General features: G+C 55.9%; 54 protein-coding genes and 1 pseudogene (2 of these 55 only partly in view). 26 read left to right on the forward strand and 29 right to left on the reverse strand.

Annotation, left to right across the window (positions count from 1 at the left end; translation table 11 throughout):
* Window positions 1-14: the 5' portion of an HNH endonuclease gene (locus ATHL_RS02540; protein WP_236822315.1), read on the reverse strand. Its footprint begins 586 nt before the window's first position; 14 of the gene's 600 nt are visible here — the first part of the coding sequence; its start codon is at window positions 12-14; its stop codon lies beyond the left edge, outside the window.
* Between ATHL_RS02540 and ATHL_RS02545 the strand changes: the two genes are divergently transcribed.
* Window positions 1-906 carry a TIGR01777 family oxidoreductase gene (locus ATHL_RS02545; RefSeq protein WP_062189445.1) on the forward strand — a complete coding sequence of 302 codons (906 nt, stop codon included), beginning with the start codon at window positions 1-3 and terminating at the stop codon, window positions 904-906. The two genes, ATHL_RS02540 and ATHL_RS02545, sit on opposite strands and share 14 nt — an antisense overlap.
* Here ATHL_RS02545 and ATHL_RS02550 read toward each other — a convergent pair.
* From ATHL_RS02550 to ATHL_RS02565, 4 genes are read right to left on the reverse strand one after another with little or no spacing between them, the layout of a single operon-like run.
* Window positions 898-3,531, reverse strand: a complete 2,634-nt coding sequence (locus ATHL_RS02550; RefSeq protein ID WP_062189447.1) for an FtsW/RodA/SpoVE family cell cycle protein — start codon at window positions 3,529-3,531, stop codon at window positions 898-900. The two genes, ATHL_RS02545 and ATHL_RS02550, sit on opposite strands and share 9 nt — an antisense overlap.
* Window positions 3,528-4,397 (reverse strand): S-methyl-5'-thioadenosine phosphorylase, encoded by an 870-nt coding sequence (gene mtnP, locus ATHL_RS02555; RefSeq protein ID WP_062189449.1) that lies wholly within the window; start codon window positions 4,395-4,397, stop codon window positions 3,528-3,530. The genes ATHL_RS02550 and mtnP overlap by 4 nt, the downstream gene beginning before the upstream one ends.
* Window positions 4,398-4,413: 16 nt before the next feature.
* Window positions 4,414-4,839, reverse strand: coding sequence for an FHA domain-containing protein (locus ATHL_RS02560; RefSeq protein ID WP_062189451.1), 426 nt, complete (start codon window positions 4,837-4,839; stop codon window positions 4,414-4,416).
* A complete protein-coding gene (locus tag ATHL_RS02565) occupies window positions 4,836-5,618 on the reverse strand; it encodes an FHA domain-containing protein (RefSeq protein ID WP_062189453.1) in 783 nt (260 codons plus the stop codon). Before ATHL_RS02565 ends, ATHL_RS02560 begins: the two co-directional genes overlap by 4 nt.
* 16 nt (window positions 5,619-5,634) lie before the next feature.
* Between ATHL_RS02565 and ATHL_RS02570 the strand changes: the two genes are divergently transcribed.
* Both ATHL_RS02570 and ATHL_RS02575 read left to right on the forward strand, forming a co-directional pair.
* Window positions 5,635-6,054: an archease gene (locus tag ATHL_RS02570; RefSeq protein ID WP_084001120.1), complete on the forward strand. Its 420-nt coding sequence runs from the start codon at window positions 5,635-5,637 to the stop codon at window positions 6,052-6,054.
* A gap of 30 nt (window positions 6,055-6,084) precedes the next feature.
* Window positions 6,085-7,536, forward strand: coding sequence for an RtcB family protein (locus tag ATHL_RS02575; RefSeq protein WP_062189457.1), 1,452 nt, complete (start codon window positions 6,085-6,087; stop codon window positions 7,534-7,536).
* Between the two features lie 12 nt (window positions 7,537-7,548).
* Here ATHL_RS02575 and ATHL_RS02580 read toward each other — a convergent pair whose 3' ends face one another.
* Both ATHL_RS02580 and ATHL_RS02585 read right to left on the reverse strand, forming a co-directional pair.
* Window positions 7,549-8,052: an aminoacyl-tRNA deacylase gene (locus tag ATHL_RS02580; protein ID WP_062189459.1), complete on the reverse strand. Its 504-nt coding sequence runs from the start codon at window positions 8,050-8,052 to the stop codon at window positions 7,549-7,551.
* A 1-nt stretch (window position 8,053) separates the two neighbouring features.
* Window positions 8,054-9,121, reverse strand: a complete 1,068-nt coding sequence (locus tag ATHL_RS02585; RefSeq protein ID WP_062189461.1) for a CehA/McbA family metallohydrolase — start codon at window positions 9,119-9,121, stop codon at window positions 8,054-8,056.
* A 66-nt stretch (window positions 9,122-9,187) separates the two neighbouring features.
* Here ATHL_RS02585 and secG point away from each other — a divergent pair, with 66 nt between their 5' ends.
* The 5 genes from secG (at window position 9,188) to ATHL_RS02610 (ending at window position 13,120) form a co-directional block, all read left to right on the forward strand.
* On the forward strand, window positions 9,188-9,412 hold the full coding sequence (gene secG / locus ATHL_RS02590; protein WP_062189463.1) for a preprotein translocase subunit SecG: 225 nt from the start codon (window positions 9,188-9,190) through the stop codon (window positions 9,410-9,412).
* Window positions 9,413-9,520: 108 nt separating this feature from the next.
* Complete coding sequence (locus ATHL_RS02595) at window positions 9,521-11,227, forward strand: ABC transporter substrate-binding protein (RefSeq protein WP_062189464.1); 1,707 nt, start codon at window positions 9,521-9,523, stop codon at window positions 11,225-11,227.
* Window positions 11,224-11,781, forward strand: coding sequence for a hypothetical protein (locus ATHL_RS02600; protein WP_062189465.1), 558 nt, complete (start codon window positions 11,224-11,226; stop codon window positions 11,779-11,781). The genes ATHL_RS02595 and ATHL_RS02600 overlap by 4 nt, the downstream gene beginning before the upstream one ends.
* Before the next feature lie 18 nt (window positions 11,782-11,799).
* Window positions 11,800-12,354, forward strand: a complete 555-nt coding sequence (locus tag ATHL_RS02605) for a cob(I)yrinic acid a,c-diamide adenosyltransferase (protein WP_062189467.1) — start codon at window positions 11,800-11,802, stop codon at window positions 12,352-12,354.
* A gap of 13 nt (window positions 12,355-12,367) precedes the next feature.
* A complete protein-coding gene (locus tag ATHL_RS02610) occupies window positions 12,368-13,120 on the forward strand; it encodes a DUF554 domain-containing protein (protein ID WP_062189469.1) in 753 nt (250 codons plus the stop codon).
* A gap of 8 nt (window positions 13,121-13,128) precedes the next feature.
* Here ATHL_RS02610 and ATHL_RS02615 read toward each other — a convergent pair whose 3' ends face one another.
* The 14 genes from ATHL_RS02615 to ATHL_RS02680 form a co-directional block, all read right to left on the reverse strand.
* Window positions 13,129-13,806: a DsbA family protein gene (locus ATHL_RS02615; RefSeq protein WP_062189472.1), complete on the reverse strand. Its 678-nt coding sequence runs from the start codon at window positions 13,804-13,806 to the stop codon at window positions 13,129-13,131.
* Window positions 13,807-13,932: 126 nt separating this feature from the next.
* Window positions 13,933-14,793, reverse strand: a complete 861-nt coding sequence (locus ATHL_RS02620) for a GNAT family N-acetyltransferase (RefSeq protein WP_062189473.1) — start codon at window positions 14,791-14,793, stop codon at window positions 13,933-13,935.
* Complete coding sequence (locus ATHL_RS02625) at window positions 14,793-15,341, reverse strand: tetratricopeptide repeat protein (protein ID WP_062189475.1); 549 nt, start codon at window positions 15,339-15,341, stop codon at window positions 14,793-14,795. Before ATHL_RS02625 ends, ATHL_RS02620 begins: the two co-directional genes overlap by 1 nt.
* Window positions 15,341-16,021, reverse strand: a complete 681-nt coding sequence (locus tag ATHL_RS02630) for a helix-turn-helix domain-containing protein (RefSeq protein WP_062189477.1) — start codon at window positions 16,019-16,021, stop codon at window positions 15,341-15,343. Before ATHL_RS02630 ends, ATHL_RS02625 begins: the two co-directional genes overlap by 1 nt.
* A gap of 24 nt (window positions 16,022-16,045) precedes the next feature.
* Complete coding sequence (locus ATHL_RS02635; protein WP_062189479.1) at window positions 16,046-17,365, reverse strand: TadA family conjugal transfer-associated ATPase; 1,320 nt, start codon at window positions 17,363-17,365, stop codon at window positions 16,046-16,048.
* A complete protein-coding gene (locus ATHL_RS02640; RefSeq protein WP_062189481.1) occupies window positions 17,362-17,664 on the reverse strand; it encodes a DUF6812 domain-containing protein in 303 nt (100 codons plus the stop codon). The genes ATHL_RS02635 and ATHL_RS02640 overlap by 4 nt, the downstream gene beginning before the upstream one ends.
* Window positions 17,661-18,380: a response regulator transcription factor gene (locus tag ATHL_RS02645; RefSeq protein WP_062189483.1), complete on the reverse strand. Its 720-nt coding sequence runs from the start codon at window positions 18,378-18,380 to the stop codon at window positions 17,661-17,663. Before ATHL_RS02645 ends, ATHL_RS02640 begins: the two co-directional genes overlap by 4 nt.
* Window position 18,381: 1 nt before the next feature.
* Window positions 18,382-19,629, reverse strand: coding sequence for a GAF domain-containing sensor histidine kinase (locus ATHL_RS02650; RefSeq protein ID WP_062189485.1), 1,248 nt, complete (start codon window positions 19,627-19,629; stop codon window positions 18,382-18,384).
* A gap of 18 nt (window positions 19,630-19,647) precedes the next feature.
* On the reverse strand, window positions 19,648-20,670 hold the full coding sequence (locus ATHL_RS02655) for a sensor histidine kinase (protein ID WP_062189486.1): 1,023 nt from the start codon (window positions 20,668-20,670) through the stop codon (window positions 19,648-19,650).
* 7 nt (window positions 20,671-20,677) lie between these two features.
* Window positions 20,678-22,264, reverse strand: a complete 1,587-nt coding sequence (locus ATHL_RS02660) for an amidohydrolase (RefSeq protein ID WP_062189488.1) — start codon at window positions 22,262-22,264, stop codon at window positions 20,678-20,680.
* Window positions 22,261-23,121, reverse strand: a complete 861-nt coding sequence (locus ATHL_RS02665; protein WP_062189490.1) for a ParB/RepB/Spo0J family partition protein — start codon at window positions 23,119-23,121, stop codon at window positions 22,261-22,263. Before ATHL_RS02665 ends, ATHL_RS02660 begins: the two co-directional genes overlap by 4 nt.
* Window positions 23,122-23,132: 11 nt before the next feature.
* Window positions 23,133-23,924, reverse strand: a complete 792-nt coding sequence (locus ATHL_RS02670; RefSeq protein WP_062189492.1) for a ParA family protein — start codon at window positions 23,922-23,924, stop codon at window positions 23,133-23,135.
* Window positions 23,925-23,928: 4 nt separating this feature from the next.
* Entirely contained in the window at window positions 23,929-24,789 is an 861-nt protein-coding gene (locus ATHL_RS02675) for a PfkB family carbohydrate kinase (RefSeq protein WP_062189494.1), read from the reverse strand.
* A gap of 18 nt (window positions 24,790-24,807) precedes the next feature.
* On the reverse strand, window positions 24,808-25,356 hold the full coding sequence (locus ATHL_RS02680; RefSeq protein ID WP_062189496.1) for a zinc ribbon domain-containing protein: 549 nt from the start codon (window positions 25,354-25,356) through the stop codon (window positions 24,808-24,810).
* A gap of 95 nt (window positions 25,357-25,451) precedes the next feature.
* Between ATHL_RS02680 and radC the strand changes: the two genes are divergently transcribed.
* The 9 genes and pseudogenes from radC (at window position 25,452) to ATHL_RS02725 (ending at window position 34,779) form a co-directional block, all read left to right on the forward strand.
* Window positions 25,452-26,153 (forward strand): RadC family protein, encoded by a 702-nt coding sequence (gene radC, locus ATHL_RS02685; RefSeq protein WP_062189498.1) that lies wholly within the window; start codon window positions 25,452-25,454, stop codon window positions 26,151-26,153.
* 102 nt (window positions 26,154-26,255) lie between these two features.
* Window positions 26,256-27,578: a signal recognition particle protein gene (gene ffh / locus ATHL_RS02690; RefSeq protein WP_062189500.1), complete on the forward strand. Its 1,323-nt coding sequence runs from the start codon at window positions 26,256-26,258 to the stop codon at window positions 27,576-27,578.
* A gap of 123 nt (window positions 27,579-27,701) precedes the next feature.
* Window positions 27,702-27,959, forward strand: a pseudogene (gene rpsP / locus ATHL_RS02695) (30S ribosomal protein S16); the annotation flags it as partial.
* A 108-nt stretch (window positions 27,960-28,067) separates the two neighbouring features.
* Window positions 28,068-28,307: a KH domain-containing protein gene (locus ATHL_RS02700; RefSeq protein WP_062189503.1), complete on the forward strand. Its 240-nt coding sequence runs from the start codon at window positions 28,068-28,070 to the stop codon at window positions 28,305-28,307.
* Window positions 28,304-28,888: a ribosome maturation factor RimM gene (gene rimM / locus ATHL_RS02705; RefSeq protein WP_062189505.1), complete on the forward strand. Its 585-nt coding sequence runs from the start codon at window positions 28,304-28,306 to the stop codon at window positions 28,886-28,888. Before ATHL_RS02700 ends, rimM begins: the two co-directional genes overlap by 4 nt.
* A 6-nt stretch (window positions 28,889-28,894) precedes the next feature.
* Entirely contained in the window at window positions 28,895-30,007 is a 1,113-nt protein-coding gene (gene dprA / locus ATHL_RS02710) for a DNA-processing protein DprA (RefSeq protein ID WP_062189507.1), read from the forward strand.
* Window positions 30,008-30,011: 4 nt separating this feature from the next.
* Complete coding sequence (locus ATHL_RS02715; RefSeq protein WP_062189509.1) at window positions 30,012-31,145, forward strand: mannose-1-phosphate guanylyltransferase; 1,134 nt, start codon at window positions 30,012-30,014, stop codon at window positions 31,143-31,145.
* Between the two features lie 29 nt (window positions 31,146-31,174).
* Entirely contained in the window at window positions 31,175-33,589 is a 2,415-nt protein-coding gene (gene topA / locus ATHL_RS02720) for a type I DNA topoisomerase (protein ID WP_084001124.1), read from the forward strand.
* 137 nt (window positions 33,590-33,726) lie between these two features.
* Entirely contained in the window at window positions 33,727-34,779 is a 1,053-nt protein-coding gene (locus ATHL_RS02725; protein WP_162787557.1) for a hypothetical protein, read from the forward strand.
* A 66-nt stretch (window positions 34,780-34,845) separates the two neighbouring features.
* Here ATHL_RS02725 and greA read toward each other — a convergent pair whose 3' ends face one another.
* The 8 genes from greA to ATHL_RS02765 form a co-directional block, all read right to left on the reverse strand.
* Window positions 34,846-35,313 carry a transcription elongation factor GreA gene (greA, locus tag ATHL_RS02730; protein ID WP_062189513.1) on the reverse strand — a complete coding sequence of 156 codons (468 nt, stop codon included), beginning with the start codon at window positions 35,311-35,313 and terminating at the stop codon, window positions 34,846-34,848.
* Window positions 35,314-35,429: 116 nt separating this feature from the next.
* Window positions 35,430-36,290 carry an ABC transporter permease gene (locus ATHL_RS02735; protein WP_062189515.1) on the reverse strand — a complete coding sequence of 287 codons (861 nt, stop codon included), beginning with the start codon at window positions 36,288-36,290 and terminating at the stop codon, window positions 35,430-35,432.
* Window positions 36,291-36,300: 10 nt separating this feature from the next.
* Complete coding sequence (locus ATHL_RS02740) at window positions 36,301-37,185, reverse strand: ABC transporter permease (protein WP_062189517.1); 885 nt, start codon at window positions 37,183-37,185, stop codon at window positions 36,301-36,303.
* Window positions 37,186-37,197: 12 nt separating this feature from the next.
* Entirely contained in the window at window positions 37,198-38,235 is a 1,038-nt protein-coding gene (locus ATHL_RS02745) for an ATP-binding cassette domain-containing protein (RefSeq protein ID WP_062189519.1), read from the reverse strand.
* A gap of 213 nt (window positions 38,236-38,448) precedes the next feature.
* Window positions 38,449-39,600: a deoxyguanosinetriphosphate triphosphohydrolase gene (locus tag ATHL_RS02750; protein ID WP_062189521.1), complete on the reverse strand. Its 1,152-nt coding sequence runs from the start codon at window positions 39,598-39,600 to the stop codon at window positions 38,449-38,451.
* Window positions 39,601-39,619: 19 nt separating this feature from the next.
* Entirely contained in the window at window positions 39,620-40,447 is an 828-nt protein-coding gene (locus ATHL_RS02755) for an isopentenyl phosphate kinase (RefSeq protein ID WP_062189524.1), read from the reverse strand.
* A gap of 32 nt (window positions 40,448-40,479) precedes the next feature.
* Window positions 40,480-41,421, reverse strand: a complete 942-nt coding sequence (gene mvk, locus ATHL_RS02760; protein ID WP_062189527.1) for a mevalonate kinase — start codon at window positions 41,419-41,421, stop codon at window positions 40,480-40,482.
* A 4-nt stretch (window positions 41,422-41,425) separates the two neighbouring features.
* Entirely contained in the window at window positions 41,426-42,301 is an 876-nt protein-coding gene (locus tag ATHL_RS02765) for a decaprenyl-phosphate phosphoribosyltransferase (protein WP_062189529.1), read from the reverse strand.
* A 41-nt stretch (window positions 42,302-42,342) separates the two neighbouring features.
* On the opposite strand from ATHL_RS02765, the gene ATHL_RS02770 reads away from it, so the two are divergent.
* From ATHL_RS02770 to ATHL_RS02810, 9 genes are all read left to right on the forward strand, one after another.
* Window positions 42,343-43,197 (forward strand): AAA family ATPase, encoded by an 855-nt coding sequence (locus ATHL_RS02770; RefSeq protein WP_062189531.1) that lies wholly within the window; start codon window positions 42,343-42,345, stop codon window positions 43,195-43,197.
* Window positions 43,190-44,008, forward strand: coding sequence for a TlyA family RNA methyltransferase (locus ATHL_RS02775; RefSeq protein ID WP_062189533.1), 819 nt, complete (start codon window positions 43,190-43,192; stop codon window positions 44,006-44,008). The genes ATHL_RS02770 and ATHL_RS02775 overlap by 8 nt, the downstream gene beginning before the upstream one ends.
* Before the next feature lie 61 nt (window positions 44,009-44,069).
* Window positions 44,070-45,869: a translation elongation factor 4 gene (gene lepA / locus ATHL_RS02780; RefSeq protein WP_062189535.1), complete on the forward strand. Its 1,800-nt coding sequence runs from the start codon at window positions 44,070-44,072 to the stop codon at window positions 45,867-45,869.
* Complete coding sequence (locus ATHL_RS02785) at window positions 45,869-46,873, forward strand: lysylphosphatidylglycerol synthase transmembrane domain-containing protein (RefSeq protein ID WP_062189537.1); 1,005 nt, start codon at window positions 45,869-45,871, stop codon at window positions 46,871-46,873. The genes lepA and ATHL_RS02785 overlap by 1 nt, the downstream gene beginning before the upstream one ends.
* A 4-nt stretch (window positions 46,874-46,877) precedes the next feature.
* Window positions 46,878-48,032 carry a glycosyltransferase family 4 protein gene (locus ATHL_RS02790; protein ID WP_062189539.1) on the forward strand — a complete coding sequence of 385 codons (1,155 nt, stop codon included), beginning with the start codon at window positions 46,878-46,880 and terminating at the stop codon, window positions 48,030-48,032.
* Complete coding sequence (locus tag ATHL_RS02795; RefSeq protein ID WP_062189541.1) at window positions 48,029-48,874, forward strand: class I SAM-dependent methyltransferase; 846 nt, start codon at window positions 48,029-48,031, stop codon at window positions 48,872-48,874. The genes ATHL_RS02790 and ATHL_RS02795 overlap by 4 nt, the downstream gene beginning before the upstream one ends.
* Before the next feature lie 47 nt (window positions 48,875-48,921).
* A complete protein-coding gene (locus ATHL_RS02800) occupies window positions 48,922-51,063 on the forward strand; it encodes a glycosyltransferase family 39 protein (protein ID WP_062189543.1) in 2,142 nt (713 codons plus the stop codon).
* 21 nt (window positions 51,064-51,084) lie between these two features.
* A complete protein-coding gene (locus tag ATHL_RS02805; protein WP_062189545.1) occupies window positions 51,085-56,355 on the forward strand; it encodes a DUF2298 domain-containing protein in 5,271 nt (1,756 codons plus the stop codon).
* Between the two features lie 3 nt (window positions 56,356-56,358).
* A protein-coding gene (locus ATHL_RS02810) for a DUF2298 domain-containing protein (RefSeq protein ID WP_062189547.1) crosses the window boundary here: on the forward strand, window positions 56,359-57,356 show its 5' end (the start). The gene runs 1,495 nt beyond the window's last position; 998 of the gene's 2,493 nt are visible here — the first part of the coding sequence; its start codon is at window positions 56,359-56,361; the stop codon falls past the right edge of the window.

A 57,356-nucleotide genomic window follows, 5' to 3' on the forward strand; every position in this document is an offset into this window, starting at 1 on the left:
ATGAAGTTCATCATTCTGGGAGGTTCTGGATTGATCGGCAGGGCCCTGTCACGCGCGCTCGGCCAGGCGGGGCATGAAGTGGTGGTCGTAAGTCGCTCGCCGGAGAGGGTACCGCCTGTGGAAAGGGTGAGTGTGGCAGGCTGGGATGGACATTCGGCAGAAGGGTGGGGGAGGCTTGTCGATGGTGCGGATGGAATTGTCAACCTGGCCGGTGAAAGCATCGGCGCAGGGCGCTGGAGTGAGGCGCGAAAACAGCGTATCCTTACCAGCCGGGAGCAGGCCGGTGCGGCGATTGTAGAAGCCGTGCACGCGGCTACCAGAAAGCCGGGTGTGGTTTTTCAGATTTCAGGGGTGGGTTATTATGGAATCGGGGGCGATCGCCCTTTCACAGAGAATGATCCGCCGGGGAGCGATTTTCTGGCCAGTGTGGCTGTTCGCTGGGAAGCCGCAACCCGGCCCGTGGAGGAAGAGGGGGTACGGCGGGTCATCGGGCGAACGGGGGTTGTACTTACACCCCGGGGTGGGGTTCTTCCACGCATGATGCTCCCATTTCGCTTTTTTGTCGGTGGGCCTCTGGGCACAGGGAAGCAATGGATTTCGTGGATTCATCTTGAGGATACTGTGCGGGGCATTCAGTTTATGCTTGAAAACCCTGCCTGTACCGGGGTCTACAACCTGACCTCTCCCCAGCCAGTGACCAATGCTGAATTTGTGAAAACTCTCGGGCGTGTATTACGGCGTCCTTGCTGGCTGCCGGTGCCTGCGCTGGCGCTTAAGATCATCCTGGGTGAGATGAGCACCCTGATTCTGGATGGTCAGCGAGTGATCCCAACCCGTTTAGAGGAGGCGGGGTTTCCATTCCGTTTCGCCCGGCTTGAAAGCGCACTCCGTGACCTTTTAGTTTGAGTTAAGCGCGGTGTCGAGGATGGTTTCGCCGATTGATTGAGCCAGAGGAGGGTTGTTTTCTTCCAGCAGAACCGCCAGCGCCAGTGGAGAGCCTTTCCACTGGGTGAGCGTGCCTGCGAGGAACCAGGTCACATCGTGCGAGCTGGCTGTGGTACTGGCGGTGACCTGCCAGTAGAGCTTGCCGGGAGAGGCGAGAAGCTGAGCGATACGCTGGGCGCGGTTGGCACTCATGACCTGCTGGGTCTGGCTTTCAGAGACGATGACCCAGCCCTGGCGGGGGGTTAATACTGCCAGGGTAAGCTGGGGAGCGGGCAGAGCGCCATCGTTACTCACTGCGGCTGCAATTTCAGCCATTTGCAGGGGCGAAAGCAACATCCCGTTTTGCCCCAGGCTGGCAAGGGTGACACTGCTTACCGGTGGAACTACGGCAGGGGCCACGGCCAGAGGGATGGAGGGCAGCGTAGAAAACCCGTACCGCTGGAAAAGCCGATCCAGATTGACCGGCAAGAAGCGGTTGCCCAGCAGGGCCAGCGGTGCCGGGCAACCGCTGGCCAGCGCGTTTCCCCAGGAAGGCGGATCGGCCGGTGAAACAGCGCAGGTCAGCTGTTTTCCATCGGGCAGGGTGTAGGTGAGTTGACGGGGTAAATCGGGGAGGTCACTCTGACCGAGGGCCTCTCCCAGGATGACCGGGGCAATGGCTGCCCCTGGCGGATATAACCCCTGAACAGCCCGGTTGAGAAGGGGGCTTTCTGGATCGGTAATGAGGGATGGCCAGGTATCCGATAATGTATTCGGGTCAAAATAGGGATGGGAGGCCATGACGAGAATTTCGCCGGTGCGGGCATTCAGCAGAACGATGGCCCCGGCATGTTCTCCCAGAGCATCATCGGCGGCTTTCTGTAAATTCAGGTCGAGGGACAGGCGTACATCCAGCCCGGGTGGGGGCTCTCCATACAGGAGGCGATTCCACCAGATATCCAGAGCAGGATTCCCTTTAAGACCGCGCAGGGTATCATCCAGGAACGCTTCTATACCGGCCTGCCCATACACCGGATGCGAATAGCCAATCACAGGACTGAGGGGCGGGTAATGGTTCACCCGCTGGTACGATCCGGGTACTCCGGTGGTGGTGGTAATGGGTTGATTGCTGCGGTCGAGCAGAGACCCCCGCAAAACGTAGCGATCGGTGATGGAGCGCCGGGGATTATCGGTGCGGGTGAGGAGGGCATCCTGTCGAATGACGGCGTACCACCCGGTCACGAATGCAAGGAAGAACACTGCCATGGCCAGCAGGAGGGCAAAAGCTGAATAGGGAAAGGGGCTGGGAAGAGGGGCAGGATCGGTTTCCACCGATTCGCGATGGATGTGAACCAGTAAAAGCACAGCGGCTATCGATGTGAGTAATGAGGACCCCCCGTAGGAAAGAAAGGGGAGGGTTACCCCGGTGAGGGGTAGCAGGCGGATATTACCCCCGATGATCATGATCATCTGGGTGGCAAAATAAACCGCGACACCGCCCGCCAGAAAGCGGTGGAACCGATAGGGAGCGCGGACCGCGATGATCAATGCCCGGATGACGAGGAGGAAAAAGAGCAGGAGCACGGCTACGCCACCCAGTAAACCCGTTTCTTCAACGATGGCCGGGTAGATGAAATCGGAGGCCGCAACCGGTACCAGCCCCGGACTGCCCAGGCCAGGGCCGCGTCCAAAAAGACCTCCGGAGGCAACTGCCAGCAGGGATTGAATCACCTGGTAGGAGCTTCCACCGGGATCGGCCCAGGGGTTGAGGAAGGCTTGAATCCGTGTATGCACCACATCTGAGAAGCGGTAGCCTACCCAACCGGCCACCAGCAGAGCGAACACGCCGAAGAAAAGCACCCTTTTTTTACCGGAGGCCAGGTAGAGCGTCAGAATGGAGACCAGGATCAGGAGGGTGGCAGTGCCCAGGTCTCGCTGGACGATGAGCAGAGCAAGTGCCAGCCCAATGAGCACCAGGGAGGGGGCCAGGAGATTGAACAGGCTGAAATAGTACGGCAGTCGGTCCGCAAGGTAGGCCGCCAGGAAGATCACCAGCAGGAGTTTGAGCGGTTCGGAAGGTTGAAAATACACCCCGCAGCATCCGAGCCAGAGCCGCGGGCCTTCGCCGCCCGGGTACGCACCGAAGAGAAGGGTCAGCGCCGTGAGGAGAAGGCCTGAGAAAAGCCAGATATATTTGTATCTTCGAAGAAAGGACAATCCCCGGGTAAAGCGCAGGCTTGCCCAGAAAAGTCCCAGCCCCACCCCCAGCCAGATTGCCTGTCGAAGCCCCAGGTAGGTGGAGAGCCGAAAAATGGTGAGCACCCCCCAGCCACTGAGCAGACCCATGATGGGGAGTAAAAATGGGTCTGGAGGATGAGGAAGCCGGGAGATCTCGCGGAAGATCAGCCAGAAACCTGCTGCCCAGATCAGCACTCCAACCCAATGCACCCAGAGCAGGCCTGCCTGCCAGTTTCTGAGGCGGACGATGGGAGAAAGGCTCAGGCTGATGGCAAACAGGAGGATGAAGCCGGTGGTGAAGAACATCAACCGGAATTGAAGTTCATGGGGTGTGGGTCGGGCGGGGGAGATGGGCTGAGCAGAGGTCACTTGGGCAGGTATTTGCTGATCAGAAGGGAGAGTTTCTCACGAGCCGAGGGATGGATGCGGTCGGGAGCGGTGATGATGGCATCGGCCAGGGCGTGGTCGCAGGCGCAGTGTTTTTCGGCGGGTAACTGACGGGCAAGAATTTCCAGGGAGCGTTGAGCCAGGGCGGTATTGGCCAGAAGGGTGCGAACCACCATTTCAACCGTAACCGGGGACTCGCTGGTATGCCAGACATCGTAATCGGTGACGTGCGCCATAATCGCATAACACATTTCGGCTTCACGGGCAAGGAAGACTTCAGGGCTGGCTGTCATTCCGATGATCGACATACCCCATGAACGAAAAACAGAGGATTCGGCCCGCGTGGAAAACCTCGGGCCTTCAATGGTAATGAAAGTTCCACCCCGATGCACGGTTCCACCGGCCTCTACAACGGCCTGATACAGTTGCTCGGAAAGTTCGGCGCAAACCGGATCTGCTGAGCCTACATGTGCCACCAGGCCTCCTTCGAAGAAAGAGCGTGCCCGGCCGCGGGTGAAATCGAAAATCTGATCAGGGATGACGATGTGCCCCGGTGCGTAGTCCTCGCGGAGAGACCCACAGGCGCTGACACTGATCACCCGGTCTGCACCGAGCATTTTCAGGGCATAAATGTTGGCGCGGTAGTTGACCTCACTCGGGGAGATGGTATGTCCTAACCCGTGCCTTGCCAGGAAAGCCACACGCTTGCCAGAAAGGTCTCCAAGCACAACCGGCGCGCTGGGTTTTCCGAAGGGTGTTTCAAGCTCAACGGTTTCAATATGGGTGAGGCCGTTCATCTGATAAAGGCCTGAGCCGCCAATGATCGCCAGTTCGGGTTTGCTGTTCATAAGTTGCACCTCGTGTTCAATGTTCAATTTTTACCTGCAGATTCACCTGACCACAGCGAAGATCATCGCCATCCATGACCACAGTGGGGGTAAAAACCCGCTCCTCGTTTAGAAAAGTGCCGTTGGTAGAATGGAGGTCTTCTACCCACCACTGGTTCTGTCGGTAGATAAGCCGGGCATGGCTGGATGAGACCGTCTCGTTGCGGATCGGGAATGTGGACCCGGGGTTCCGTCCGATTAAAATTTCGGTTGTGGTGTAGGTTCGGGTCTGATCATCGAGGGTGTTGCTGATGGAAAGGGTGATGGCAGGAGCGCGACGGGAGTGAACCACTTCTGTCTGGGCACGAAGGTCCTTCCACAACACTTGCAGTGCCCAAATGAGGAATCCGTAAAGAGAAGCCACCAGCAGGATGCGGAGGATCAGGAAAAGAATGCTGCTCATGAGGGTTCCTCCCCTGGAGAATCGCGCATCGAAATGGTTTTTCCGGTATCGGAATTATCCTCCGCGTGGTAGGCTTCTATTCCAAAGATCATGGGCACTCCCGCCAGGCTGATGACATCGCCGGGTTTCAAGGGCCACTGGCGGACAGGTTGCCCATTGACCGTAGTGCCACCGGTGGAGTTCAAGTCGAAGAGGATATACTGACCGCGGCTAAAGCGGATTTGAGCGTGTTCGCGTGAAACGCGGAGGTCGGGGATGACGAGGTGATTCTCTGGGCGCCGACCGATATTGATAACCGTTGCATCCAGATAAAAAAGGTCTTTGCCGTTGACCAGTAAAAAGGCACGTTTCGGGGGAATGTCTTCAGGAGGGAGGTCACGTGCAGTCTGTAAGACGGCGGTGTGGCCGGTCTCGTCAGGCAGGGGGGCGCTTTCAACACGGAAGAGATCCTCGCCGGGGGACTCATCCACCACCAGATCAATTTTTGGGGGAATGCGTAAAGGGATCCCGGATTCGCGGGCAGACTGGTAGAGTTCCAGGGCTACCTCAGAGATCAGGTGGAGGGGCTGGTTCAGCGCAGATGCCACATCCATCCGTAGATGGAGAAGCAGGTGTGGAGTGAACTCTGGCTCTGTCGGCACCTGGCGGAGTTGTTCCTGAAACGCCCGGACAAGCTGGTAGGCGAGGCGGCTTTCGAAGTCTGTGGAAGTGGCAGGGAGCATCCATTGTTCGATCATCGCCTGAAGCCTGGCCTCGATTCGATCGAGCCTGTTCTTCATACTTTATAATTATAATATGAGGTCTTCTCGAACTGGTGATCGTGGGTATCTCGAAATAGCTCATACGGCTGACTGGGCACTGCACGTCTGGGCGCCAGATCTAAAAGCGTTGCTGATCACCGCTGCAGAAGGGATGTACACTTTGCTGGGGGTAGTGACCGATCCGAGTCAACCGGTGCAACAGCACCTGGCCCTGGAGGCGATTGATGCCGAAAGTCTGCTGGTGGCTTTTCTCAATGAACTGGTTTTTCAACTCGAAGAGAGGTGGGCTTTCTGGCAGTTTGATCTGGAAGTGAAAGGAACTCAACTGGAGGGTGAACTGACGGGGGCACGGGTGATTGGTCAGAGCAAAGAGATTAAGGCGGTTACTTACCACGATCTGGCAATACAGAAGGGTGAACGAGGGCTGGAAGTTACCGTGGTCTTCGATGTTTAATGGTCTGGAAGGCTGGTAAGGAGGTGCAGAATGATTCAACTGCAATCTTTCACGCGGATTTCCGACTACGAGTGGGAAATTCCCAGGACGTTCCGGCAAGACATGCGTGTGCCGGTGCGGGTATTTGCCTCACGTCGCCTGCTAGAAAATGCTCTGGGTGATAAGTCCATCGAACAGGCGGTAAACGCCGCCACCCTGCCAGGACTGGTGGGACGGGTGGTGGTTATGCCAGATGTTCATCAGGGGTATGGCTTCCCGATCGGTGGGGTAGCCGCCACGCGTTACCCTGAGGGGGTGATCTCTCCGGGTGGGATTGGTTATGACATTAATTGCGGCGTCCGGTTGCTGGCGACAACCCTCGAGGTTGGCGAGGCCGAGCCTTACTTCAAGGATCTCATCCGGGCACTGGATGAATACTGTCCAAGCGGGGTTGGCGCTGAAGGGGGAATGCGCCTCAGTGAAGCGGAACTGGATCAGGCCTGCCGCGAGGGGGCGCGCTGGGCACAGAAGCGCGGTATGGCATCGGAACAGGATCTTCGCCGCACCGAAGAAGGTGGGTGCCTGGATGGGGCTGATCCCACAAAGGTGAGCAAACGAGCCAAGGAGCGTGGGCGCAGTCAGCTTGGAACACTTGGGGCGGGTAATCACTTCCTGGAGGTGGGGATCGTCGAGCAGGTGTTTGATGCGCATGCGGCGGGGGCGATGGGATTGCTCGAAGGATGCCTGACGCTCTCCATTCACTGCGGTTCGCGAGGGTTTGGTCATCAGATCTGCACCGACTACGTTCAAGAATTGCAAGGCGCAGTGAACCGGTATGGGATTCGTCTGCCGGATCGAGAGCTGGTCTGCGCTCCGCTGGACTCGCCCGAAGGACAGGCCTATCTTGCAGCCATGCGGGCGGCGGCCAATTATGCTTTTCTCAACCGACAATTACTGGCACACCAGGCACGGCTGGCTTTTGAGGCGGTGCTGGCGGGTAAAGTGGCCAACTGGCATTTGCACCAGGTGTACGACATTGCCCATAATATTGGAAAAATTGAAACCCATGAGATTGATGGTCAGCGAGTGAAAGTGTGTGTGCACCGCAAGGGTGCCACACGGGCCTTTGGGCCTGGGGCTCCCGGCTTGCCCGAAGAATACGCGCGGGTGGGGCAACCGGTGCTGGTTCCCGGAAGTATGGGAACTGCCTCCTGGGTGCTGGTAGGTACAGAAGAGAGCATGATGCGCTCCTTCGGGTCGAGCTGTCATGGCGCCGGGCGCGTGCTCAGCCGCAATGCGGCTAAACGCAGTGTACGTGGGGAGCAACTTCAGCGCGAACTGGAAGCCGATGGCATTCTCCTGCGTGCAGGATCTATGGCCGGACTGGCCGAGGAGGCTCCCAGCGCTTATAAAGATGTGGATGAAGTGGTGGAGACGGTATGTGGTGCGGGGATCGCCCGCAAGGTGGCCAGGTTGCGGCCACTGCTGGTAGTTAAGGGGTGAACGGGCGATCCATTATTCCTGCTCGTCATCCTTTTCGGATGGTGCAGCGATGGCGGCGATCTTTGCCTGGGTTAACTGGATCAATGCCTGGACTGGAAGGCGGATGTTCAGGCCGCGCTGACCTCCAGAGACATGAATGAGGTCTTCATCGAGGGCTGAGCGGTCGATGATGACAGAAAAACCCCGGTTAATCAGCGCCAGCGGAGAGATCCCTCCGGCCTGCAACCCGGTGAGTTGTTCGGCTTCGCGCTGGGTGGGCAGGCGCATTTTTTTCTCTCCCAGGGCACTGGCCAGCGCTTTGAGGTCTACCTGGCAATTCCCGGGGATGAGCGCCAAAACCGGCCTGGAACCTGGCGAGGGCCGCAGGGTGACGATGGTTTTGAAGACTCGCTGTGCAGGCACCTGAAGAAGGCGAGCGGTTTCACGGGCGCTGAGTTTCTCGGGGGGGAGTTCGAAGGCGGTGTAGGGAATCTTTTTAGAATCCAGCAGGCGGGTCACATTGTTTACGATTGGCATCTTACCCTCGCACGTAAATTGGGTTGGAATAGATCCAGCCGCGTCGTCTTCCCAGATAAGAGAGGGTGCACTCAACCCGGTAAATTCCGGGCTGGTTGGTTATGAAGGTACAAATTTGCCGCCTGTGCCAGGTCTTCAAGACCACTCCGTTCCGAATCAGGCGGCATTCGGTTTCCATGGGCAGGCGGATTTGGAAGGTGATCCCATCGCCGAGAGGAATTTCGTCGCCCATGGATGCGGTGCCGTGGCGCCCGCTGGCGGTAAAGCGGAATCCATCGGTGGGGGCGGGTAGATCATACCCGATGAAGAGATGTCCTTTACGCAGTGCATTGTAGATGGCCTGTTTATCGCGAATGAAATCACCGCTCAAGGGTTCATCAAGTAAAAGATGGTTATTAATGGCTTTGAAATGAAAAGAGTAAGGCAATACCTGCCGACGCAATGGGCCGAGTCGCATATTCAGGGCATGGGCGTCTGATCCACCAACGGCCACGCATGGCTGAGGGCGTGTGGTGAGAAGCTCATCCCAGATCCGGAGTGTGCCCGGGAGGGGGCCGCGCGGAATGAACTGAGGAAAGTAGGCGTAAAACAGGCCGTCCAGGCGTGAGCGGATGACAGTTTTGAGCTCACTGAAGCCATTCCAGAGTTCTAAACCAGTGAATCCCTGCACATCCCAGGTGACCCAGGAAATATCGTCTTCATGGAAAGCGGGAAGTGCCGGGTCGATGGGGTGGGCGATGAAAGAAAGCCCGCCGCTCTGACGAATGCGGTTAATCAACCCCTGTGGGTCGGCGGCGAGAGGAGCAACTTCCTGTTCAACCCCGAAAACCAGAAGGTGGTTTTTTTGTGGGTCTCGCGCCTGATCGTGGACTTCTTCACCGATCAGCAGGAGCAGACTGCGTTGACCTTCGCGGTAATATCCTTCCAGTCCCCGGACAAGAACGTTGTGATCGGTTACAATAATCGCGTCCAATTCGGCCTGAAGGGCCTGGTGTGCGATGAAAGCATGGCTGCCACTCCCATCAGAATAAGGGGTGTGCATGTGAAGGTTGAGTTTAATTTCAGGCATGGCGGTTGACGATTCCCCAGGGTGAACGTATAATGGGTAGCTGGTAGAAAGACCAGGAGGAAATCTGTGAGAACCTATCTCGATATTGCGTTGATTATAACTTCAATTGCGCTGATCATCAGCGTGATCCTGCAAAGCAAAGGCACCGGCCTCGGCGGGTTAACCGGCGGGGATTCCGGTTCTGTATTCACAGCCCGGCGAGGGATCGAAAAAACGCTATTCTATATTACCATCGGCTTGAGTGTCCTCTTTTTCATCCTTGTCCTGGCGCTGGTCGTCGTAGCGCAGTAGCTGTTGAGATTGCATTCTCTTTGAATCTCCTGTCCCAAGTCTGACCGAATTCACGAGAAGGCGGCTCGCCTGAAAAGGGGAATCGCCTTTTTTGGTTTATGAAAGCCTATGAGGAAACTTCGCTGGCAACTCTTGATCATTTTTCTCACCGGTCTGGTGGTGGGGATATTACTGCTGGGTGAACAGCCCCAGACGCAAACCCTTCCCCAATCCACGCCTGAACCGGTGCGCGGCGGGGTCTATACCGAAGCCCTGACAGGCTCTCTGATGCGGTTAAACCCGTTGCTGGCTCATCTCAACCCCCCGGATCGAGATGTGACCCGGCTGATTTTCAACGGTCTGGTGCGGTTTGATAGCCGCGGGAACCCTCAACCCGACCTGGCCGAAGAATGGGGGGTATCGGCAGACGGTACGCTGTACAATGTGACCCTTCGTGAAGGCATTCGATGGCATGATGGGAAACCACTGACTGCGGCTGATGTACTCTTTACCCTGGATCTCATCCGTAATGGCGGAGATCTGATCCCGGCAGATTTGCAGGCCTTCTGGAAGGGGATTGAAGCTGTTCAATTGAGTGATCGGGTGATCCAGTTTCGTTTACCTGAGGCGTTTGCACCGTTTCTGGATTATTTAACTTTTGGAGTGCTCCCCCAGCACCTTCTGGGTGGCAAGTCGATGGAGCAGATTGCCAATGACGATTTTAATCTGAAGCCAGTGGGGAGCGGTCCGTATCAGTTTTCACGCCTGATTGTAGAAAATGGGCAAATTACCGGTGTGGCGCTTTCGGTCAACCCGGAGTATTACCTGGCCAAACCATTCCTTGAGGAAGTGGTATTTCTCTACTTTCCGGATGCCTCTTCAGCATGGAAGGCATACCTCGATGGTCGGGTACAGGGGCTCAGCGATGTGCCGGTGAGTATCCTGCCTGAGGTGCTGAGTGAAGAAGGCCTTTCGCTTTACACGGCGCGGTTGCCGAAGCTTACGCTGGTCTTCTTCAACCTGGAAAACCCCGAAGTAAAATTTTTTCAGGAGAAAGCGGTTCGACGGGCATTGGGAATGGCCATCAACCGGCAGGGGCTGATTGATCAGCAGATGCAGGGGCAGGCCATTCGCGCCGATGGGCCGATCCTTCCGGGTACCTGGGCTTATTACGATAAAATCACCGGAGTACCCTATGATCCTTCGGGCGCAAAGGACTTGCTGAAAAGTGCCGGTTACACACTGGCGGGTGAGCAGGATGTCACTTTAAGCAAAGACGGGGTTTATCTGAAGTTTTCACTGGTTTACCCGGATGATGACCTGCACCGGCGGCTGGCAGAAGCACTTCAGGCCAGCTGGGCGACTTTAGGCGTGGATGTTTCCATTGAACCGCTTGCGTATGATCAGCTGGTGACCGACCGTCTGGTTCCGCGGGCATACCAGGCGGCGCTGGTGGATCTGGATTTGATGCGTTCCCCTGACCCTGACCCCTATCCCTTCTGGGATCAGGCGCAGGCGAACGCCGAGGGGCAAAACTATTCTCAATGGAACAACCGCATGGCCAGTGAGTATTTAGAGCAGGCACGCACCACCGTGGACAGGGATGAGAGAGCGCGGTTTTACCGGAATTTCCAGGTGGTATTCAATGAGGAACTCCCTGCGCTGCCTTTGTTTTACAGCGTGTATAATTACGCTGTCTCCAATGAGATCCAGGGTATTCGGATTGGCCCATTGTTTGATCCGAGTGACCGCTTTGCCAACATTGGAGAATGGTTCCTGGCTGGCCGGCAGCCGCGTAATCCAACCGTTTTACCCACCTTTACACTAACTCCGTGACAACGATTGACCGCGACCTTGCTTATCTGCGCCTGGCAGTGCCAGATTTGGAGGATTTCATTCTTTCCAAAGATCTGTTCTGGCCTCTACCGGGTGGAGTGGCCTCGCTTACCAGCCCGGGGATGAATCAGCTTTCTCTGGGGGGGGTGCTTCTCTGTCGGGCGCGAGTTGCCAGGCTGGACCAGCGCCAGGTGGAAGATTTGTTCCGCAGGATGGATGAGGTGCGCGAACGCTGGAGGTCGAACTGGGAAAAGAAAGCCACCCGCGAGTTCCAGAGCCGTGTGGAATTATGGAAAAAAGCTCTGGAAGAACTTCTTGACCCGGCGAAGGGGGCTTTTTCGGCGTACTCTTCTCAGGTGCAATTACGAGCCATGCTTGAATTGCTCGGTCGTGAATTCGATGCTTCTGCATTGCCTGAAGCCGAAATCCTCAGTCAACTTGATCGGCGTTTACGGGCAGGAACGCAGGATGGGCCATTTGTGTGGGATCCTTCTTTGCAGGATGCCTTCCCAGCGGAGATATTCTGGTTTCTTTATCGCCAGCGGAAAAGTTAACCCAGCCAGGAGGAAGAGATGGGTTCGGAATTATACAGCGGGAGAGGTGACGACGGTTCGACTGGTTTGCTTGGAGAAGGGCGAGTCTCAAAAAGTGATGCACGCATTGAGGCACTGGGGTCGTTGGATGAGGCCAGTGCGGTGCTTGGTCTGGCACGGTCTATCTGCCGGTCAGAAGAGGTTGCGCGTTACCTTCTGCATGCTCAGCGCGATTTATACAACCTGATGGTCGAGGTGGCGGCGACCCCGGCCACCGCAGGTAAATTCTCACGCATGGAAGAGGAACGACTTTCCTGGCTCGAGTCAGCCATTGAACATATCGGCGGAAAAGTGAATATGCCCCGTGAATTCATTGTCCCCGGAGACACCCAATCTGCCGCCACCCTGGATGTGGCTCGCACCGTAGTGCGGCGTGCAGAGCGGCGTCTGGTGACTCTGTATGAGCAGGGAGAGATCGATAATCCGGTGGTTCTACGGTACATGAACCGCCTCTCTTCTTTTTGTTTTGTGCTGGAGCTGTACGAAAACCAGCTTGCAGGGAGAGATCGTCCCACGTTAGCTAAATCTGTATAGGGAGGGTGAAAAGATGACCGGCACCATCATCAATGTGGTCGCGATTCTGCTCGGGACCGCTCTGGGAGTGCTTCTGGGCGGTCGGCTGCCGGAACGAATTAAGCAGACGGTTGTTACCGGTTTGGGGTTATTCACGCTGGCGCTGGGAATTCAGATGTTTTTAAAAACGCAGAATGCGCTTCTCGTGCTTGGCAGCCTGGTAGCCGGAGCATTGCTGGGGGAATGGTGGCGGGTAGAAGACCATCTGAGTGCCCTGGGTGACTGGCTGGAGAGAAAGTTTAATCTGGAGCGCCCTGCCACCGGGCAGGGTGATTCCCTGCAACAGCAGGCCGCCCGTGAACGCTTTATCCGCGGGTTTCTGACGGCCTCGCTGGTGTACCTGGTAGGGCCGCTGGCCATCCTGGGGGCAATCCAGGACGGCCTTACGGGCGATTTCCGGTTACTGGCGGTAAAGTCGATGCTGGATGGTTTTGCCTCGCTGGCTTTTGCCTCAAGCCTGGGAATCGGCGTGGGGTTTTCGGCCATCCCGACCCTGATCTACCAGGGGGGGATCAGCCTGCTGGCGGCTCAGGTGCAGGCCGTTACCACAGATGCTATGATGACCGAGATGACCGCTACCGGGGGGGTGCTCCTGCTGGGGATTGCCATCAGCGGTTTGCTGGAATTGAAGAAGATTCGCACGGGTAATTTTTTACCGGCGTTGCTGGTGGCCCCGCTGGCCGTGGCGTTGTTAAGCGCGCTGGGGGTGCAGTTGAACCTTCCGTAGGTTGTGGTTTAGTTCCCGCCGTTCAGAGCCTGTTCGATAGCTGTATCAAGAGCATTGGCAAAAATGGGTTTTTGACCGTTGACGATGAAGGAAGGAGTGCCGGTCACACCCCGGGTTTTCCCATCATTGAGGTCGGTTTGAACCTTTTCTTTGTACTTGCCGCTATCAAAGCAGGAGCGGAACTCGGCCATGTTCAGGCCAGATTTCTGGGCAAGGCTGATCAGTTTGTTATCTGAGAAGGCACCTGTATTCTCACCGCCCTGATTTTTAAAGAGCATATCGTGGAACTCCCAGAACTTGTTTTGATCAGCCGCACAATAGGCGGCTTCAGCGGCGCGAACTGATTCCGGGCCGATAAAACTGAAGGGGATGTACGTGAAGTATACTTTCCCGGTTTTTACATATTTCTCAATAAAACTGGCCTGTGCATTGAGAGCAAACTGGGCGCAGTAAGGACACTGGAAATCAGAGTATTCTTCGACTTTCACCGGTGCATTGGGGTCGCCTAACGACATGCCGACGGGGTTGGGGAGATCTGCCGTTTTCGTTGCGCCCTGGGTTAAGTTAAGGATAATTAAAATGACGGCGATCACCATCGCTCCGAGTACGATGGCTCCGAGGGTGTATACTGGGCGATTCGCCGGTTCTTTCCGTTTTTTATCTCTGCTGCGGACTTGTTTTCCCATATCTTGATAGCCTCCTGTGAGGTGTGATTCTAACAAAAAAGAGCGAAGAATTCCAATTGATCCCGGCTGGCCAGAGGGGTGATTACCCTTCAGGCACTTCGGGTCATTGGAAGAAAGGGGGTGTTTTCAGGGGAAACGGTATACCGGAAAGCTCTCTCCGGTGATGTGGAAGCCCATGTTCTGATAAAGCGCCAGCGAGGCGTGGTTATCACTTTGCGTGTTGAGCGTGACACCCCAGGTATTGTGCCCGATGAGGAAGTACTCCAACACGTCGCGCACCAGGCGATAACCGAAATGCCGGCGCTGTGAGGCCGGGTGAACCGCCAGCCGTGCCAGGTGGGCTTTGTATCCATTCAACGAGCTCATCTGGTAGGCCACGATTTGAGAATCGACTTCAATGACAGTGTTGTAGTGCGTGCGCTCAAAAGCCCCCTTAAGTTCAGAGAGACTGAGCCGCCAGATAGGTTCAAAAGCCAGATTGTCAACCTCTGCCACCGCGGGTAAATCATCATAGGTCATCCTGCGCAGGAGGAGCCCCGGCACGTCCGGGAGGGGAGGGGGGATGGAACTTTCCTGAGAAAGTGTGACGATGTCTTGATAATGTTGAAACCCGTTGATGGAAAGCAGATCGGTATACCAGTCCTGAAGGGAAAGGGAGACGATCTCCGGTTGAGGGGAAAGCAACATTAGCTCGTGAAGCACACGCTCGAAGAGCAACTTCCAGGCCCAGGCAGGAGAAGTCCATTGAGCCACGGCAAAGAGGCGCACCCAGGCCACGCCTTCTGGTTCAGGGAGGCAGGCGAGCATGGCTTCGATCTGACCGCTTTTTTCCAGCACCCAGAAGGGTTGCCTTCCAAGCCATTCGAGCGGCTCGCACCAGTCAAGATGACGATGGAAGTAAGACAGAGTGGCCAGGAAACGAGAAAGCCGGGTTCGATCGGCTTCGTGAACCTGGCGAAGGGTAAACTGGGGAGGGGTGGGTGACATTACTTACGGTTAAGCATCTCAAAAGGGATTTTCAAAAGCCTTTTGAGGAATTTTTCTTTGAGCGAAAGGCGTTTTTTTTGTTCCAGTGCTGTATCCATGGTAGCAAGAGCCTGGAGCTGTTCACCGGTGCGTAACTGAAGCGCCGATATATTTTGCAGCACCATGGCCCGCAGTTCGTGATCACCACTGCTTTTGAATACCTCAGAAGATTGGCGGTAAAGTTCCAGGGCTTCCTTGAGGCGGTTCAATCCCTCGAGGGCTGCGGCCTGGTTAGCCAGTGCCATACCCTGACGGGTAAGGTCACCCTGGCCTGCGAAGACCAGGTGGGTATTTTCTGCCATCTCGAACGCCTTTTGAGCATCTCCTGCCTGAAGGTAGGCCACACTGCTGTTATTGGCGGCTTCGGCGGCGGCTACCTCATCTCCTGAGGCTCGATAGGCCCGGGCCGCCTGCTCAAAGGCTGCAGCTGCCTCGAGAAAATTCCTGGCCTGATAAGCCGCCTGCCCTTCGGAAGAAAGGTCTTGAGGAGAAAGAGGCCGGGTAGACATCAGAAAGTGATCTCCAGAATTCCTTCGGCGATGGAACGGAGTTTTTGGGTATCCATAGTACTTAGCCGCATGGCCAGTTCCAGGTAAGGACGATTGACCGGGTTGGTGATGAAAGCGCGCAGTTCGGCGGGAAGGTCGAGAAATTGTTGCATTGCGGCCCGGGTGCGAATCTGCTCTCCGATGGGGCCTTTTCGATCTACCAGTTCGTTGATAGAGAGGCCAAGCTCGTCAGCGAGGGTCTCCAGTTCAGGAAATGGAACCGGTTTTTGCCCCAGTTCATATAGATTGAGGGTTTCTTCGTCAATGCCAACCCTTTCGGCCAGCTGGGCAAGGTTCAGGCCGGCGCTGGTGCGCGCCAGGCGCAGGGTTGCGCCGATGAGCCGGTTTCGCAGTGCCAGGGCGCGGTCGTAGTCGCTGATCTGAGAGGGAAGAGAGGACGGCTGGCGAGAAGGTTTTCCCCAGAATTGATGAATGGGTACGTCCCAGAAGAGGGAGAGCAGTTCAAGCTGTGGCAGGCTGGGAGACTCGCTGCCAGATTCGAGGGCCTGGTAGGCTTCAGGGCTCAAGTTCAATACAGCGGCACATTCTTCAACGGTACGCCTGGTGGATAAGCGGCTGTCTATCAGGAGGGCAGCCAGCTTGCGGCGGCGGATCTCGATTATCTGGCGCGGGTTGTTCATCGTATCCTCCATGCAAGGACGGGTCTACCTGCGATTTCCCCGGGAGCCACTGATCATTCCGGAGAGGTTGGCGCCGAACACTTCGGGGCCGAGTTTGAATCCGGCAGCTTCGAGCCGAGGGGTGAAGAGAGGGCGAATTCCGGTCGGTTTCAATTCACCCAGCACTTTGCCTTCGGATGAAATGCCCGTTTGTTCAAATTTAAAGATTTCGGTCATGACGATGGTATCCCCTTCCATGCCTGAAACTTCACTGATGCTGATGACTTTCCGGGTGCCATCGCGCATGCGCGCCTGTTGAATAATAAGGTCTATGGCAGAAGCAATCTGTTCCCGGATGACACGGACGGGTAAGTCCATGCCTGACATTAACACCATGGTCTCCAGGCGTGAGAGGGCGTCGCGGGGGGTATTGGCGTGCAGGGTGGTGAGAGAACCATCGTGACCGGTGTTCATGGCCTGAAGCATGTCCAGAGCTTCTCCACCGCGGCACTCACCCACCACTATGCGGTCCGGGCGCATACGCAGAGCGTTTCGCACCAGGTCGCGCACGGTGACGGCATTCCTTCCTTCGGCGTTGGGGGGTTTGGTTTCCAGCCGGACGACGTGTTCCTGCTGGAGTTTCAACTCGGCGGCATCCTCGATGGTAATAATACGCTCGTCTGCCGGGATGAAGCTGGAGAGAATGTTCAGGAGCGTGGTTTTCCCTGAACCGGTGCCCCCGGAGATGATGATGTTCAGCCGGGAGATAACACAGGCACGGATAAAGTCAGCCATGTTCTGGGTAATCGATCCCAGGTTTATCAACTGTTGAATGGTGAGCTTATCTTTTTGAAATTTACGAATGGTGATCGTGGGGCCATCGATGGCGCAGGGTGGAATGATGGCATTCACCCGCGAGCCATCGGGAAGGCGGGCATCCACGGTGGGGGTATCCGCATCAATACGCCGGCCCAGCGGGAGAACGATCTTTTCGATCAGACGCAGAACGGCCTCATCGTCTTCAAAGGTGATATTGGTTTTTTGAATTTTCCCGCGCCGTTCAATGTAAACAAATTTCGGGCCGTTGACCATAATTTCGCTGATGTCGGGGTCTTCCAGCAATGGCTGAAGCGGGCCAAAGCCCAGCAGGTCATCCAGAATATCTCGAAAGATCTGGTCCCGGATAGTGGTTGGAAGTTGCAGGCGGGTGTTCTGATAGGCATCCTGCAGATGTTGATAAATGACCTTGCGGCGCTCTTCAATGGGTGGCGGGTTGGCTTCCAGCTCGCGAGAAATGGTGCTGATGAGGTAATCCTTCAGCTTGTTGAGGTCGGCTTGCCGGGCAGAGAGGGCGGGATTGTTCATTGATCTTGTCCTGCCTGATCCTGAATTTCTTCTTCCGGGATAACCCAGATGATGTGTTCCTTGTTTACGGTGATGAACCCGGTGGTGTAGAGAGTTTCACCGGCTTCGTTGAGGATCCGGGCATCGGTAATGGCAACAAACTGCAGGGATGAATTTAATTCATCAATAATCCGCTCGGTGGGGCGAACATGCAGGATTCCATAAAGAGTATTTTGAGAGGTGCGAAGGATGACCGGTACAGGCTTTTTACTGACAACCTGAGTGAAAATTTTACCTTTATCGTCAAAATGCGTGGTCATGAATTTGAAGCCTCCGTGCTTTCTTTTTCGATGGGCGGCATGAAGTAGCCCAGTCCAGAACGGGTGACAATGTGCTGCGGATTGTGGGGATTCTCTTCAAGTTTCTGGCGCAGACGGGCAATGCTGACCCAGAGGATTTCCTTATCATCCTTGTATTGAGGCCCCCACACGGCAGTGAGTAATTCCTCTGCCGAAAGGACGTGCCCGATACGGTGGGCGAATTGAATGAGCAGGCGATATTCGGTTGCTGAGAGGAAAACCGGTTTGTCATCGCGCCAGACCTCAGCGCGGGCGAAATCGATCTTCAGGTTGCCATGGATGAAATAGCGATTCTGAGTGGCTGAATCGGCAGTTTGTGCGCGTCTCAGGACGGCGCGTACCCGCGCCACCAGTTCGGTGGCCGAAAATGGCTTGACCACATAGTCGTCTGCGCCCACATTCAGCCCTTTCACCCGATCCTGCTCTTCACCCTTGGCGGTAAGCATGATGATGGGCACAGAGGAGAACTGCCTGATTCGCTCGCAGGTGGCAAACCCATCCAGACGGGGCATCATTACATCAAGCATGACCAGGTCGGGAGAACGCGTGGTCACCAGTTCGAGGGCATCTTCGCCGTTACTGGCGGTGGTGACGATGTATCCCGCGGCCTCCAGGTTGACCTTTACCAGGTGCTGGTAACGCGCTTCATCATCGACGACAAGGATATGTGCAGTCATTTTACGGTTCCTCTCTCAAGACACTCTCGAGGTTTCCTCGATCCAGGGCGCGCGGGAGGGTAATGTGGAAAGTTGTGCCTTGCCCGACGATTGAAGTGGCATGGATGTTCCCCTGATGGGCCAGGATGATCTTCTTACAGATAAATAACCCCAGACCCGATCCATGAACCGAGGGGGCAACTTCTGGATTACGGAAGAAGCGTTCGAATAAATGAGGAAGGAAACGGTTGGGAATCCCCGGGCCGTGATCTTCTACGGTGATGAACGCCTCCCTGTCGTTGAAGTTAATTTTAACCCAAACTTCAGATCCGGGCGCATATTTGATCGCATTACTGAATAAATTTTCAAATACCTGAGCCAGCCGTTTGGGGTCACCCTGGAGGGTAGGGAGAGGCGATGGGGTGCACTCAAGCTGAGCATTAAATTCGGGGTGGTGCAGGCGAGTGCGTTCGATGACCGAGCGGACGAGAGTATCCAGGCGTACAGCCTGAAACTCCATGCGCAGAGTGCCGCTTTGCAGACGGGCCGAATCGAGCAAATTCTCGATCAATTCTTGCAGACGGTCGGTCTCCTGGTCGATGATTTTCAGAAATTCCTGCTGGGTGGGCTGATCCCAGGTGGTATCCGAGCGTAATAAGGTGGTGGTGTAGCCTTTGATAAAACCGAGGGGGGTACGTAATTCGTGAGTGATGGTTGAGATGAAATCTTCCTGGAGCCGGGCTTCCTGGCTCTGCGCCTCAAGCAGGTCGTAGGCGCGTTGCAGATTCTGCCGTTCCACCAGTAGACTGATTTGCTGGGCAATGAATTCGGCCAGCTGGATGTAACGTGGGCTGAAGGGCGGTCCGCCAAAACGGATGAAAATAACGGCTCCCAGGGGACGTTTGCCGATACATAACGGAATGCCAAGTTGAAAGGGACGCTCGAGGCGGCTGCGTGCGGAGTCATTTTCGGGCTCACGCACGGTGGTTTCAGGGTGGTCCATGATGTACGTGGCCAGCTCTTCACCCCAGGTGATGTCTGCCTCAGCTGAGCGGCCCCGCCCAACAGCACGGGCGTACATCACGTCCAGATTCTGGTGAATGGGATCAGCAAGGTAGACGGCCAGATTGTCAAAAATAATCAGGGTGCGAATGAGGGGGACGATCTGGTCAAGGGCATGGTTCCAGTCACTGCTCTGGGTAACGATGCGGCTGATTTCGTAGAGATGCCAGGCGTCTGGAGAAATGGTGGTGGGCTCGGGTTCTGTCATACGTTCGTCGATCTCTGCTCAGTCCTGATGAACTTTCAGGGCAAATTCAAACTGGCTGCCTTCTCCGGGCCTGGAATAGACATGGATGACCGAGCCGTGAGCTTCGACGATGCGGCGAGCGAGGGCCAGCCCCAGGCCGGTGCCCCCTGCCTTTCGCGTTGAACTTCCATCCAGCTGGAAAAAAGGCTCAAAGATTTGATCTATCCGATCAGGCGGGACGCCAATTCCCGTGTCGATGACCTGGAACTGGATGAAGTTATCCTCCGGGGTGGCCTGAAGAATGACCTTTCCTCCGGGCGGGGTGAATTTGATGGCGTTGTCCACCAGTTGCATGAGCACCCAGGAGATTTTCTCGAAATCAGCATCCACCAGGTAGGGTTCGGTGGGGATTTTCAGGTCAAGGGCAATCTGATGATCACGGGCTTTCGAAAGACTGCGCTTGTATACCGAGCTGGTGAGATCATAGAGATTACTGGGGGTTACATGAAGGTAAACCTGATCGCGTTCGGTCACTGAAAACTGAATGAGATCTTCAATCAGGTTTCCAAGGCGCTCGGCTGAACGCTGGATGATCCCCAGAGCATTGAGTTGTTCGGTATTCAGGGGGCCAAATTCACCGGCCAGGAGCAGTTCGAGATAACCCTTGAGATGAGTAAGCGGAGTACGCAGCTCGTGAGAGATGTTGGCGACGAGGTTGGCTTTGAGATCATTAATGGATGACAGTTGTTGAAGGGCAGTTTGCAGTTCTGCCGTTCGTTCACGCACGCGGCGTTCCAGGTGCTCGTTGGCTTCCTGAAGCGCCGACCGCAGTTGAATGAGTTGTTCGGTAGTGGCAGCGTCGAGATCTTCTCTGGAAAGAGCCCCCATTTCGACCAGAATGTACCCGAGGGGGCGCGTCTCTCCCAGGTTGCGCAACCGGGATTGTTGTTCCAGCGCCTGCTGTAACTGCTGAGGAGTGACCAGGCCTCGTTCCACCAGATATTCTCCCAGGCGGGGGATCAGGATTTCAGGGGTGAGAGGCACTCTGGATGACTCGCTCATGATGAGGTTACTCCCGTTGCCAGACCCATTCTCCATCGATCATGGTGGCCGCAGGCTGAACGGTGAACAACTCTTGAGGGGGGATATCGAGGGGTGACGCATCCAGCAGGATAAGATCGGCCAGGAAACCCGGGGCGAGCCTGCCGAGAGCATTTTCCCACCCGGCCGCAAAAGCCGGTCCGGTGGTATAACCGGCCAGAGCTTCGGTAAAGCTCAACCGCTGTGCTGGATACCAGCCTTCGGAGGAGGGGGTGCCATCCTGGCGCTGGCGGGTGACCGCGGCGTGAATACCCCACCATGGGTTGGGTGATTCTACGGGCGCATCCGATCCAAAGGCCAGGCGGGTTCCGCGTTCGAGGAGGGTGCGGTAGGCATACGCACCCTGTGAACGTGTTCCCCAGTAACGATCGGCAATGAGCATATCTGAAGCGGCATGGATGGGCTGGACTGAGGCGATAATATCCAGTTCAGCCAGTTTTCCCAGGTCGTCTGGATGCAGGCATTGTACATGTTCAATTCGGTGGCGCAGAGGAGCCAGGCCGTTCCGCTTTTCGTAAGCGCGCAGTTGCCGGTAGGCTTCGAGCACTTCATGGTTAGCACGATCACCAATGGCATGAATGGCCAGGCTGAGGCCACCTGTAACTGCCTGCTGGCCATATTCCAAAATTTGCTCGGCGTCGAGGAAGAGAATGCCGGTGTTACCGGGATTATCCTCATAAGGCTGGAGCATGGCCGCGGTGTGTGGGCCCAGAGCGCCATCGGCAAACAATTTCACCGATCCGATGCGCAGGTGAGGGCTTCCAAACCCACTGCGCAACCCGAGACGGGTGGCTTCTGACAGCATTTCAAGTGGAATGCCCTTAACCACGCGTAGCTTCAGGGCACCCCGGGCATCGAGTACCTGTAAGGCGGAGAAACAACGCGCCTGATCATAATCATGAACGCCGGTCAATCCCAGGCTGAAGAGGATACGCTGGGCGGTTTCTATATCGCCGGCCAGTTCTTCAACCGAGGGCGGGGGGATCACCCTCTCAACCAGTTCCATGGCGGTTTCAAGCAGGATTCCGGTGGGCCGGCCGTTTTCATCGCGCAGGAGTTTCCCACCCTGGGGATCAGGGGTATGTTCGGTGATGCCTGCCAGGCGCAGGGCTGCAGTGTTGGCCCAGGCGGCATGAACAGATTTGGCTGTCAGGTATACTGGATGATTCGGCGCGACCTGATCGAGATCGCTGGCAGAGCCGAAGCCTTCGGGCCAGAGATTCTGATTCCAGCCGTGTCCGCGAATCCACTGTCCGGGGGTAACAGAGCGGGCCCGTTGAGCTACCCGTTTCAGGCATTCGGCACGCGTGAGGGTTTCACAGTCCACGGTGGCAAGGCTGCGGGCGTAGTATTCCAGGTGGATATGGGCATCGGTAAGGCCGGGTAAAACCGTCTTGCCTTCCAGGTTTTCACGAATAGTATGTGGCCCAGCCAGAGAGAGGATGGCATCGTCTGACCCGATGGCGAGGATGCGCCCCTGTTCAATCGCCAGGGCACTGACGATGGGTTGTTCGGGATGGTTCGTGTAGATGCGGCCGTTAAAGAGAATTTTCATGGTTTCTCATTCCCCAGAAGGTGTGTAATTAAATGATCCAGCTCTTCCTCAGAGTAATAATAAAGCACCAGAGATCCTCCGCGTTTTCCGTGGCGTATGGCAACCCGGGTGCCCAGCCTGTTACGCAGGCGTTCTTCTAGTTCCAGTACTTCGGGAGCAGGCGCCCGGGCTGACTTCCGCGGCGGGCGCTCGCCTGCCAGCTTGCGAACCAGTTCCTCGGCCTGACGCACGGTCAGCTTGTGTTCCAGGATGGTTTTTAAGGCGGCAAGCTGGGCCGAGGGATGATCCAACCCCAGCAGGGCGCGGGCGTGGCCTTCACTGATCTGCCCGTTTTGGAGGGCATCTTTAACCTCTGGAGGGAGTTTTTGCAACCGCAGGGTATTGGTGATGGCTTCGCGGCTTTTTCCTACCCGCTGGGCAATTTCTTCGTGACGCAGCCCAAATTCATCCACCAGCTGTTGATAGGCTTCGGCCATTTCAAGCGGTGAGAGGTCGGCCCGCTGGATATTTTCGATCAGGGCAAGCTCAAGGCGCTCCTGGTCACTGGCATTGCGCACGATGGCCGGCACCTGATTCAGACCGGCCAGACGGGCGGCCCTCAGGCGGCGCTCGCCTGCGATGAGGATGTATTGATCAGTGCCGGGTTCGGTGGTGACGATGAGAGGCTGGAGTACCCCATGCTCCTGGATTGAGGCGGCGAGCTCGTGGAGCGATTCATCCTCCACATCCATGCGCGGTTGACGGGGATTGGGAATAATGCGATCAACTGGAAGGTATACAAACCCGCCGGATGGCGTTTGTTCCCCTTCGGGGATTAAAGCCCCCAGTCCTCTTCCCAGCCCACCTCGTTTGACCATGCTTTGCCTCCTCAATCAGCAAACTGAGGAATGTGTACCCCGTCTTCGGCTAAAATTTCTCGAGCCAGGGCTTCATAGGCGCGGGCGGCGACCGAATCGGGAGCGTACACCGAAATGGGCTTGCCATACGAAGGGGCTTCGGCCAGGCGGATGCTGCGCGGGATGATGGCTTTGAAAACCTGATCGGGAAAGTACCGGCGAACTTCGCTGACCACGTCAGTGGCAAGCCGGGTGCGCCCGTCATACATGGTAAGGATGACTCCGCGGATGCGCAATTCAGGGAACAGGGATGTGCGTACCCGATGAATGGTTTGAGTCAACTGGCCGAGGCCCTCCAGGGCAAGGTATTCGCACTGTACGGGAATGATCACCCCATCTCTGGCGGCTACCAGACCGTTGACGGTCAGCAACCCCAGGGAAGGGGGGCAGTCGATCAGGATGTAATGATACCGGTCGGCAACGCTCTCCAGGACGTTGCGCAGGCGTTCTTCGCGGTGGGGGAGGTCGATCAACTCGATCTCAGCTCCAGCGAGAGCCGGCGAAGCGGGAAGCAGTGAAATTTTTAACCGGGGGTTGTGCAGGACATGAGCTGCCAGAGGGGCCTGACCGATTAAAACCTCATACGTTCCCTGTCGGACGGTGTTTTTATCCACTCCCAGCGACGAAGTGGCATTGGCCTGAGGGTCAAGGTCAATCAAAAGTACGCGTTGCCCGAAATACCCCAGGTAAGCGCCCAGGTTAATTGCCGAGGTGGTCTTACCAACCCCTCCCTTCTGGTTAACGAGAGAATAAATGCGTGCCATAATCTCAGGGCTTCTCAACAATTTCGGTCATGCAGAGTTGAATTTCATCGTGGGTTGGGGTTCCCAGGAGCCCCCTGCGGGTGACACTGAAAGCGGCAAGCTGGGTGGCGAATCGTCCAGCTTCCCACGGGTCACGAGTTTGATGCAGGCGAGAAAAGAACGCCGCGGCAAAGATATCTCCTGCGCCTGTGGAATCAACTTCAGTCATGACGGGAGGGCGAAAGCGTCGCACGTCGCCATTCCAGTAAATCCGTGCTCCTGCCGCACCTTCGGTAACGGCCAGGATGCGGATGTGGGAAGAAAACTCTTCCACATATCTTTCATCATTCTGGACATCTTCAATGCTGAACACAGCGGCGGTGGCATTCCCGAGCACAAAGCCTGCTTCGGGCCACTCGCTGAAGTGTACCCGTCCGGTGTTGTCCCATGAGCGCATCCAGCCCTGAGGGGTGAGGCCGATCAACGCGTCTGGGAAGGCGCGTACCAGGGCAGGATCTACCTCTCCGGCCACAGGAGCCAGATGAACAATGGGAGCCTTGCGCCAGTGGTCAGGCACAAGGGAGAGGTTCAGGTCGGGGGCGCGTTTGTGAATGCGCTGGATGCGTCCATGCGGGGTCTGGATGTTTTCGAAGGTGGTGCTCTCTTCAGAGCGCATTCCGGCGATGGGGATACCGGCCAGTTCGGGGGCGTCAAGACAGCCATTGCAGGCGGTAACAATGCCCACCTGATGCCCAAGGGCGCGGGCAGTCAGCGCGGAATAAGAGGCTGTTCCACCGATAAGTATTCCATCGGGGGTCAGGTCCTGCGTGATATGACCAATGATCAGGTAATCGATGGTTCCCGGAGGATTAAGGCGATACATCATGGGTAAGTACCTGTGGGTTTACGGGAGATCAGACTGAGAAGAGACGCCTGAGTTCGCCATGGGGTCGTTTTCGATATCTCCGGCGAGGTTACGCAGGGCATCATCAACAGTAAGGTTTTCCCGGCGCATACCGGGGGCGGGGGTGCCACAGTAGGGGCAAAGGTTCCAGGCCAGCTCAATGGGTCTGCCACACTGATGGCAGGGCTTTTTAAGGCGGGTATAACATGCCGGGCAGGCCACCCAGTCTTCGCGCACACGCCGCCCGCACCCCGGGCAGAGGCTGGATTCCTCAATGGACTGGAGCAAAGCCTCTTCTTCCAGAGTTTGCTGGAATTCCTCTTCCTGGGTCTGGGGGGGACGGAGGATCAGGTAGATCAGGATGCCGGGCAGGAATAAAATGGCTACCACCAGCACGGCGAGAATGCGCAACAGAGGGTCGCGCGAGCGGCGACGGATGTCGCGGTAGGCCCAGATGATCAGACTGAGCCAGAGGGCAATCAAAAAAGCAGCCGCATAACCGGTGGCAATTAAAATGAAGTTGTTGAGAGTAGAAGGATTCAGGGTCATGAAGGACTCCGTGAAAAAATTATAGCATGGATAGATAGTTCAGCTATACTTTCCTTCAACCAGGGATGTCATGGAAATGGAGATTGAGCGAACCAATGGTCAAAGAAACCCGCCCTACCTACCGCATCACCGATTTACAAACCGATGACCGTCCGCGGGAGCGGCTTGCGTCACTGGGTGCTGAAGCCTTGAGCAATGCCGAATTATTAGCCATTCTGCTCAGGGTGGGGGTGGCTGGAGAAAACGCGGTGCAGATGGGGCAACGTCTTTTGACCGACATGGGAGGGTGGCGCGGTCTTCAGCAGGCCAAATTCTCAGAAGTTTGCCGACAGCGGGGTGTGGGGGCAGCCAAGGCGGCCCAGATCAAAGCCGCCATTGAAATTGGCCGCAGGCTGGCGGTACAATCTCCGGAAGAAAGGCCAGAGATCCACAACCCAAAGGATGCTGCTGAACTGGTATGTTACGAAATGGGAGCCCTGGAGCAGGAGCATTTACGGGTCATTCTTCTTGATACGCGTAACCGTGTCCTTTCTATTGAACGGCTGTACATTGGCTCACTCAATGCTTCGACGGTGAGGGTTGGCGAGTTGTTTCGAGCGGCGATCCTCCGCAACGCGGCTTCTATTATTGTGGTGCACAACCATCCCAGCGGCGACCCGACGCCCAGCCCCGAAGATATTGCCCTCACGCGTTCCATGGTGCAATCGGGGAAGTTGCTGGATATTGAGGTTTTAGATCATCTCGTGATCGGCCATAACCGGTGGGTTAGCCTGAAAGAGCGGGGACTGGGGTTTTAAATGGGTCTCTTGACCAAATTTCGCTTCCCGGATAAAATCACCCCTTGCGGCCTCCCGTAAGGGAGGTGAATTATGAATTGTCTTTCAAAGATGGGATAAGGCGTGTTCGAAAATCTGACCAGTCGGCTTGAAACCATTTTCCAGAACCTGCGGCGGCGCGGAAAGCTCAGCGAGCAGGATGTGGATGCCGTGATGCGCGAGGTGCGCCTGGCGCTCCTCGAAGCCGACGTGCATTATTCGGTGGTTAAAGATTTCGTCAGCCGGGTGCGCGAACGCAGTATCGGAGCCGAAGTGTCGCGCGCTTTAAATCCTGCCCAGCAGGTGATCAAAATCGTGCATGAAGAATTGATTGCCACGCTGGGTGAACCGGCAAGGCTCAACCTGACCGGTCCAAAGCCCTGGACGATCATGCTGGTGGGTTTACAGGGCTCCGGGAAAACCACAGCCACTGCCAAGCTGGCGCGTTTTCTGCGCGGGCAGGGGGAACGGGTGATGATGGTAGCCGCTGACCCTTACCGGCCGGCGGCGGTCAAGCAGTTGCAGACCCTGGGTGAAAGGGTGGGGGTGCCGGTATTTTATGAGGCTGGAGTTGCCCCTGCCGAGCTGGCCGCTCGGGCGGTGGATCAGGCTACCCGGGGCGGTTTTAGCGTGGTGCTGATCGACACCGCAGGGCGTTCGCAACTGGATGATGCTCTGATGACCGAGTTAAGGTCTATCAGTGCCAGGGTACGGCCGGTGGACGTATTGCTGGTTGTAGATGCAATGATCGGCCAGGAGGCGTTACGGGTAGCCCAGGGCTTTCGAGATTCGGTGGCCCTCACGGGCTTGATCATGACCAAGATCGAAGGAGATGCGCGCGGTGGTGCGGCTATTTCGATCCGCAGTGTGACGGGTGTGCCGATTAAATTCCTGGGCACCGGTGAAAATGTAGAAGCTCTGGAGTCCTTCGACCCGGCCCGGCTGGCCAGCCGCATCCTGGGCATGGGAGATGTGATTGGGTTAATCGAGAAGGCCCAGCAGGCGTATGATGACCAGGCGGCCCGTGAACAGGCTGAGAAGATGCTCAGCGGTTCGTTTACGCTGGAAGATTTTGCCAGCCAGCTCCGTCAAATGCGTAAAATGGGTCCTTTTGCCCAGATCTTAGAAATGCTCCCCGGCCAGCTGGGGCAGGCGGCGCGAATGATCGATCCGCAGGATGCCGAGAAGCAGTTGAAACAGACGGAGGCGATCATTAACTCTATGACCAAAGAAGAGCGCCGAAACCCTGATCTTTTAAATGCATCCCGAAGGCGACGGATCGCCCGCGGGTCGGGGACAGACGTTCAGGACGTGAACCGCCTGATGAAGCAGTTTCGTGAAGCGCAAAAGCTCTTTAAGACGTTTCAAAAAACCGGTGGCAAGCGCATGCCCCGGCTGTTTGGATAGGGAGGGGAGGTCAGAGCAGTCTGCGCGTCCTTCCGCGCATCCCTCTGCTGCACCGATACCCCTGCCTGTCGGGGAAAAAATACGTTACAATACAGGATAGATTGACAGAAGGAGTCAGATTCAATGGTTCGTATTCGATTGCGCCGCATAGGCCTGAAGCAACAACCCAGCTACCGGATTGTAGCCGCGGACAAGGAAGCTCCGCGGGATGGGCGTTTTTTGGAGATTCTTGGTTTTTACAACCCTCGCACCGAACCGTTCACGCTCGATGTTAAGGAAGACCGGATCTACCACTGGTTGAGCGTGGGTGCTCAGCCCAGCGAGTCGGTCGTCAAACTGCTTCAGAGCACCGGGGTGATGGATCGGTATGCCCGTTACAAAGCCGGTGAGCCGTTGGAAAAACTGCTTGAAGAGTCGAAAGCCTTTTTTGATAACCGAAAAGTAGAGACGCGCACCAGCGCGGCCTCACTGAAATAACGAGGTTTTTCTGTGAAGGAATTGATCGAATACATTGCCCGCTCTCTGGTAGACCAGATTGACCGGGTGGAGGTGGCGCAGATGCGCGCTCCGGGTGGCAAAGTGCGCCTGGAGTTACGCGTGGCTCGCGATGATATGGGGCGAGTCATCGGTAAAAATGGCAGGGTGGCCAATGCCATGCGCATTCTTCTGCGCGTTGCCGCCGCCCGTGAAGAGAAACAGGTCACTTTAGACGTGATCGAGCCGAGATGAGCCGGCGCAACCTGCCCAATCACGATCAAGATACCCATCCTGAAAATCCGCAAAGCCGGCCAACCACAGGCTCGCTCGGCAAGGGCGAGCCTGTATTCATCGCGGTGGGCTTTTTACGCCGCGCCCATGGGCTTCATGGCGAGATGATCATGGATGTGTTGACGGATTTTCCCGAACGTCTTCCCAATCGGAAGGTTTTTTTAGGGGACGCCCGGGAAAGCCAGCAAATTCGTTCGATCAGGCCGTATCACAATGCGGCGCTGGTCACCCTGGACGGGGTGGATACCCCCGAAGCGGCGGCGAGGTATCGGAACACAGTGGTTTATGTTCGCGCTGACCAGTTGCCGCCGCTGCCGGAAGGCGAATACTATCATCATGAATTGCTTGGTCTGCAGGTGGTGACCGATGCAGGCGAAGTGGTAGGCATTCTGGAACAAATACTTGAGACGGGCGCCAATGATGTGTACCTCGTGCGCCGGGCCGATGGGACGGAACTGCTCCTCCCTGTGGTAGAGGAGGTTATCCTTGCCTATGAAGTGCCCCAGGGTCGCATTGTGGTGCGCCTGCAAGAGTGGGGATAAAACCAGGTGGTACCTCCGGATAAGGTCTACTGGGTGGGCTTCAACCAGGTGAGGGGAATCGGTGCAGTGCGCGTGCGGGCACTGCTCGATTATTTCGGCTCGCTTGAGGTGGCCTGGCAGGCGCCGCTGGAGGGGTTAATTGCAGCCGGGCTACCCCAGAAGGTGGCCGAAAACGTGCAGCTGGCGCGCGGCGGAGATGCCCTGGAGCGCGCCTGGCGTATCATCGAGGAAAAAAAGATTACCGTGCTGACATGGGAGGATGACGCTTATCCGAAGCGCCTCCGGCAAATTGACCAGCCCCCACCTGTGTTGTATGTACGGGGTGAACTGCTTGAACAGGATGCATGGGCGGTTGCAATTGTGGGTACGCGGCGTGTCACCGGTTATGGGCGCCAGGTGGCTGAAGAAATTGCAACGGTGCTGGCTCAGCACGGAATTACGGTGGTCAGTGGGCTGGCACGCGGGGTAGATGCGGTGGCTCATGAGGCGGCGCTGCGGGCCGGTGGCCGGACGATTGCCGTGCTGGGTAATGGGGTAGATCGGGTTTATCCGCCAGAGCATCTGAACCTTGCCAGGCGGATGATTGATCAGGGGGCCGTGATGAGCGATTATGCCCCCGGCGTACCGCCGGATGCGGTGAATTTTCCTCCGCGTAATCGAATTATTTCAGGATTATCTCTGGCATCGGTAGTGGTGGAAGCTGGCGAAGAAAGCGGAGCGTTGATCACGGCGGCTTTTGCCGCTGACCAGGGGCGGGAAGTATTTGCCGTGCCCGGAAATATCACTTCGCCGCACAGCAAGGGTACCAATCGATTGATTCGAGATGGAGCGATTCCATTGCTCCAGCCTGAAGATATTTTAGAGGTGTTGCAACTGGGGAAAGCCCCCCAGCAGCAAGCCGCAAGGCAGGTGCTACCGGTGGATGAAACCGAGGCCAGCCTTTTACATGTTCTGGTGGATGAACCCCGTCATGTGGATGAAATTTGTGCCCTTAGCGGCTTGCCGGTGGATAAAGTCTCGGCAACTTTGGTGATGATGGAGTTAAAAGGTTTGGTTCGCAATCTGGGTGGAATGTGTTACAGCGCGGTAAGAGAAAACTCACCCGGTTATGGGAGGTGATGGTATGGACGATAACCATTTCTATGCAGTGATCATGGCTGGTGGAAGTGGAACCCGCCTCTGGCCGTTTTCACGGCGTGATCGCCCCAAACAAATGTTGCGCCTGGGTAGCGACCAGACTTTATTTCAACAGGCCGTCAACCGTTTGCTGGGGGTGATTCCTCTGGAGCGAATTTTAGTCGTCACAGTCGCAAGCCAGGCCGAGGCCCTCCATGCTCAGTTCCCCCTGATTCCGCCAGAAAATTTCCTCATCGAGCCGGCACCCCGGGGAACTGCCGCAGTCGTGGGGATGGCCGCTGTGGCGCTGCGTCACCGTGATCCTGAATCCACGATGGTGGTGGTGACGGCGGATCATTTAATCCGCAACCAGGATTATTTCCGGCAATTACTGAGGGGAGCGTATGATGTGGCGCAGCAGGGGTTCCTGGTGACGCTGGGGATTCAACCCACCTATCCTTCTTCGGGATATGGATATATCGAGTGCGGAGAGCCGCTTGGAATGTTCCAGGGATGTCTGGCCTACCGGGCGGTGCGCTTCCTGGAAAAACCCTCGCCTGAACGCGCGGCTGAACTGGTAAGGCAAGGCAATTATGTGTGGAATTCGGGGATGTTTATCTGGAAGACGGAGCGCATCTGGGAGGAATTTCACCGGCTGATGCCTGAACTGGCGCAAACCCTGGATGAGATTGATCGGAGCTGGAAGCCGCAGCCGTATCCTACAGTGGCTCAGGAAACCTGGTTGAGCATTCATCAGCAGACGATTGATTATGGTATTATGGAACGGGCCGATCAGGTGGCGGTTCTTCCGGCCCATGAGCTGGGATGGAATGATGTTGGTGCCTGGGACTCGCTTTACGACGTGTTTGAAGAGAACGAGGCCGGTAATATCGTCGTCTCGGCGAATCACATTGGGCTCGATACCCACGGAACCCTGGTGGTTGCCGAGAAACCCGAACGCCTGATTGTAACGATTGGAGCATCGGACCTCATGGTGATTGAGACCGGAGATGTGCTTTTGATCTGTCAGCGGCATCAGGCGCAAAAGGTGCGCGACGTGGTGGAACTGTTGAAAAACGGGGGAAACACCCAGGCTCCGGGAGGAGAGACGCCGGGTGTGGACACAGAGCGATACCTGTAAATAGGGAGATTGCCCTGTGAATCCAATGGATGACAAGGAGTTTAACCGTGTTGGAAGCCTATTGTTTAAAGTGTAAAACCAAACGGGAAATTCAGGATGCAGTGGCGGATTTTAACGCGGCAGGTGCTCCCATTACTCGGGGAGTTTGCTCCGTGTGTGGAACCCGGCTTTCTCGCCCGGGGAGGACGCCCGCTCACGATGGAATGACCCCACCCCGGGTGGAAAAGGAAGTGCGAGAAGTCTCCACGAACCAAAAGGAGCCCCGCAAGGGTGCCCGCAGCCAGGGGAACGGGCGAAACGGAGAGCCGAAAGAGCGCAAGGGGAAGCTGGTGATTGTAGAATCTCCGGCAAAGGCAAAAACGGTCGGGCAGTTTCTGGGAAAAGGGTATACCGTGCGTGCTTCGGTGGGGCATGTACGTGACCTGTTGCGCTCGCAGCTTTCGGTCGATGTGGAAAATAACTTCACCCCGAAATATCGGGTGCCGAATGAAAAACTCAAGGTGGTGAAGGAATTGAAAGCACTGGCCAGCCAGGCGGAGGAAATTTATCTGGCAACGGATCCTGACCGCGAAGGTGAAGCCATTGCCTGGCACCTGATGGAGGCCGCCGACATTGATGCCGACCGTTCCAGGCGGGTGGTTTTTCACGAGATCACCAAACCGGCGATTGATGATGCGTTCTCGCATCCGCGAAAGATTGATATGCGCCTGGTCGACGCTCAACAAACCCGCCGGATACTGGACCGGCTGGTTGGGTACAGTATCAGTCCGTTACTGTGGGAAAAGGTCCGCAGTCGCCTTTCGGCAGGGCGGGTACAATCGGTCGCTCTTCGGCTGATTGTGGAGCGTGAGCGTGAGATTGAGGCGTTTATCCCTAAAGAGTATTGGAGCATTGAGGCGGAACTGCGCCCGCAGGGAAGTCGGCAAACCTTCCGCGCGAAACTGGTGCGGGTGGATGATGAAGAGCCTGATCTGCCTGATGAAGCGGTCGTTCGTTCTCTGGTGGAAGACCTGGAACCCGCGGTTTATACCGTCACCCGGATTCGCCGGAGTGAACGGAAACGGAGGCCCTCAGCACCGTTCATTACCAGCACCCTTCAACAGGAGGCATCTCGACGGCTGGGTTTCACCGCACGGCGCACGATGGCGCTGGCCCAACAATTGTATGAGGGATTGGATGTTGGGGAAGGAGGCACTACCGGCCTGATCACGTATATGCGTACCGATTCAACCAACATCTCAGATCTGGCGATGGAAGAGGTACGGGGGTTCATCGGGAAGACGTATGGCAAAGATTTTCTGCCCGAAGCACCGGTGGTTTATCGCACGCGTGCCGTTTCAGCGCAGGAAGCGCATGAAGCCATCCGTCCAACCTCGGTTCTTCGCCTGCCAGAAAAGGTGAAGCCCTATTTAACCTCAGACCAGTTCCGGTTGTATCAGTTGATCTGGCAGCGGTTCGTAGCCTGCCAGATGGAATCAGCGGTTTACGATACACTTTCGGTAGAAGTAGAAGCACGCGGCCAGAGGCATCTCTATCTTTTCCGCGCCAGCGGCTCGACCCTCAAGTTCCCTGGTTTTCTGGTGGTGTATGAGGAAGCCAGGGATGAAGATCTGGCGCCAGAAGAAGAGACTTCTAACATGCGCATCCCGGCTCAGGTTGCAGAAGGGCAACAGCAGGAGCTGGTGCGGTTGATCCCCGAACAGCACTTTACTCAACCTCCGCCGCGTTATACTGAAGCCTCGCTTGTGCAGACGCTGGAAGAAAATGGAATCGGGCGCCCTTCGACGTATGCTCCCATTCTATCGACCATTCAGGAACGCGGATATGTGGTGCGAGAGTCCAAACGTCTGTCCCCGACCGAAACAGGCATTCTGGTTAATGATCTGGTTGTGGAGCATTTTCCGGAGATTGTTGACCTGGGGTTCACGGCGCGCATGGAAAACGACCTGGATCTCATTGCCTCAGGTCACGAAGACTGGGTGGGGGTTTTGAGACGGTTTTATGACACCTTCTCACCCCAGGTAGAGAAAGCGCGCGCTGAAATGCCCGAACGCAAGGCTGACCTGGAGAAAGTGGGGCGTACCTGCCCCGAATGCGGACATGAGCTGGTCGTTCGCTGGGGGCGGTTTGGAAAATTCATCTCTTGCAGTAACTTTCCTGCGTGTAAGTACACAGAACCCTGGCTGGAAAAAATAGGGGTGGCCTGCCCGAAGTGCCATGGCGACCTTGTGGAGCGAAAAACCCGTAAAGGGCGAGTATTTTATGGGTGTGTGAATTACCCCCAGTGTGATTTCACGTCGTGGAAAAAGCCCCTCGCTACCCCCTGTCCGAGTTGCGGAGGGTTGCTGGTGCTGGCCAACAAACGAGAAGTGCAGTGCATCCAATGCCAGGAGACTTTTCTGCTGGAGCAGGTGGCTGAGACCGTGACTTCCGAACCGTCTTGATGGCACTATCCTTGCAACTGCACCCGTTAATGTAATTGTTCGGGTTGCCGGAGTTGCATGAATCGAATGCCTGATCTACAATAAACACAAGATTAAAACTTCCGGTAACCAGCGATCCTACGCATGACAGGAGCGGAATGATGAATAACTGGCGTGAACTTATCAAACGGCCGCAAGTCCTTGCTGGAATAGCTTTTCTGGCGGGGGCGATTTTTGGTCTGGTCATCCTGGGCTGGTGGCTCTGGCCGGTTCAATGGACCGACGCTTCGGCGCGTGAACTGCGGGCTGATCTGCGGGAAGATTACCTCCGCATGGCGATCGATTCCTACTCCAAGAATCCCGACGCGGCACTGGCGAAAGCCCGCCTGGATGAACTGGGAGACAAGGCCAAAGAGGCGTTGGATGCAGTGAAGAAGAACAATGGTACACAAGATCCAGCCGTCATTGCTGAATTTGAGAAACTTTTATATGGTCAGGTAAGCGCTCCCGAAGGTCCCGCCGCTACTCAGACGCTGGCGGAGGGAGGTGTGGTGGCTACAAAAGAGCCTGCCGCCACCCCTGCTCCAGCGGGGCGCACCAGCCTGACCACCATCCTGGTCCTGTTATGCGTGCTGACCCTGGTGATTGCCGGGGTGCTGGTGTACCTGTTTGTGATCCGTAATCGGCAGGGGCAGGGTGCGGTCACCGCGGGGGCAACCATTCCCCGGAGTATGCGTTCAGCGCAGACTCAGGAATACTCCGAAGGAGGGGCTGAAGCCCCGGTGGTGCAGTATCTTTCCACCTACACGCTCGGAAATGATTTGTTTGACGACTCTTTCAGCATCGACTCGCCGACGGGCGAATTTCTGGGTGAGTGTGGTGTGGGTATTTCAGAAACCATTGGTGTGGGAGATCCCAAAAAGGTGACCGCTTTTGAAGTCTGGTTGTTTGATAAAAACGACATCCAGACTGTGACCAAGGTGCTGATGAGCGCTCATGCCTTCAACGACCCGGTTATTTCACAGCGGTTGGCTTCCAAGGGTGAACCGGTTCTGGCTGAACCCGGCAAGCGGATAACCCTCGAAACGGCCACACTTCAACTGGAGGCGCGCGTGGTTTCCATGAGTTATGGGCAGGGAGCGTTGCCAGCGGGGAGTTTCTTCGAACAGCTCACCCTGGAACTGGCTGTCTGGCCCAAACAGGCGATGTAGACTCTACCGGAATTACAGGATAAAAAAACCGCCCTCGCGAGGGCGGTTTTTGGGTTTTGGAAAGCCTCATTCTATTTTTAAGATGGTAAAAACGAACCTGCCATTGGGGGTCTCGGCTTCAAAGGTATCTCCTACACGTTTTCCAAGCATGGCTTTCCCGATGGGCGATTCGTGGGAGATGCGGTTCTCCAGCGGGTTGGCTTCGCGAGGCCCGACCAGGTAAAACGTTTCGGGGGGAAATCCCTCTTCTTGAATGGTGACGGTGGAGCCAATGTTGACCACACCGTCTTTGCGGTCGATCTCATCGATCAGGGCGTAGTTGCTGAGAATCCGGGTCAGTTCTTGAATGCGACCCTCCAGAAAACCCTGTTCTTCTTTGGCGGCGATGTAATCGGCGTTTTCAGAGAGGTCTCCCTGTTGAATGGCGAAGCGAAGGCGTTTGGCCAGTTCTTCGCGCGCTGGCCCCTGGAGATATTCCAGCTCAGCCTTGAGTTTTGCAAGTCCTTCTGAAGTTAAATAATGTACATCAGACATACCGGTTAACCCTTCCATTGGTCATTCATAGGCATTGATTTTACCCCATAAATGAAATTCAGGGATGCGCTGGAAAGGAACGCACCCCTGATTCTACAAAAGCTTCTGGATGAAGGTCAATACTGCCCGACGGTGCCTTTCTGCCTGACGCGCCTTTCGAGGGCATAGAAGGCCCTCAACCCGATGAAGATCATCAGGAACATGGATACCACCAGAATGATGATTTCAACGTTGAGGGGCAGCAGGGTACGCGTCTTCAGCAGCCATCCCCGAACTGCATCGAAGCCATAGGTTAAGGGGAGAATGAGCGAGACAGGCAGCAGCCATTTGGGTAATACGTTAACCGGAAAATTAGCGCCGGAGAGGATCTGTACGAGGAAGCTTCCCGAATCGACCAGAGTATTGGCTTCGCGCAAAATCATCACCAGCGCGGCAAAGGCGAAGCCAAAGCCGTAAAGGCCGATCAACAGGGGGATCACGGTGAGCACAGCGGCCAGCGCGTTGCCTGTGGGGTGAAAGCCCCAGATCAGAGAAGCCACCAGGATCATCCCCAGAGAAGTGAGGGTGGTGGTGGCCAGGTTGCTAAAGGTACGGCCGACCAGCATCAGAGGGCGCGGAAGAGGGGTCATCCAGTTGGCTTCGAGGACCCCGCCATCCATGTCCCACTTCAGAGAGTAGCCCATGCCCCAGAAGACTGCCATGATGAAGTTGGCCAGGGCAGTACCGAGAATGATATAGGACATGTAATCATCGGTACCGGCATAACCGGCAAATCCTTCAGCCTTTCCGTTAACACTGAAGGCCTGTCCCATAAAGTAAACCGGAGCCAGCCAGACGAGGGGTTGCAACAAGTCTGAGATGGCATTCAAGGGATAACGCCAGTGGTGTTTCCAGTTATTCAGGGTGATCATCCACAAAGCGCGAAGGTGAGATCCAAACGTAGGCCGGGAGAGCCCGAAAACGGGAGTGGTTTGCATGGATGACCTCCTAGTATTGACCGAGTGCGCCTTTGAGCCGCGCACGACGTTCTATTTGAGAGAAAGTGAGGTAGCCAATCGTCAGCCAGAACGCACCATGAGCCAGCAGGAGCAGAACATCGGGGGCAACGACGGAAAGAGGAGCACGGTTAAGGGCAGCTGCCCGTGCCGCACGGATGATGAGTGTGGGAGGAAGCCACTGTGCCACAGTTTGCATCCAGGCGGGCATGACCGAGATTGGATACGTGATGCCGCAAAAGATCATCACTATTCCGCGCACCAGAAAAACAAAGGTATTGGCTTCGCGGGCGGTGATGACCAGGCTGGCAAAGGTGAAACCCAGGCCATAGAGGGCGGGTATGGCTGCCAGGAAGACAATCAGCAGGCTGAGCAGGTTAGCCTCAAAGGTGAGATTGAAGAAAATCCTAAATTCGATCACGGTAAAGATAAAGAACATGAGCATGGTGGCGGCGTGTACGGGGCCGGTTCCCACCAGGAAGAGAAAACGCGAAGTGGGGGTCATCCAGTTCGATTCGAGCGTCCCGCGCATTTGTTCTCCGCGCAGGGCAAAGCCCACGTTCCAGAGGAGGGTATTGGCCCACATCCAAACTGTGGTACCGACCACAATATAGCCCAGAAAATTTTCTGTACCGGCCACCTGTAAGAAGCGAGGAATGCCAGCTCCGCCCGGCCCGGCCAGGGCAAAAGAGCTGAAAATGTAAACGGCCGGAAAGAGAATTGGCCAGATGATGAACGCGATGACCCAGGTGGGATAGCGGACAAAATGCAGCCATTCCCGCCAGATAATGGTATAAAAAGCCCGGATTTCGGCAATAAGGCTGGTGCGGCTGAGGGAAGCCTTCACCAGGCTGGGTTGGGAAGTGGCGATCTCCATGCGGTGCTCCTTTCAATCTCGCAGGGCTTTACCGGTCAGTTGAATGAATACGTCTTCCAGAGAAGGGGAGACGATGTTCATATTGACCAGATGGGTGCCATTGTAATTGACCTGTTCGATGAGCCGGGGCAGAATGGCCCGGCTGTTTTCGGTGTGCAGGTGAAGCTCCCAGACGGAATCGCTATCCAGAGAGCGAGTGATCAGCTGGTTGACCCCTTCCATGGCCTGGATCTTCGCGGCCATTTCGGGTTTCCAACCGGCGACTTCCAGTCTGACCACATCTTGCTGGTGAATGCGGCGTTTCAATGCGGCGGGAGTATCGAGTGCGATGATTTTTCCCTGATCGATGATGCCAATGCGGTCAGAAAGCTGATCTGCCTCTTCCATGTAGTGGGTGGTCAATAAAATGGTATGCCCCTGATTTTTTAGGTCGAGGATCATCTCGCGAATGCGGCGGGCTGCCTGGGGGTCCAGGCCCAGAGTAGGCTCATCAAGCAGGATGATGGGCGGGCGGGCCAGCAGAGCACGACTGAGCACAATGCGTTGACGCATTCCGGTGGAGTATTTTTCAACCAGTTCATTGGCGCGGTTGGTCAATTCCATGTACTCGAGCAGCTCATTCACCCTTTGGCGGGCGATCTCAGGGGGGATGTGATAGAGGGCGGCAAAGTATTCCAGGTTTTCACGCCCGGTGAGCTTCCAGTAAATGCTGCGCTCGCCGGCCAGAACGATCCCCAGGCTCTGCCGCACCAGGTTGGCCTCTTTGACAACGTCGTACCCATTGACGCGTGCAAAACCACTGGTGGGTTCGAGAAGGGTGCACAGCATCCGAATGGTGGTGGACTTCCCCGCGCCATTGGGGCCTAACAGACCGAAAATTTCGCCACGTTGAATCTGAAAGCTGACGTGGTCTACAGCGGTAAATTCGGTGAGTGGGGGGTGCTTGAAAAGGCGGGTGAAGGGGTTTTTCGATGAGGGCTGGTTTTCTGGCGGAACCCGCCTGGGGAATTTCTTGACCAGGTCTTCGGCTTCGATGGCATAAGCGGACATGAGCTACTCCTTCAAAACTTGATGGGCATTAAAAATTTACTTCGATCTTTTATATTTCAAAGTATATTATAGGATAATGTTTAATTTTGTCAAGGAATAATGCAATTTTATTTATTCTATGCTTAAATAATTTGATTGGGCGAGAGAAAAATAAAAAAGGCCGCCTCACGCTCTTTTTGAGGCAGCCCCGGGTATTTCACGAACATGCTAAGGTTATGGGAGGCGCATGGGGTCGAAGATTTTCTGGTGCTCTTCGGTGGCGAATCGATCGGTCATTCCGGCAATGTAATCGCAGATGGTGCGTTCGAGGCCGCGCTTCTGCGTCAGATCGAGGACATGGCGGGGAAGGATGGACGGAGTGGTGCGATAGGCTTCGAATAGATCGCGGATGATCCGTTCGGCTTTAACCGACATGCGCATGACCCTCCAGTGACGGTAGAGATTGTTGTAAAGAAAATCTTTCAGTTCGCGGTTTCGCCGGCGCATCTCGTCGCTGAAGGTGACCACATTGTAGGGAAGGCGCTGAAGTTCTTCTACCGAACGCACCATGCTCTCGCGCAGACGCAGGTCGGTGTTCTGTACAATATCGGTGACTTCCATACCGATGAGGCGGCGAATGATCTGATGGCGGCTTTTTTCTTCCAGAATGTTCCCCTGCCAGCCTACCGATTCGGTGATAATTTCCCAGAGGGCAATTCCGGAGAGCATTTCCGGTGTGATCATCCCCGAGCGCAGGCCATCGTCGAGGTCGTGGGCGGTGTAGGTTAGTTCGTCAGCGACGTTGGCAATTTGTGCTTCGAGGTGGCCGCGCAATTCGGGGTTGAAGTTGCTGGCGTCGGCGATGTCGTATTCGGTTTCGTGCTTGACGATGCCCTCGAGCAATTCCCACGAAAGGTTGAGCCCCGGGAATTCGGGGTAGCGGTTTTCCAGTTCGGTGACAATGCGCAGCGACTGTTTGTTATGGTCGAAACCGCCATGGTCTTTCATCAGGCTGGCGAGAGTCACTTCGCCGGAATGCCCGAAGGGTGGGTGCCCCAGATCATGTGCCAGGCAAATGGCCTCCGTCAGCACTTCATTGGCGCCCAGGGCTACAGCGATGGAGCGGCCGATTTGAGCTACCTCGAGAGTGTGGGTGAGACGGGTGCGGTAGTAATCGCCTTCATAGTTGATAAAGACCTGGGTTTTGTATTCCAGCCTGCGGAAGGCAGTGGTGTGAAGGATGCGGTCGCGGTCACGCTGGAAGCGGGTGCGATAGGGGGCCTCATCTTCAGGATAAAGTCTCCCTCTGGAGTTTTTACTGCGCAGGGCATAGGGGGCCAGGTTTTTATCTTCTATTTCTTCCAGTTTTTCACGGGTAAAGAGCATGTCTGTTCTCCTGAGGGGGTTACCGGGTGTGGGATGATGGCAAAGGATCGGCCTGCAGGGTGGTGCCGGGAGACTGCCCCAGAAGCGCCGCCTGAAGCACACCGGGTTGAACGGCTGAAAAGATGGATACCGTGAGTGCGGGGTAAGTGCTCACCAGCTCCAGCATGGAAAGTACCTTATCCCGCATTCCCCCGGTGACATCAATGCCCCGGGAGCCAGAAAGGAAGGGGGCCTCGCGGGGAAGCGAGGAGGGAGTGAGATTTTTAATCAGCCGGGTGCACTGAGGAAAATCAGCCCACACGCCCTCTTCGATGCCCGCCAGAAGGATCCTCCCCGGCCCCAGGCGAGGGGCGAGAGCGATGAATACATCTTCTGTGGAAAGGATTGTCCCTCCACGCCGGGTGTCAAAGGCCACGTCTCCCTGCACTACCGGCACAAGCCCGTGCATGAGGGCGGCAATCAGGGGACGAACTTCAACCCACATGGCTTTTCCGTCGCGCGCAAGCATGGTGGCCGATGGCGGAAAGGCGATGGCAGGTACCCCGGCTTCGGCCAGGGCTTCCAGAACGATCTGGTTCAGCGCACGAGCTTCACGCCATACGGCGGCGAATCCCTGCCATCCCTCGGCGCCCTGCACGCCAGAGCGAGTTTGGTATTGACGGGCGGGGGTGTGCCCAAAAGAACCAGAACCATGACCGAGAAGGATATGCAGCCGGGGTGCGGCCTTCAGAGCCGCGGCGATCTCTTGAGCCAGCCGGAGGATGACATCCGGACGTGGTGTGCGCGGAGAGTCTTTCTCGGTAATCAGCGATCCCCCCAGCTTGAGGAAAACAAGCGGTTCATCCATAATTTGATTATAACAATGAAGGGGAGAAATGGTCAGCCGACCCGTGTGATCAGCGTGGAGACTGCTCCAGCCCGACGCAGAGCATCGGCTACCCGGGCGGCCTGTCCTTCTTCGACGAGGGCTATCATGTTTCCGCCACGTCCGCCGCCGCTTAATTTGGCTCCCAGGGCGCCGTTTTGAAGCGCGGCATTCACCAGATGATCAAGCTCCGGGCAGGAAACCCCAAGTTCCTGAAGCCTTTGATGGTTTTCGGTCAGAAGGGCGCCCAATGGCTCCAGGCTATCCGATGCGAGGATGGCGCGGGCCTGCCTGACGATTTCACCAATGGCAAGGAGAATGGGTTCTATGCTGGAAGGGGAGGACTGATAGCGCTGGCGCACCTCTTCCACCACGGTGAGTGTTGGGCTGGCGATTCCACTGTTCCCGATGACCATCCAGAATGGGTGGTGTAGAGTCAACCGCTCGAAAGGCTCGCCCCGCACAAAATAGATGGGCTGATTATAGGTAATGACGGTGTTATCAATGCCAGAGGGTGTGCCGTGGTGGGTCTGATCTACCCGGAAAGCAATGCCGCTGACCTGCTCATCGCTGAGGGGATGCCCTAGGAAAGCCGAGACCGCCCGCGCCACGGCTACCGATACCGCTGCCCCTGAACCAAGGCCCGAAGCGATCGGAATCGTGGAGGTGATCCGCAGCCGGCAGGCGGGAAAGGCCGGGATGCCCAGTTGTTCACGCACCAGATGGAGGGGTAAGGCCAGAGGATGAGCGGGGGAGAGTTCTTCGAGGGTAGATTTCAACCCGATGTCGGGGGCGTCAATTTCCACTCGACCGGCTGGGGCCGTGGGGATGGCCACAACCGTACAGCGCGCCTGAACCTGAGTGACGGGAACGGCAATGGCGGGCTGTCCGTAAACGACGGCGTGTTCTCCAAAGAGGATGATCTTTCCGGGGGCACTGGCAGTAACCGCAGGCATACGTTTACTGGAAATAGAAGAGGGCGAGAATCGTCAGCCCCCACAGAGCAATATCGATTTGAAGTGGCCGGTCGGTGAGGAGCATTTCTTCGGGGGCACCGCCTTCCTGCTTGACCTGCACCAGGTAGAGGTAGCGGAAGATGCCATAAATGACGAAGGGGATGGTCAACATCATGGTATGGTTATCCGGGAGGTTGACCGCCGAGAAGGTATACAGGCTATAGGCGAGAATGGTGGTGCTGGAGACAATGGTGATGAGCTGATCGAGGAAAGGCAGGTTATAACCTTCCAGCACCCGCCGGTGAGAATTGGCATTCTCATTCAGCAGGGTGAGTTCGGCACGGCGTTTTCCAAACCCAATGTATAAAGCGAGCAGAGTGGTGCAGACATACAACCAGGGTGAGAAACGCTGTACCGAGATGACCACCACGCCGCCGCCCACACGTAAGACAAAGCCCGCGGCAATCACCAGCACATCGATAAGGGGGATGTGTTTCAGCCAGTTTGAGTAGGCCAGATTGAGCAGGAAGTATCCAAGCAGGATGAGGCCGAGTGCGGGCGAGAGAAAGTAAGCCAGAGGAATGGATAGGACTACCATTAGAGCTGCAGCCACAACAGCAGCCGGGATGGGCAGCCTTCCGGAAGCAATGGGGCGGTTCTTTTTGACGGGGTGGTTGCGGTCAGCCTGGACATCCAGAATGTCATTGATCAGATAGACACTGCTGGAAACCAGACAGAAAAGAAACATAGCGGCCAACGAACGGGCGAGCGGGGTAAGATGGCTCAGACTCAATTGCCGGTCGAAAACCAGTGCGGCCAGAACAAATGCGTTTTTTGGCCATTGACGCAGGCGCATGGATTGGATCAGTGCCTTCAACATGCGATTATGATAGCATAAAATGTTAGAATAACCCGGTGACGATGGTTCTTTCTTCTCTTCATCTCCGCGCGGTTGAATGCCGACCCTGGCCAGAACGGCTGGCAGGGGAGTTTCCTTTTTGTGTGCCCGTGGTACGCAGTTTAGAACACCTGGAATTTTCTTCACCGGTGACTTTCTTCATCGGCGAAAACGGCACAGGAAAGTCAACCCTGCTGGAGGCCATGGCTGTAGTCGCTGATCTGCCAGTGGTCGGCTCAGAAGCGGTGCATACGGACCCTCATCTTAGCAGGGTGCGTGAATTTGCCCATTATCTCAAGCTGATCTGGAATCGGCGCGTTCGGCGTGGTTTTTTCCTTCGGGCTGAAGATTTCTTCGGTTATGCGCGAAAGATGGCCCATATCCGAGAAGAATTACGACGTGATCTGGAAGCGGTGGATCGAGAATACACGGGGCGTTCGGAAATGGCAAGAGACCTTGCGCGTATGCCCTATCTGGGAGAAATTCACGCCATCGATCAGCGTTATGGAGAGGGTCTGGATGCGCTTTCTCATGGGGAGAGTTTCCTGCGGTTGTTCCGGGAGCGTTTTGTGCCGGGCGGGCTGTACCTTCTCGATGAACCTGAAGCCCCCCTGTCACCGGTCAGGCAGATGGCCCTGCTGGCGATGATTCATCAAATGGTAAAAGAGAATGGGCAGTTCATCATTGCCACCCATGCCCCTATTTTAATGTCCTACCCTGGTGCCACCCTGCTGGTACTGGAAGGGGGCGAAATTCATCCGGTAGCCTACACAGACCTGGAACATGTGCAACTGACGCGAGATTTCCTTACCCGGCCGGAGGTTTACCTGCGCAGGCTGGGGATTGAAGATGAAGATGGTGGAGGGGGGCATGGCTGAAAGTGCGGAACGGATTCGTCTCGATGTGCTGGTGGTGGAGCGCGGACTTGCCGAGAGCCGGAGCCAGGCGCAGAAGCTCATTCTTGCCGGAAATGTGCGAGTCGATCACGAAGTCATTACCCAGCCATCACGGAAGGTCTCGGCAGGGGCTGTGTTGAGCCTGGACGAAGGGCCGCGGTTCGTTTCTCGCGGAGGAGAAAAGCTGGAGCCTGCACTGCTGGCCTTTGGATTGGGTTCGCTGGAAGGACGAGTCTGTGCTGATGTGGGGGCTTCGACCGGAGGTTTTACCGACTGTCTGCTGCAGCATGGCGCGATCCGGGTGTACGCCATCGATGTGGGGTATGGTATTCTTCACTGGAAGCTGCGTGGTGACCCACGGGTGGTGGTGATGGAGCGCACCAATGCGCGTTATCTGACTTCGCTGCCTGAGCCGGTTTCTCTGGTGACGATTGACGCTTCGTTTATCTCTCTAAAGTTGCTTCTGCCGGTGGTGAAAGGCTGGCTGGGGGCGGATGGGGGAGAGGTGGTGGCTTTAATCAAACCGCAATTTGAAGCCGGGCGTGAGGAAGCTTCCCGCGGAGAGGGAGTAATCCGTAACCCTGAGGTGCATCGTCGGGTACTTGGAGAAATGTTGACCTTTGCCCGACAGACAGGTTTTGGTGTACAAAACCTGGTGCGCTCGGCGATCACCGGGCCGAAGGGGAACGTCGAGTTCCTGGTTCATCTGGTCTGGCCAGCGAGAAGTGAGGCTGTCCTCGAGGGATTAATTTCGCGGGTTCTGCAAAGTTCTTCTCTACCGCACCGCCAGTAAAACTGTCAGGCCGCGGGGTGCGATTCGCGGTTATAATCGATGTTCCGGAAACCAACTGCGTATGACCGAGCTGATTCGCAACTTTTGTATTATTGCTCATGTCGATCACGGGAAATCTACCCTGGCCGACCGTCTTTTGCAACTCACGGGTACGATCTCGGATCGGAATATGACCGAGCAAGTGCTCGACAGCATGGATTTGGAACGAGAAAAGGGGGTGACGATTAAGGCCTCGGCGGTGCGGATGATGTATACCGACGAGTCGGGCACAACGTATGAGTTGAACCTGATCGACACTCCCGGGCATGTGGACTTTAATTACGAGGTCAGCCGGGCGCTTGCGGCCTGTGAGGGGGCGCTTCTGGTGGTGGATGCTACCCAGGGGATTGAAGCCCAGACCCTGGCTAACCTGTATCTGGCGCTGGAGTCAGACCTGACCATTATCCCGGTGATTAACAAAATCGACCTGGTTTCAGCTCGACCGGATGAGGTGGCGGAGGAACTCCACAACCTGCTGGGTACCCCCAAGGATGAAATCTTACGTATCTCGGCCAAGGACGGAACCAATGTCGACCAGGTCTTGCGCGAAATTGTGCGGCGCATTCCTCCCCCGAAAGGCGACCCCGCTGCACCCCTGCGAGCGTTGATTTTTGACAGCCATTACGACTCTTATAAAGGCGTGGTGGCTTATGTGCGGGTGATGGACGGAACCATTCGTCCGACGGATACCCTGCGCCTCATGGCCACAGGTGTGGATGTGCGACCGGTAGAGATCGGTTATTTTGCCCCCGACCTGCGCCCCGGTGAACATCTGGAGGCTGGAGATGTAGGATATGTGGCTACCGGTTTAAAGACCGTCCGGGAATGCCGGGTGGGAGATACCATCACGCACGCCGCCAGGCCAGCTTCAGAACCCCTGCCGGGTTATTTGCAGGCTAAACCGATGGTGTTTGCGGGGATTTACCCGACGGATGGCGAGGATTACCCCAATCTGAAAGATGCCCTTGAAAAACTTCAGCTGAATGATGCTTCGCTGGTGTTTCAACCCGAAACCTCTCAGGCATTGAATTTTGGCTTTCGCTGTGGTTTTCTGGGGCTTTTCCACATGGAAATTGTCCAGGAACGGCTGGAGCGTGAGTACGATCTGGATATTGTAGTTACGGCGCCTTCGGTAGAATACGAAGTGGTACTTCACCATTCTGGAGAGGTTCTGCGCATCGACTCTCCCGCGCAGATGCCCGAGGAAGGCGCGATTGCTGAGATACGAGAACCCTGGATGCTTTTACAAATCATCACCCCTACCGACTTTTATGGCACGGTGATGGAGCTTGCCACCAAGCGCCGGGGCATTTTCAAAGGGCAGGAATACCCTGCGCCGAACCGCGTGCAACTCACGTTTGAGATTCCCCTTTCGGAAATCATTGTAGATTTCTTTGATGAGCTGAAGTCACGCACGCGCGGCTATGCCTCGATGGATTATCAATTCCTGGATTACCGCCCCGGCAATCTGGTGAAACTGGAAGTGCTGGTCAACGGCGACCCGGTGGATGCGCTGGCGGCTATCGTACATCGTGAAGATGCTTATCATAAAGGGCAGGCGCTGGTGAGTAAGTTGAAGGAAATCATTCCCCGTCAGTTGTTTGATGTGGCCATCCAGGCTTCGGCCAGCGGGCGGGTCATTTCGCGGGCCAATGTAAAGGCCTTGCGCAAGGATGTGCTTGCAAAATGTTACGGTGGTGATATTACCCGGAAAAAGAAACTGCTCGAGAAACAGAAAAAGGGGAAACGACGTATGAAAATGGTGGGTATGGTCGAAATTCCACAGGAAGCCTTTTTTGCAGTTTTGAGGCTGGAGGATTAATGGCCGAGGTCACTGCAACGAAAACACGTTCCTGGCTCTGGCAGTGGTTGATCGGCATTGGGATGACCGGCCTGGCCATTTTCATTCTCTCACGGGTAGTGCAGTGGGAAGAAATCAAAATCGCGATCTCATCCGTTCGGCTGGAACGGTTGCTGCTGGTGGCAGGGGTGTATCTGGTCTCGATGGTGGCGCGTGCCTGGGGCTGGCAAAATTTGCTGCAACGGCGGGTAAGCCTGGGGCGGGCTGTTCTGGGAATGAACGAGGGGTATTTTCTGAACAATATTCTGCCGTTCAGGCTGGGTGAACTGGGGCGGGCCTTTTTAATGGGCCGACGTACAGGAGCGGGCACCTTGAATACCCTTTCCACGGTGGTGGTCGAGCGGGCGTATGACCTGGCAATCGCGGCGGGAATTTTACTCTCAACGCTGCCTTTTGTATTGAAGATGTCCTGGGCCAGGTCAATCGCAGTGATCGTTTTGATTGTGATTATCAGCGGGCTGGTGGTACTTTATTTTGCCGCGCGTAACCGGGAACAGTTGATTTCCTGGCTGGAATCGCGGCTGGGACGGTTTGGAGTGGTCAGGCGAATGGCACTGCCTGCGCTTAATTCGTTGCTGGAAGGATTCTCGGTGCTCAACCGTTTTCAGTTATTTGCGCTGAGCCTGGGGGCTCTCCTGCTAAGCTGGGGGCTGGCCATGCTACGTGATTATCTGGTGATCTCGGCGCTGGAACCGGAGGCACCCTTCTGGTGGACGATGCTGGCCATCAGCGCTTCGAACCTGGGCGGGGCGGTGCCCTCGATGATGGCTTCGCTGGGCACATTCGAAGGAGCGGCGACGGGAGCGCTGGTGCTTGCTGGCGCCCGGCCTGAAGTGGGACTGGTGTATGCCATCATCATTCATGTGATTCATCTGCTCTCTTCGAGCGTTCTGGGGGCGATTGGGATTTTCCAGGAAGGGGAAAGCCTTTCTAAATTGATTGCCAATTTACGTTCGATGCGTTAAACCTATGAAAATTCTCATCGGCCTGACATATTACCGCCCGCATTTCTCTGGCCTGACGATTTACACCGAACGCCTGGCGCGGACGCTGGCATTGCGCGGGCATCAGGTGACTGTGTTGACTTCGCGCTTCGACCGTTCTCTTCCTGTGGAGGAGGTGCGGGATGGGGTGCGGATTCGCCGGGTTGGGGTGAAAATGCGAATCAGCAAAGGGGTGATCATGCCCGGGATGCCCGTCGAGGCGTGGAAGTTGATCCGCGAGGCGGATGTGGTTAACCTGCATGTGCCTCAGATGGATGCGGCCTACCTGGCGTTGATGAGCCGTGGGCTTGGTAAACCGGTAGTGCTTACCTATCATTGCGATTTACGCCTCCCTCGCGGATGGATTCATGGCTTGGCTAATCTTGGTTCGAACCTGGCTAATGAAATTTCGATGCTGGCCGCAAACACTATCGTGACCAACTCACGCGATTTCGCGCAACATTCTCCCCACCTGAGCCGTTACCTGAGTAAAGTAGAACCCATTTTGCCCCCCATCGAAGTGCCGGAGATCGGTGAAGAGGAATTGCAGGCGTTTAAAGAACGCCATGCAATCAGGCCTGAGGAGAAAATCATTGGCATCAATGCACGCTTGGCTACCGAAAAGGGGGTGGAGTATCTGGTGCGGGCCATGCCGCTCGTGCTCGAGCGTTATCCCACAGCACGTGTTTTGTATGTGGGACAGCACGAGAATGTTCTGGGAGAAGAGGAGTACGCGCGTAAACTGGAGCCCCTGATTGCCTCTATGGAGGGCCACTGGAAGTTCCTTGGGGTGGTGCCTGTCACTGAGCAGGCGGCTTTCTTTCGGAGCTGCCATCTCACGGTGCTCCCAAGCATCAATTCGACCGAATCGTATGGAATGGTGCAGGTGGAATCGATGTTCTGTGGAACGCCCGTGGTGGCGACCGATTTGCCCGGAGTGCGTCATGCAGTGCGGACGACCGGAATGGGGATTATTGTTCCGCCGCGCGATGCCCGAGCGCTGGCAAAGGCGATTCTGGAGATACTGGATCACCCGGAAAAATATCACGGCGATGTACTGGCGATTCGAAAAAGGTATGCATCGATTACCATCGCCGCGGCGTATGAGCAAATTTTCGAGGAGCTGGTTGGCCGATCATGATTAAGGAGACGAAACCCTCTGAAACCATTCTCTGGCGCCATTTGAAAAGCCTGCCTTACTTCAGGGCGATGGTGCGGGCGGTTGAGGATAGCTTTTATCAGGGGTTGGAGCTGCCTGAGCCTGTGCTTGATCTGGGGTCGGGGGACGGGCATTTTGCTTCGGTAGCTTTTTCGCACCCTCTGGACGTGGGGGTTGATCCATGGTGGGGGCCTTTGCTTGAATCGCGCCACCTGAAGGCGTACCGGTTGCTGGTGCAGGCCGATGGTGGAAGGATGCCCTTCCCGGATGGGCATTTTGGGAGTGTGGTGAGCAACTCGGTGCTTGAACACATCCCTCATGTTGAGCAGGTACTGGAAGAGGTGGCGCGGGTGGTGCGTCCGGGTGGTCGGTTTGTTTTTTGTGTACCCAATCATCGATTCCCGAAATTGTTGCTGGGGCGGCAGGTATTTTCAAAGCTGGGCTGGAAATCTGCGGCTGAAGGGTATTCCAGGTTGTTCAATCGAATTTCGCGCCATCAGCATTGCGATTCACCTCAGACATGGCAGGAACGCCTGACGCAGGTTGGCTTTGTCATTGAGAAACACTGGGATTACTTTGATGCGAATGCACTTCATCGAATGGAAGTGGGGCATGCTCTGGGAATCCCGGCGCTGGTGTGTAAAAAACTGCTGGGACGCTGGGTGCTGGTGCCCGCGGTGTGGAACCTGTTCCTGCCATATCTTATCGCCAGAAGGGTCTTTAACAGCCCCATCACTGAATCGGGAGTCTACAGTTTTTATATTGCCCGCCGCGCAGTCCCTTCAGAAGAAAAACCGTCGGATGAAAGGCCAGATCGGGGATAAAATAGAGGAGAACCCCGGCAAGCAGACTGCCGGGGTCGGTTGAAGCTATGGACGAACCCAGCGTACTGGATTATCTCAAAGCGAAACTGACCTTCTGGAAGAAGTCGAATTTTGAGCTGGCCCGGGGAGGTGAAGAGGTTCAGCCGCGGGAGGAATACCCTGTTTCAGCCGGGGAAGAAAAACAGGAAACCCGGCCGATTCTTCTCGGCCTGCCCTGGCCGATTCTCTTGCCGGTTGGTCTGGCCCTGGTGGCGCAGTTTTTCCTTGAACCCCCCAATCGATCGGGGCTTCCAGCCGCTCTGTTCTATGGGGCAGCTGCTCTGGCCGGGGGAATTGCGGCATGGAAGGGGTGGTTATCGCTGGCAGAGGGGCAGCCAGAGGTAACCGTGCTGGATCATCTGAATTATCGCCGTACAGCCGCGTTGACGGGCTTTTTGGGGTTGATGGCTTCATTTTTGTTGTTCGGTCACAATCGCTTTAACCCCATTAATTTGACGGTCTGGCTCTACTCCCTTGGTGCGCTGGTTGTAGCCTTTGCACAACCGCTCCCTGTGCCTGACTGGAAAGCTCTGGGACAGCGGTTGCAGTTGTGGTTGAAAAACCCCGCTATTGCTCTGCGCCTTTCAGGATGGGGAGCGCTGCTGGTAGTGGTGGCCCTGGTGCTGGCCTATTTTCGCTTTTATGACCTGAACCGCCTCCCGATGAATATGGTCTCTGACCATGCCGAAAAGTTGCTGGATGTAGGGGATGTGCTTCATGGTCAGTTTAAAATTTTCTTTGAACGGAACACCGGGCGTGAGGCGTTTCAGTTTTACTGGACGGCCCTCATGGCGCTGATTTTCAAGACGGGGATCAGTTTCCTCAGTTTGAAAATTGGCACAGTCATTGTGGGGGTGGTTACTCTGATTTATATTTTCCGCCTGGGTCATGAATTGGGCGGAAAGTGGGTGGCACTTTATGCCCTCTTCTTTGCTGGTATTGCTTACTGGCCGAATATTATTTCCCGTATAGGGTTACGCTTCCCGCTGTACCCCTTTTGCGTGGCACCCGTGATGTACTATTTGCTTCGCGGTTTACGCCGGGGATACCGCAACGATTTTATCTGGGCGGGCCTCTGGCTGGGGCTGGGGTTGCACGGGTATACGGCCAGCCGCATTGTCCCCGCACTGGTGATCGTGGCGGTCGTGCTTTATAGCATACATTCCCAATCGGCGGGCAGGCGTCGGCAGGCACTGGTCTGGGGGGCCATTGTGCTTTTTATTGCTTTTGCGGTATTCATACCTCTGTTTCGATACGCGCTTGAAAACCCCCAGATGTTTAATTACCGGTCACTGACCCGGGTGGCAGATATTGAGCACCCCTTGCCGGGTAACCCGGTTAATATTTTCTTCAGCAATACCTGGAATGCCCTGCGTATGTTTTTCTGGAGCAACGGCGATGTATGGGTACATTCGATCCCTTATCGTCCGGCGCTGGATGTGATCACTGCGGCGCTCTTTTTTCTGGGGCTGGTGCTGCTTTTGGTACGGTATCTTCAGAAAAGGCACTGGCGCGATCTCTTTCTTCTTCTTTCCATTCCTGTACTGCTTTTGCCGTCTATCCTTTCACTGGCCTTCCCGAACGAAAATCCGAACCTGAACCGTACCGCCGGGGCTTATGTGCCGGTATTTTTAATCGTTGCGCTGGGTTTTGATGCCCTGGTACGCAGCCTTTACAACCGGGTACTTTCCCGGCAGGGTAAACGGGCGGTGATTCTGACAGGGGTAGTTCTGGCGGTTGCGACGGTTTCTACGAATTACCAGCTCTTTTTTGTGGAGTATCGTAAGAATTTCGACCAATCGGCCTGGAATACCGCTGAAATGGGGGAGGTTATGAGAGCCTTCACGCATTCGGTGGGAACCCCGGAATCGGTTTATGTGGTGGGTTATCCCTACTGGGTAGATACGCGCCTGGTGGCGATTAATGCCGGGTACCCTGAAATTAACCCGGAACTGATGCCGGAGCAGATTCCTACCACGCGGGTCAATCCGGGAGCCAAAATGTTCATGGTCAATCCTGCTGATGAACAGGCTATTGCCCTGTTAAAGGAGATCTACCCGGAAGGGTGGATGCGCAGATACTCCTCTGAAGTTCAGGGAAAAGATTTCCTGCTCTTTTTTGTGCCGGCGATGGAAGATTCTCTCCCTTAATCCTGCTGAGGTGTCGAAACCATGATGGATACATCCCCTGCTCCAACTTCCCCCGGGTCAAAGGCGCGCTTGTCGTTGATCTGGGATGTGTTGCTCGTTGGTATTCTCCTGGTTGGCGCAGCCTTTCGGCTCACCGGGGTGAACTGGGATGAGAATACTCACATGCACCCCGACGAGCGTTTTCTGACCATGGTGGCAACCTCGTTACAACCGGTGCAAAGTCTGAGCGAATACTTCAATACCGCCCAATCCACATTGAACCCGAACAACCGGGGTTATGGGTTTTATGTTTACGGCACGCTGCCCATGTTCATCGTGCGTTACGTGGCGGAATGGGTTCATCAGACCGGCTATGATGAGATTCACCTGGTGGGCAGGCAACTTTCGGCCCTCTTTGATCTGGGGACGGTTTTCCTGGTCTATCTGATTGCCTTACGTTTATACCGCAGGCCGCGCCTGGCTTTGATGGCGGCGCTTTTTTATGCCCTGGCGGTCCTGCCGATTCAACTTTCGCACTATTTCAAAGAAGATACGTTTATGACCTTTTTCGCCACGCTGACGGTCTACTGGGCGGTACGGCTGTTGCCCGATGGTGAAGAGGCAGAGGCGTTGAGGCCGGAAGAGCTGGAGCGCGGGGTTAACTGGCTGCGCACTCGCTGGGGAAGTGTTGTACCTTACATGCTCTTTGGGGTAGCCCTGGGAATGACGGTAGCTTCCAAGGTGATTGTTGCGCCGATCGCCGTTCTTTTACCATTTGCGGCGTGGTTGCGATACCGAAAACTGGATATCACCGGGCGAGAAAAACTCCTGCCGGTGTATTTACGCAACCTGGTCATCGCTGCGATTACAGCATTTTTAGTGTTTCGTATCTTCCAGCCCTACGCTTTTGAGGGGCCGGGGTTTTTTAACATTGGCCTCAACCCGAAATGGGTGAATACCATGCAAGAGGTAGCCCGGCAGAACAGTGGCGACGTGGATTTTCCGCCACAACTGCAATGGGCACGCCGGCCAGTGTGGTTTGGGTTCCAGAACATTGTGCTCTGGGGGCTGGGCTTGCCCCTGGGAGCGCTGGCCTGGCTGGGCTTTTTGGTCATGGGCTGGAAGATGCTTAAGGGAGAGTGGGCCAGGCACATTTTGATCTGGGCCTGGACAGCGCTGTATTTTGGCTGGCAATCGAGCAGTGCTACACCTTCGATGCGGTATTTTATGCCCATTTATCCCCTGCTGACCATATTTGCGGCATGGGGAGTGTTTGCGCTCTGGGATTCAGGCCGTCGTTCGTCGGCTCGTATTCGCTGGCGGCAGATTCTCGCAGGGGCGATCGGCCTGGCGGTGACGGGGATGACTCTGGCATGGGCGTACGCTTTTGTTCAAATTTATGTTCGTCCTTTTACCCGCGTCGAAGCCAGCCGATGGATTTATCAGAATATTCCCGGACCGATTAATCTTTATCTGGAGACTCCCACTGGCCAGCAGACGCGTCTGTTTGCCATGCCTTTCAGTTACCGGCTTCCAGTAGATCGGGTGACGAAGCTGGCCTTCACTGCTCAGAAGAATGCCGTGCTCACGGCGGTAGAGTTCCCACACATTCGGAACATGGCTGGCGATGGCTCTTACGCCGGACTGATTGTTCTTTTGAGTACTGAGAGCACGGGAGACCATCCGCTGGCGTATGCGGCAGTGAACGGCGAGTTTAAACCGGAGGACGATCCGCGTGGAGGAGCAGCTCGGGCGACTTTCGACCAGCCAGTCATGGTGGAGGCCGGGAAGCAGTATTACCTGATTCTGCAACCCGGTAGCTATGATGCTCAGCTTGAGTTTGCAGGTGCCCCTATGTTGATCTATCAGGCCGGGGAGGAAACGACCTGGCAGGCATTGCCTGAGGCTGTGAACGTCCTGCGGAGGGGAGAGCCTTTTGTCACTCGTTTTGATCTCACCGGTGAAGCTACCCTTCAACGTATTTATCTGGCGCATGTGGTGGACTGGGAGGCCACTCCTGCCATGAAAACCCTCAGGGTGAGTCTGCGCCGCGCTGGGAGTGAAGAAATTTTGGGTGAGGCGCGCCTCACGGGAACCTTTTTACCTGTTCAGGATCCGCGCGGAGAGGGGGCCTGGCTTCAATTGGATACGCCGGTCTCTCTGGCGGGGGGGCAATCGTATGAGCTGTGGCTGGAGTTAGAAGCCGGGGATGGGGCGCTGGCCATTTATGGTTCCAAGCAGGCTCTTGAGTCTTCGTGGGATGATGCCCTGCCTCTGAGCCTGGATGGGTACAGCCCTTATGATTATTATTCGGGGGTCTTTCGCAGTGATTTAAACTTCGAAATGTACTGGGACGATAACGCAGAAAAACGTGATCGGTTCCAGACGATTCTCGATCAGGCAGATTATATCTTCATCAGTTCAAACCGGCAGTGGGGGACGACGGTGAGAGTGCCTGAGCGTTATCCCCTTACAACGCTGTATTACCGAAACCTGCTGGGATGCCCGGAAGACCGCGATGTTACTTGGTGTTACGCGGTCGCTGAACCGGGGATGTTCCAGGGGAAGCTGGGTTTTGAATTGATCAAGGTGTTTGACTCCTCGCCTCGCCTCGGTAGCCTGAAGTTCAACACTCAGTTCGCCGAAGAAGCTTTTACGGTTTATGACCATCCGAAGGTGTTTATCTTTAAGAAAACCGCCGATTATCGGTCGGATGCGGTGCATGACCTGTTAGCCTCGGTAGATTTAAGCCAGGTGGTGCACCTGACACCAGCCCAGGCAGGGAAGTACCCGGGTAACTTAATGCTCCCTCCTGATCGGCTGAAGATTCAACGGGCAGGCGGAACGTGGTCTGAGCTGTTCAACCGGGAGGCCTGGGTTAATCGGTATCCCGGTCTGGGGGTCGTTCTGTGGTATCTTACCGTCAGTCTGCTGGGGTGGGTGATTTATCCGCTGGTGCGGCTGGCCTTGCGCGGCCTGCCTGACCGGGGCTATCCACTGGCCCGTCTGGTCGGGCTGCTTCTGCTGGCGTACCCGGTGTGGCTGGCGGGCTCGGCTGGAGTGCCATTTACCCGACAGACGATTGGATGGGCGGCAGCGGGGTTGGTTGTTCTTGGCGGGGTGTTTGCCTGGATTCAACGCGATGAATTAAGGGAAGAGTTGCGTGCCCGCTGGCGGTATTTTCTGGCAGTAGAGGCCATTGCGCTATTCTTTTTTGGTTTGTTTCTGCTGGTACGGCTCGGCAACCCTGATCTGTGGCACCAATGGAAGGGTGGAGAAAAGCCAATGGATTTCTCCTATTTCAATGCGGTGCTCAAGAGCACGATTTTCCCGCCTTATGATCCGTGGTTTGCCGGTGGCTATATCAATTATTATTACTATGGATTTGTTCTGGTCGGTGTGCCGGTGAAATGGCTGGGGATTATCCCGGCGGTGGCTTATAACATTATTCTGCCCCAGTGGTACAGTCTGCTGGCGCTGGGAGCATTCAGCATCGTATGGAATATTCTGGTTGCGGTGCGCCGTGAAAGCGAGCCTGATCGGGCCTATCAACCCTACCTGGGGGCTTTGCTGGGGCCGTTATTCCTGGGGGTGTTGGGCAACCTTGGCTCGATTCGCATGATCTGGCACGGGCTGATGCGCCTGGCCGCTCCAGGGGGAGCCTTTGCTGACGGGAATATCTTCCAGAAGCTGGTCTGGACGTTCAGCGGGCTGGTGAAGTACCTGAGCGGGTATGCCTTGCCTTACGCACCGGGAGACTGGTACTGGATTCCCAGCCGGGCTTTCCCCAATGAGCCAATTACCGAATTCCCTGCCTTTACCTTCCTTTACGCTGATCTTCACGCGCATTTGATTGCTCTGCCGGTGACGCTGCTGGCGATCAGCTGGGCACTTGCGATTGTGCTGGGACGCTGGCGGTGGGGGCTGGATCGCGGTAGGTTCAGGTTCCTGCACCCTGGGGTGAGCTTCTTCCTGGGCGGTCTGGTGATTGGGGCCTTAAAGCCTACCAATACCTGGGATTTTCCCACCTATCTGGGATTGGCCGGAGCCGCCATCGCGTACAGCGTCCTTGGTTTTGCCCGGGTTGATCCATGGCGGTTGGACTTGCCCGTCTGGCTTCGGCGGGTAATTCTGGCTGTGATCAGTGCTTCTGGATTGGTGCTCCTTTCACTGGTGCTTTATCAGCCATTCTCGCGCTGGTTTGGCCAGGGTTACAGTGCGATCGACTTCTGGAAGGGAGATCATACTCCGTGGTGGTCGTATATGACCCACTGGGGTGTCTTCCTTTTCCTGATCTTCTCGTGGCTTGTCTGGGAGACCCTGGACTGGATGGCCACGACCCCGGTCTCGGCGCTTAAAAAGCTCCAACCCTATACCGGGCTTATTTATCTGCTGGCCGGGGCGCTCCTGGCGGCGGTGGCGGCGCTGCTGGTGCTCAAAGTGGAAATTGGCTGGAGCGTTCTCCCGCTCGCGGCCTGGGCAGGGGTATTGTTGCTGCGTCCACGCATGCCCGCTGGGCGACGAGTGGTGTTGTTCCTCGCAGGAAGCGGCTTGATGCTTACCCTTATGGTGGAACTGATTGTTTTGCGCGGCGATATTGGCCGTATGAACACGGTCTTTAAGTTTTCCCTGCAAGCCTGGACGCTCCTCTCGTTAAGTGCAGCTGCGGCTCTGGCCTGGGTGTTCCCAGCCGCAGAGCGGTACTGGCCGCGGGGCTGGCGAAATGCCTGGCATCTGGGAGTGGCTCTTCTGATCGGTTGTGCCGCACTTTTTCCATTGCTGGCCGGGATTGATAAAATCCGCGACCGAATGGCTCCGCGGGCTCCCCATACACTGGATGGGATGGCTTACATGGCGTATGCCACTTACAACGAAAGTGGTGTGGATATGGATTTAAGTGGGGATTACCGGGCCATTCAATGGATGCAGGAACATGTAACCGGCTCGCCAGTGATTGTTGAAGGGCACACAGTTGAATATCGCTGGGGAAACCGTTATACCATTTACACTGGCCTGCCGTCTGTGGTGGGGTGGAACTGGCATCAACGTCAACAACGGGCGCTGACCCCTGAAGTGTGGGTGACGGGACGCGTTCAGGAAGTGGCCGATTTTTACAGCACCTTTGACCGGCAGATGACCGAACAGTTCCTGAAGAAGTATGACGTCTCATATATTGTGGTTGGGGTGATGGAACGTGTTATCTATCCCATGGATGGCCTGGCGAAATTCGAGGCATGGAACGGGGATCTGTGGAATGAAGTATACCGGGACGGTGATACGGTCATTTATCAGGTGAGAAAGATGGGGGAATAGATCATGATTCTCGCTTTCCTGTCATGGTATGGAATTTTTATGCTGGTAGGGTGGCTGGGATTCTCTGTAGCCTACCGGTTTCTTCCTTTTCTGCCTGGTCGTGGTTTTGCTTTGAGCAAAGCGCTGGGGCTTTTAATCTGGGCTTTTGGGTTCTGGGTAACGGCCTCGTTGCATGTGGTGCAAAATGATGCTGGAGGCATCCTGCTCAGTCTGCTGGCGCTGGTGCTGATTGCCGGGGTGAGCCTGCGCTCCAATGCCAAAGAGCTGGTGGCCTGGGTGCGTAACCATGTGCGGTTGATCCTGGTCAGTGAAGGGTTATTTTTCGTGCTATTCGGGTTCTGGGCGGTAGTAAGGGCTGCCGCACCTGAGGCGGTTGGGACCGAAAAGCCGATGGAACTGGCGTTTATCCAGGCTATTCTTCGTTCGCCTTCGTTTCCACCGCATGATCCGTGGCTTTCAGGGTATGCCATTTCCTATTATTACTTTGGGTATGTGATGGTGGCCATGCTCTCACGATTTACGGGTGTGGCAGGAGAGGTGGGGTTCAACCTGGCGATTGCGGGGTGGTTTGGTCTGGCAGGGGTAGCCTCTTATGGGGTGCTGTATGAGCTTTTAGCTTCTGGATCCAGGCTCAAAATGCGGAAGGCCGCAGTACAGGCGTTACTGGCCCCTCTCTTTATTCTTCTGATCAGTAATCTGAACGGTCCGCTGGAGGTGCTTCATGCCGGAGGGGTACTCTGGCAACGCACACCATCTGGAGAGTGGCGGTCTTCTTTCTGGCGCTGGCTGGATATTCAGGAATTGAACCGTCCGCCTGCGGAACCTTTTTCCTGGGTGCCGAACCGGCCGGGGGGTATCTGGTGGTGGCGATCCTCGCGGGTGTTAACCGATTATGACCTTAATGGTGCGCCACGAGAGGTAATTGATGAATTCCCGGCGTTTTCTTTCATTCTGGGCGACCTTCATCCTCATGTGCTGGCGATGCCTTTCGGATTGCTGGC

The sequence above is a fragment of the Anaerolinea thermolimosa genome, from assembly GCF_001050195.2.
GTDB lineage: Bacteria > Chloroflexota > Anaerolineae > Anaerolineales > Anaerolineaceae > Anaerolinea > Anaerolinea thermolimosa.

Bases quoted from the DNA above. Each gene is read 5' to 3' on its own strand.
- ATHL_RS02545 (WP_062189445.1), top strand. From the start codon at position 1: ATGAAGTTCATCATTCTGGGAGGTTCTGGATTGATCGGCAGGGCCCTG.
- mtnP (WP_062189449.1), bottom strand. From the start codon at position 4,397: ATGAACAGCAAACCCGAACTGGCGATCATTGGCGGCTCAGGCCTTTAT.
- ATHL_RS02560 (WP_062189451.1), bottom strand. From the start codon at position 4,839: ATGAGCAGCATTCTTTTCCTGATCCTCCGCATCCTGCTGGTGGCTTCT.
- ATHL_RS02565 (WP_062189453.1), bottom strand. From the start codon at position 5,618: ATGAAGAACAGGCTCGATCGAATCGAGGCCAGGCTTCAGGCGATGATC.
- ATHL_RS02570 (WP_084001120.1), top strand. From the start codon at position 5,635: ATGAGGTCTTCTCGAACTGGTGATCGTGGGTATCTCGAAATAGCTCAT.
- ATHL_RS02575 (WP_062189457.1), top strand. From the start codon at position 6,085: ATGATTCAACTGCAATCTTTCACGCGGATTTCCGACTACGAGTGGGAA.
- ATHL_RS02580 (WP_062189459.1), bottom strand. From the start codon at position 8,052: ATGCCAATCGTAAACAATGTGACCCGCCTGCTGGATTCTAAAAAGATT.
- ATHL_RS02585 (WP_062189461.1), bottom strand. From the start codon at position 9,121: ATGCCTGAAATTAAACTCAACCTTCACATGCACACCCCTTATTCTGAT.
- ATHL_RS02595 (WP_062189464.1), top strand. From the start codon at position 9,521: ATGAGGAAACTTCGCTGGCAACTCTTGATCATTTTTCTCACCGGTCTG.
- ATHL_RS02605 (WP_062189467.1), top strand. From the start codon at position 11,800: ATGGGTTCGGAATTATACAGCGGGAGAGGTGACGACGGTTCGACTGGT.
- ATHL_RS02610 (WP_062189469.1), top strand. From the start codon at position 12,368: ATGACCGGCACCATCATCAATGTGGTCGCGATTCTGCTCGGGACCGCT.
- ATHL_RS02615 (WP_062189472.1), bottom strand. From the start codon at position 13,806: ATGGGAAAACAAGTCCGCAGCAGAGATAAAAAACGGAAAGAACCGGCG.
- ATHL_RS02620 (WP_062189473.1), bottom strand. From the start codon at position 14,793: ATGTCACCCACCCCTCCCCAGTTTACCCTTCGCCAGGTTCACGAAGCC.
- ATHL_RS02625 (WP_062189475.1), bottom strand. From the start codon at position 15,341: ATGTCTACCCGGCCTCTTTCTCCTCAAGACCTTTCTTCCGAAGGGCAG.
- ATHL_RS02630 (WP_062189477.1), bottom strand. From the start codon at position 16,021: ATGAACAACCCGCGCCAGATAATCGAGATCCGCCGCCGCAAGCTGGCT.
- ATHL_RS02635 (WP_062189479.1), bottom strand. From the start codon at position 17,365: ATGAACAATCCCGCCCTCTCTGCCCGGCAAGCCGACCTCAACAAGCTG.
- ATHL_RS02640 (WP_062189481.1), bottom strand. From the start codon at position 17,664: ATGACCACGCATTTTGACGATAAAGGTAAAATTTTCACTCAGGTTGTC.
- ATHL_RS02645 (WP_062189483.1), bottom strand. From the start codon at position 18,380: ATGACTGCACATATCCTTGTCGTCGATGATGAAGCGCGTTACCAGCAC.
- ATHL_RS02650 (WP_062189485.1), bottom strand. From the start codon at position 19,629: ATGACAGAACCCGAGCCCACCACCATTTCTCCAGACGCCTGGCATCTC.
- ATHL_RS02655 (WP_062189486.1), bottom strand. From the start codon at position 20,670: ATGAGCGAGTCATCCAGAGTGCCTCTCACCCCTGAAATCCTGATCCCC.
- ATHL_RS02660 (WP_062189488.1), bottom strand. From the start codon at position 22,264: ATGAAAATTCTCTTTAACGGCCGCATCTACACGAACCATCCCGAACAA.
- ATHL_RS02665 (WP_062189490.1), bottom strand. From the start codon at position 23,121: ATGGTCAAACGAGGTGGGCTGGGAAGAGGACTGGGGGCTTTAATCCCC.
- ATHL_RS02670 (WP_062189492.1), bottom strand. From the start codon at position 23,924: ATGGCACGCATTTATTCTCTCGTTAACCAGAAGGGAGGGGTTGGTAAG.
- ATHL_RS02675 (WP_062189494.1), bottom strand. From the start codon at position 24,789: ATGATGTATCGCCTTAATCCTCCGGGAACCATCGATTACCTGATCATT.
- ATHL_RS02680 (WP_062189496.1), bottom strand. From the start codon at position 25,356: ATGACCCTGAATCCTTCTACTCTCAACAACTTCATTTTAATTGCCACC.
- radC (WP_062189498.1), top strand. From the start codon at position 25,452: ATGGTCAAAGAAACCCGCCCTACCTACCGCATCACCGATTTACAAACC.
- rimM (WP_062189505.1), top strand. From the start codon at position 28,304: ATGAGCCGGCGCAACCTGCCCAATCACGATCAAGATACCCATCCTGAA.
- ATHL_RS02715 (WP_062189509.1), top strand. From the start codon at position 30,012: ATGGACGATAACCATTTCTATGCAGTGATCATGGCTGGTGGAAGTGGA.
- topA (WP_084001124.1), top strand. From the start codon at position 31,175: ATGACAAGGAGTTTAACCGTGTTGGAAGCCTATTGTTTAAAGTGTAAA.
- ATHL_RS02725 (WP_162787557.1), top strand. From the start codon at position 33,727: ATGATGAATAACTGGCGTGAACTTATCAAACGGCCGCAAGTCCTTGCT.
- greA (WP_062189513.1), bottom strand. From the start codon at position 35,313: ATGTCTGATGTACATTATTTAACTTCAGAAGGACTTGCAAAACTCAAG.
- ATHL_RS02735 (WP_062189515.1), bottom strand. From the start codon at position 36,290: ATGCAAACCACTCCCGTTTTCGGGCTCTCCCGGCCTACGTTTGGATCT.
- ATHL_RS02740 (WP_062189517.1), bottom strand. From the start codon at position 37,185: ATGGAGATCGCCACTTCCCAACCCAGCCTGGTGAAGGCTTCCCTCAGC.
- ATHL_RS02745 (WP_062189519.1), bottom strand. From the start codon at position 38,235: ATGTCCGCTTATGCCATCGAAGCCGAAGACCTGGTCAAGAAATTCCCC.
- ATHL_RS02750 (WP_062189521.1), bottom strand. From the start codon at position 39,600: ATGCTCTTTACCCGTGAAAAACTGGAAGAAATAGAAGATAAAAACCTG.
- ATHL_RS02755 (WP_062189524.1), bottom strand. From the start codon at position 40,447: ATGGATGAACCGCTTGTTTTCCTCAAGCTGGGGGGATCGCTGATTACC.
- mvk (WP_062189527.1), bottom strand. From the start codon at position 41,421: ATGCCTGCGGTTACTGCCAGTGCCCCCGGAAAGATCATCCTCTTTGGA.
- ATHL_RS02765 (WP_062189529.1), bottom strand. From the start codon at position 42,301: ATGTTGAAGGCACTGATCCAATCCATGCGCCTGCGTCAATGGCCAAAA.
- ATHL_RS02770 (WP_062189531.1), top strand. From the start codon at position 42,343: ATGGTTCTTTCTTCTCTTCATCTCCGCGCGGTTGAATGCCGACCCTGG.
- ATHL_RS02775 (WP_062189533.1), top strand. From the start codon at position 43,190: ATGGCTGAAAGTGCGGAACGGATTCGTCTCGATGTGCTGGTGGTGGAG.
- lepA (WP_062189535.1), top strand. From the start codon at position 44,070: ATGACCGAGCTGATTCGCAACTTTTGTATTATTGCTCATGTCGATCAC.
- ATHL_RS02785 (WP_062189537.1), top strand. From the start codon at position 45,869: ATGGCCGAGGTCACTGCAACGAAAACACGTTCCTGGCTCTGGCAGTGG.
- ATHL_RS02790 (WP_062189539.1), top strand. From the start codon at position 46,878: ATGAAAATTCTCATCGGCCTGACATATTACCGCCCGCATTTCTCTGGC.
- ATHL_RS02795 (WP_062189541.1), top strand. From the start codon at position 48,029: ATGATTAAGGAGACGAAACCCTCTGAAACCATTCTCTGGCGCCATTTG.
- ATHL_RS02800 (WP_062189543.1), top strand. From the start codon at position 48,922: ATGGACGAACCCAGCGTACTGGATTATCTCAAAGCGAAACTGACCTTC.
- ATHL_RS02805 (WP_062189545.1), top strand. From the start codon at position 51,085: ATGATGGATACATCCCCTGCTCCAACTTCCCCCGGGTCAAAGGCGCGC.